We start from the raw sequence: 57,671 nt of genomic DNA on the forward strand, positions 1-57,671 counted from the left end.
CCGCGCCGCGCGTCCCCGGCACCCGGAACGACGATCACGCCGCCGATCGCGGAACCCGTCTCGGGCTCATCCCGGCCGGCGGCATCGGACCGAACGGCGGACACCGGCTGAGCGGCGGGCACCGGCTGAGCGGCGATGAGCGCGGCCCGCTCCGCCCTGCGGGCGGCCACTCCCGGCGGAACCCGGCGGCGCTCCGCCCGCAGCTCCACCACGCGCAGGACCGTCAGGGCAGCGGCCCGGGGGATCTCCAGGAGCACCAGGAACACGAAGAGGTAGAACATCACCGCGATCCAGAAGAACCCCGGCCACGCCAGGAAGTGACCCCACTCGCTACGGGAGGCGACCAACGTCACCGGGGCGAGCACCGCCAGGGCGACGAGGGTCCACGTCAGCACCCGGCGGGTCCGTCCGGGCCGCGTGGTCGAGCGGATCAGGCGATGCCACAGGTAGCAGTGGACCAGCGTGATCGCGAAGACGACCAGCGACACGAAGCCCACGATCGTCACTCGCCTCTCCCGTCCGCCCACCGGCCGTTCCCGGCGCGTTCCGAAGAACGCCCGGGACGGCGAATGCGTTCCCAGAACCCCGGAAGTTCCGAGAACCCGAGGGACAGGGCGTCAGACCTTCACCCTGCGCGTTACCGCGACCCCGGAACCCGTGCGTCGCCAGAGTCCCGAAAACGGGGCGTCAGGCCTTCGCCTTGGCCCGGGTGGTGCGGGGACGCTTGGGCGCCGGGCCACGGGCACGGCGGTCGGCGAGGAGCTCGGCGGCGCGCTCGGTGGTGATCTGCTCGACCTCGTCACCCTTGCGCAGGGAGGCGTTGGTCTCCCCGTCGGTGACGTAGGGCCCGAACCGCCCCTCCTTCACCACGATCGGCTTCTTGGAGACGGGATCCTCCCCCAGCTCGCGCAGCGGCGGCGCCGCGGCGGCCTGCCTCCCCCTGGCCTTGGGCTGGGCGAACAACTCCTTGGCCCGGTCGAGGGTGACCGTGAACAGCTCCTCCTCCGACGCCAGGGAACGCGAGTCGGTGCCCTTCTTGACGTACGGCCCGAATCTGCCGTTCTGGGCGGTGACCTCCTGGTCGTCGATCACCCCGAGCACCCGGGGCAGTGACAGGAGCTTCAGGGCGTCTTCCAGGGTGACGGTGTCCAGGGACATCGTCTTGAGCAGCGACCCGGTGCGCGGCTTGGGAACGTCGGCCTTCTTGGTCCTCTTCTTGGCGCCCTCGGCCGGCGGCGCCTCCTCGGGCAGGATCTCGGTGACGTACGGGCCGTAACGACCGTCCTTGGCCACGATCACGTGCCCGGTCACCGGGTCCTTGCCCAGCTCCCGGTCACCCGTCGGGCGGGAGAACAGCTCCTCGGCCATCTCGGCGGTGAGCTCGTCGGGAGCAAGGTCCTCCGGCACGTTCACCCGGGCGCCGTCGCGGTCCAGGTACGGGCCGTAGCGGCCCACCCGGATCATGATGTCGGTGCCCCTGATCGAGAACGAGCTGATCTCCTTGGCATCGATCTCGTCGAGATCGGTGACCATCTCCTTCAGGCCCTCGTCGCCGTCCACGCCGAAGTAGAACCGGCGCAGCTCCGGCACCCGCTCCGCCCTGTCGTTGGCGATGTCGTCGAGGACCTTCTCCATGTCGGCGGTGAAGTCGTAGTCGACGAGGTGGCCGAAGTGCTGCTCCAGCAGGTTGACCACCGCGAACGCCAGGAAGGACGGCACCAGGGCCGTGCCCTTCTTGAAGACGTACCCGCGGTCGAGAATCGTTCCGATGATCGACGCGTACGTCGACGGGCGGCCGATCTCCCGGTCCTCCAGCTCCTTGATCAGCGACGCCTCGGTGTATCGCGCGGGCGGCTTGGTGGCGTGCGCCAGCACGTTGAGGGCGGACGCGGTGAGCGGGTCGTTCTCGGTCAGGTTCGGCAGGCGCTTCTCGGAGTCGTCCCGGTCGGTGGACGGGTCGTCCGCGCCCTCGACATAGGCCTTCAGGAAGCCGTGGAAGGTGATGGTCCGCCCGGAGGCGGTGAACTCGACCCGCTCGCCGGAACCGGACGTGCCGTCCACCTTGACGGTGACCGACTCGCCGACCGCGTCCTTCATCTGGGAGGCCACGGTCCGCTGCCAGATCAGCTCGTACAGGCGGAACATGTCGCCGCTCAGCCCGGTCTCGCCCGGCGTGCGGAACTCCTCGCCCGAGGGACGGATCGCCTCGTGCGCCTCCTGCGCGTTCTTGACCTTGCTGGCGTAGACGCGCGGCTTGTCGGGCACGTACGCCGCGCCGTACAGCTTGATGGCCTGGCTGCGGGCCGCCGCGACGGCGGTCTCCGACAGCGTGATGCTGTCGGTTCGCATGTAGGTGATGAAGCCGTTCTCGTACAGGCGCTGGGCGACCTGCATGGTCGACTTCGCGGAGAAGCCCAGCTTGCGGCTGGCCTCCTGCTGCAGCGTGGTCGTCCTGAACGGCGCGTACGGCTTGCGGGTGTACGGCTTGCGCTCGACGGACCTGACCTTGTAGGACACCCCGGCCAGGCGCCCGGCCAGGGCGTGGGCGGCCTGCTCGTCGAGGTGGAGCACGTCGGCGCTCTTGAGAGTGCCGTTGCTCGCGAAGTCGCGGCCCTGGGCGACGCGCTTGCCGTCCACGCCGGTGAGCATGGCGGTGAACTCGTGCGGGACCTCGTCGCGGCCGGTGTCGAGCAGCGCCTGCAGGTCCCAGTAGCTCGCGCTGGTGAACGCCAGGCGCTCGCGCTCGCGCTCCACGACCAGCCGGGTCGCCACGGACTGCACACGCCCGGCGGACAGCTTGGGCTTGACCTTCTTCCACAGGACCGGGCTGACCTCGTAGCCGTAGAGGCGGTCGAGGATGCGCCTGGTCTCCTGGGCGTCGACCAGCCTCAGATTCAGGGCGCGGGGGTTGGCCACCGCCTCCTGGATCGCCCGCGGCGTGATCTCGTGGAACACCATGCGGTGGACCGGGACCTTGGGATTGAGCACCTCACGGAGGTGCCAGGCGATCGCCTCGCCCTCACGGTCCTCGTCAGTGGCGAGGTAGAGCTCGTCGGCGTCCTTGAGCAGCTGCTTGAGCTTGCTCACCTGTGCCTTCTTGTCGTGGTTGACGACATAGAGCGGCTCGAACTCGTGATCCACGTTGACGCCGAGGCGTGCCCACGACTCCCCCTTGTACTTCTCGGGGATGTCGTCGGCCTTCTCGGGGAGGTCGCGAATATGCCCGATGCTGGACTCCACGACGTAGCCGCGGCCGAGGTACCCGGCGATGGTCTTCGCCTTGGAAGGCGACTCGACGATCACCAGGCGGGTTCCGTCGGCGTTGCCGTTCTTGGCTGGCACGCTGCTTCCTACCTCGCTGTTCGCATTCGTTCCCCGTTTTCTTCCCCTCGGGTTACCCGGTCTCAGCCGGGGACACTCCCAAGAGAAGCCGCAAGGACGCAGAATAAAGCCCTATGAGTGTCGACGTCCCCCAGCTCACCCTCGGAGACTAATCGCTGTGCTCGACTACTCCTACTTGGTTCTCCACCTTCCGCGTGGCACATCCCGGGACGCAGCCCGGCGGATACTGACCGAACATGCAGAATACGGCGACTGGGAACTCGACCGCCTGCGACTGTATCCCGACGGTCGCCGGGACGTCCGACTGCGCCGGAAGATCATACGTGTGACCAGGACGATGTGATCCCCGGACATGGCTTTGCCCGCTCCGGGCCGCGCCCCCGGAACGGGCAAAGCTTCCATGCCTCGCCGGCCGAGCGGACGCCGCGCCACGGGGGCGCGGCCGTCCTGTCCCACCGCCGTCGAGGCGTCTGCGTGCCTTCCTCAGTGGCTCCGGGAAAGCGTGTCTAATGGGTGACTAATGCCTTACTTTTTGCGCCTTACTTCTTGCCGAAACGGATCCGGCGGGTGGTGCCGAAGACCGTCGCGGCGACCGCGGCCATCGCGCCGACCAGCAGGGTGACCAGGGAACCGACGTTCATTCCGGTCACCCCGACGGGCTGGGCGGCGCTCATCAGACCCAGGTCACCGACCGGCAGGGAGCCCGCCGGAGTCGAGGAGGTCAGGTCGGTGACGGGAGCCAGCGGCGAGCCGTTCCCTGCCGCCGCGGCCCGGTCGCCCGCCGGAGCGGCGGGCACGGCGGGCACGGCGGGAAGCTCGGGCAGCCTCGCGGGGACCGGGAGCCGCGCCTGGTCCGCCGCGCTCTGGGCCGCGGGCATCGACGACATACCGGAGGCGGACGCTTGACCGGCCGCGCCGCCGAGAGCCGGGACGGCCGGGAGGGCGGGCAGCAGACCGCTGGTCCGGTGCCTGCCGGGCTTGGAATCCCCGTCACCTCGGCCGCCGTGGCCGTTGTCATAGCCACCGTGACCACCGTGACCGCCATGACCACCGTGGCCACCGGGACCGCCCCACTGGCCGCCGTCGTGGCCGCCGGGACCGCCGTGGCCACCGCCCGGACGCCCGGACGGGCCGCCGACGCGGGAGCCGCCGAGGCAGCCCGCGGCGGCGTCACCCAGGACGGCGACCGCGTTGCCGCAGATGTTGATCGGCGCGGTGATCGGCGCCACCACCTGGTTGCCACCCAGCACCGAACCCCGGCCGGAGGTGCGGTTACCACCGGCACCCGTACCCGCGCCCGCACCGCCCGCGACCGAGGCGCCGCCCCTGCACGCGGCCGCGGCCTGGCCGAGCACGCCCACCGCGTTGCCGCAGACGTTGATCGGCGCGGTGATCGGCGCCACCACCTGGTTACCACCCAGCACCGAACCCCGGCCGGACGTGGTGTTGCCACCCGCGCCCGCACCGCCGCCCCGGCCCGCCGGCACCGACACCCCTCCTGGGCAACCCGCCTGACCGTTGCCGACGGCGTTGCCGCAGACCTCGGCGGGTGCGGTGATCGGCGCCACCACCTGGTTGCCGCTGCCGGCGCCGAAGCGCCCGTCGGTGTCGTTGCCCGGCCGGCCGTAACCCCCGGGGCCGCCGGGGCCACCAGGACCGCCGGGACGGGGACCGTGCTTCCAGCCGTCGCCGGAGCCCCCCGAACCGGGGCCGCCCGGACGCGGACCGTGCTCCCAGCCGCCACCGGGACGCGGCCACTGCTTCCCGCGTCCGCCGTGGTCACCGTAACCCGGCTTGCCGGGCTCTCCGGGCCCGCCAGGCCGGCCGGGTCCCTCGTGCTCTCCAGGCTTACCGGGCCACCCAGGACCACCCGGGTGCCCGGGGCCTCCTGGATGCCCGGGACCGCCCGGGTGTCCAGGTCCGCCCGGAGTGCCGCCGCCGATGACCTCGGCACCGCCCTCGCAACCGGAGAAGGCCCCGCCGACGACGGCGACCGAGTTGCCGCAGATGTTGATCGGCGCGGTGATCGGCGCCACCACCTGGTTACCGCCCAGCACCGAACCCCGGCCGGACGTGGTGTTGCCACCGGCACCGCGACCGGCCCCACCCTGGTTGCTCACCGAGGCCCCGCCACGGCAACCGGCGGTCGCGCCGCCGAAGATCGCGAAGGAATTGCCACAGGCGTTGATCGGCGCGGTGATCGGCGCCACCACCTGGTTGCCGCCGCCGATGCTGTGCTCACCGTTCGTGCGGTTGCCGCCGGCTCCGCCGCCGCTTCCGCCCTGGTTCCGCACCGAGGCGCCGCCCCGGCAGCCCGCCTCGGAGCGGCCGAACACCGACACCGCGTTGCCACAGGCGTTGACGGGCGCGGTGATGGGAGCGACGACCTGGTTGCCGCCCAGGACGCTGCCCCGGCCGGACGTGGTGTTGCCGCCGGCGCCCGCATCGCCGTCGCCGTTCTCGACGGAGGCGCCGCCCTCCGAGGACGCGGCCGACTGCCCCGCCACGCCGACGGCGTTGCCGCTGATGTCGATCGGCAGGGTGATCGGGAGTTTGACCTGGTTGCCTCCACCGATCGAGTGGTCGCCGTCGGTGTCGGCGAAGGCCGTACCGCCGCCCATGGCCATGACGCCCAGTGCGAGCAGTGCCGCGGGGGCCGTGCCCGTAACCCACGTACGCATGATTGAAGCTCCTAGCAGTTTCGGGGGGGACCTGACCCTCGTGGGGCGCGCGAAGCCATGCGAAGGCCGGACAGGCCCGCACAGCGGAGGCCCCGACGGGCCGTCACGAGGAATGGGAAATGCCTTTTCTGCTGCCTGCTGGTCGCTCACCGAACGGAGCGGTTCTCCTGGGGACGGAGGATGAAGGCAGGCTCCGCGACCGGCGGATCACCCGAGAGGGGATGGGCCGGTCCGCGAGACGAGATCAGTCAGGAGAGAAAGAAGGGTCGTCCGCCGCTGTGCGGACGACCGGGGGGAGCACGAACGCCGGCGGGACACGCTGCGTCATCTGCCGCGGGTCGTAGGCGAACCACGCGACATCCCCCGGACCCGGTCCTGGGAGGCCGGATCCACCACCGCTCTGGGGCACGAATCCATTGGCGCCAGAGCCGTGTTCGACGGTGGCGGGGACCGGGAACCCCGGCTTGGACTGGCTGGTGAGCCCGTCCACACCTCGCCCCGCCATGGCTTCGGCGTTGTGCGTCGCCGACAGCCCGCTGCTGACCGTGGGGAAGACATCGGCTCTGGAAGCCGATCCGGAAGCGGCTGTGTGAGGGGTCTGGGAGCCGGCCTCTCCTGTCGTCGCGGTGGTGTCCGCGATCGCGGGAGCGGCGCCGAGGAGCCCGAAGACGACCGCGAGCAGCCATGCGGCGGCCAGGAGACCGCCGATAGCGAGGGCTTGCCTGACGCCCCGCCGAGTGCCGGCCGCGAACCGCGCCATCCGGTCAGCCCGGTCGGGGATCGTGTCGTCGACGGGAAGGGCCACGGGCACGCCTCGAACAGCGGGCGAGGACGCCCTCCACTGCCCGTGCGGCACACGTGCCACGTGACCTCCCCAAAGCTCCTGGACGGGCCCGTTCGGACACGAGCCATCCCTCAACGGAGAGTTACGCTAGCACCACATGGAGTCAACGCAACGGATTTCCCGGGAACGGCTCAGCAGCCGTCCAGGAAACGGTCAAGGACCCGGACCCCGAACTGGAGCGAATCCACCGGCACCCTCTCGTCGATGCCATGGAACATCCCGGAGAAGTCCAGGTCCGCGGGTAGCCTCAGCGGCGCGAACCCGAACCCCCGGATGCCCAGCCTGCTGAACGCCTTGAGGTCCGTGCCCCCCGACAGCGTGTACGGCACGGCCAGCGCGCCCGGGTCCTCGGCGACGAGGGCGTCGGCCATCGCGCGCACCAGCGGCCCGTCGAAGCCGGTCTCGATGGCGATGTCGTGGTAGACGAACTCCCTGGTCACGTTGGGGCCGAGCAGTCCGTCGAGCGTCTCGAAGAACTCGTCCTCGTACCCCGGCAGGAAGCGGCCGTCCACGTGCGCGGTCGCGGTCTGGGGGATCACGTTGGCCTTGTAGCCGGCCTCCAGCATCGTGGGGTTGGCGGTGTTGCGCAGCGTGGCGCCGATCATCCTGGCGAGCGGCCCCAGCTTGGCGACGGTCTTCTCGGCGTCGTCGAGGTCGAGTTCCAGCTCCAGGGCCCTGGAGGTCTCCTCCAGGAACGTCCTGACCGTCCGCGTCATCCGGACCGGCCACTCGTACCGGCCGATGCGGCCCACCGCCTCGGCCAGCTCGGTGACCGCGTTCTCGGCGTTGAGCATGGAACCGTGCCCGGCCCTGCCCGTGGCGGTCAGGCGCATCCAGGCGATGCCCTTCTCGGCGGCCTCGATCAGGTAGAGCCTGCGCGCCTCGTCGATGGAGACGCTGAACCCGCCCACCTCGCCGATCGCCTCGGAGCACCCGTCGAACAGGTCCTTGTGCTCGTCGGCCAGCCACTGCGCGCCGTACGTGCCGCCCGCCTCCTCGTCGGCGGTGAACGCCAGCACCACGTCCCTCGGCGGGCGGCGGCCCTCGCTGAGCCGCTGCCGTACGACCGCGAGGATCATCGCGTCCATGTTCTTCATGTCGACCGCGCCGCGCCCCCAGACGCAGCCGTCGGCGATCTCGCCGCTGAGCGGGTGCTGGGTCCAGTCGTCCGCGTTGAAGGGGACGACGTCCAGGTGCCCGTGGAGCAGCAGGGCGTCGCGGGAGGAGTCCTCCCCCGCGATGCGGGCGATCACGTTGGCCCGGCGGCTGTCCGACTCCAGGATCTTCGGCTCCAGCCCGACCTCCGACAGCTTCTCGGCGACGTACTCGGCGGCGGCCCGCTCACCGGGCCCCGAGTTGTCGCCCGCGTTGGTCGAGTCGATCCGGATCAGGTCGCGGCACAGCCCGACGACCTCGTCCTCAGCGTTGATCGCCGTCATGTGGGACTCCTTGGGGTTCGGCACGGCTTCCACCTCCCATCCTGCCGCCGGACCCCCCTTCCCGGCACCTCGCCCTTGCCTGCCCTCTTACCGATATGACGCCGGCTCAAGAGTTTGCTAACCTAAGTCCGCCGACGCGGGATGACGGTCCAGCGTGCAGGCACCACGTCCGGGTGGCGGAATAGGCAGACGCGCTAGCTTGAGGTGCTAGTGCCCTTTGCGGGGCATGGGGGTTCAAGTCCCCCCTCGGACACAAACCGGTCGCCTATGGGGTCCTGGTCATGTGTAGACATGACCAGGACTTTCTGTTTTGACGGGTGGTAGACCAGCCGCAGTCCGATGTTCGCGTAGATCTTGGCCTTCCGGATCGGGTCGGCATTCGAGAGAACTCGCACCATGTCTCCAAGCCTGTGCGTGATCTCCGCCAGCTCATCACGCCCCATCCGCCTCTGAGGCAGTACGTGCGCGCGGCCGAGACGTTGCTCGGCCGCGGTCTTGCGGACAAGCTCTTCCTGGATCCATCCGGCGACGAGCGCCGGGTCGGCGCCCGCCTCAAGGGCAGCCCGATGCTGGGCGAGCTTGCGGTCGCACTCGGTGATCTGGCGGCGTGCCACAGCGAGTGCTTGGGCCTCGGGCGGTGTCACGTCCTGTGCGGCCGCCAGGACGTCGAGAGTCTGGTCAACGTTGTGGGGCGCGAACAGCCGGCCGAGCCAGCGGTCCAGCCGCGGGACCACGCGGTCCTCTCGTAGGTAGACGTTGCGGGGATGCATGAGGTGGTTGGCCAGGGCGTACTCCTCGGGGAAGCGGCAACGGTAGTAGGCCGCGTCGTTGACCCATTGGCCCTGCATTCTGCGGTCGCAGACACCGCAGTACAGCAGCCCCCGGAGCTGGTACGGCTTGGGGGTGCGCTTGCGGGTCTTGTCGGTGTGGCGATCGCCTCGCCCCGTTAGCGTCATCTGCACGGCGTCGAAGTCCTCCGTGGACACGATCGGCGGGTGAACGACTGTCTTCGACCAGACCCAGTCCTGCTTGGAGTTCCACCTGAGCTTCGTGGTGTGGCCCAGGCCGACGTCGTCCACATCGATGAGGACCTCGTCCTTACGCTGGCGGTTCCACACCTGGTGGCCGGTGTAGCGGGGATTGGTCAAGATGGCGCGCACCGCGCTCTTGGACCAGGCGATGCCGGAGCGGTGACGATTCCGGCCCGGATCGTGAGCTGATGGGCTGGGATTCCCGTTGCGGGTCAGTCTCTCGGCAATGGCGAACAGGCCATAGCCATCGAGGAAGACCGCGAAGATCTCTTCCACCACGGGCGCGGCGACGGGATCAAGCTCCAGCCGGTGAGCACGCTTGCCGTCGGCCGCCTTGGCCGGGTTGGGGTGTGGGCCCGCGTCGGCCAGCCGGTAGCCGTAAGGCGGCCGACCCCCCAGAAAGCGGCCTTCCATCTGGGCTTGGGCTGACATGGCACTGCGCACGCGGATCTTGATGCGGTTGCGCTCACCTTTGCTCATACCGCCGAACACGCTCATGACGAGGTCATGGGCCTCGTTGTTCGGGTCGATGGGGCCGCCCACCTCGGGCACCCAGAGCGGAACCCTGAAGTGCTCGAAGACGGGAAAGGTCAGGCCGTACTGGTTGCCGTAGAAGGCTCGTTGCGGCTCACCGATCACCACCGCGTCGAAGCCGCGGTCGGGATTGCGTAATTCGGCGAGCAGCGCCGCCGCGTGCGGGCGGCGCTGCCAGGGGATCGAGCGGGACTTGTCGACATCGAAGAACTCGGTGACGATCACGCCCCCGCGCGACTCGATGAGCGCGCGGGAGCGGGTGATCTGCCAGCCTCGCGAGGACTGGGGATCCTGCTTGTCCTCGGTGGAGACCCGGCCGTAGAAGGCGAAGCGGATGGTGTTCATGGGTCCTATGCGACGTTGGGACGGTTGACAAGCATGGCTTGGTGAGCCTCCAGCAGGATGGCGAGCAGTTCCGTGGCGGCGCTGGGCGTCAGGCGGGGCGGTCCACTTGGTAAGACGATGTGCGGAGTCCGCTGTTTACGAGTGGTGGATGCGGTCATGATGAGAGGCGCTCCTATGCGTTCGTTGCTGGCGGGTAGGGGTACGGCCCCGGCGAAGTGCTTGGCGGTACTGGAGCCGGGGCCGCTTTGCCGCCGTACCTTGGCGTAGATCCGCACGTTGCGGCTGGCACCTCGGCAGGGCGGCGGGTCGGATGTTTCCGTGACGTCGAAAGCGCAGGCTGCCTGCGGTGCTTTCTCAAGCAGGACAGTGCTTTGCGTCTGGTCATGACGCAGGTCTCTTAGCTACGAGTGGGTGGCACGCTGGGCAGCGCGCCACAGTGTTGTCGCGAAGTTCCATCTGCCGGGTGCGCTCGTCGCAGTGACCGCACCAGTCTGGGGCGATCCTCAGCGACGGACTGGGCTCGACGCCCTCGACCGCAGGCAGGAACTTGTCGGGGTCTTTCTCGATTGCCGTGGCCACGTAGCGACTGCGGTACTTGACGGGCCGGCCATCGAGGATCGTGTGGCGGATCGCGGCCGCGTCGAGGAGGCGGATCTCGCGGCCGGTCAACTCAGCCAGAAGCTGGACGATACCGCGATCGATGGAGTCGTCGTCGTTCGCCCAGGCACGCGCGTTACGACGAGAAGACGACTGATTGTCTTCATCTTCTTCCGTCCTAGTCCCCTTCGGGGACTGGACGGAACTGGGTGGCGTTAGTAACGCGTTACGTTTGGCGTTACTAACGCCACCGTCGACTGCGGGTGGCTCGGTCCGGTCGCGTTGCCTGTCTCGCCACCTCTTCTGCCGCTCGGCGTTGGCCTTCCGTTCTTTCTCCGCCCGCTCCTTAGTGGGCACGAATGCGAAGAAGTCATGGATCACCCACCCCTTCGCCACAGGCGCCGGGCAGAGATCGGAGGGACACTCTTCGCCAGGCGGATGCCAGGTACCCCGGGACACGAGTTCGGTGATGAAGCGCAGCGGCTTTCGCACTCGCGGACACACGTCGATCAGGTCTTCCTGGAGTACCGCACCGTCGGTCAGGTTGTGGGCACACCAGAAGATCGCTGTGAAATGTATACGAAACGCGGCGTCCGACAGGCCTGCTACCTGCCTCCGAGTCGGGAATCGGTCGTCGAAGTACAGCCCTTCCCGCTTCATCTAGTGCCTGCCTCTGTCCGTCAGATGCAGACCGGCCGTGGTGTTGAAGGCAAGGTCAATTCGGAGCGCGAGGTCACGTGCTGACTTCCGGGCCGCCGCAAGTTCTGACAAAGCCTTGTCAAGACGCTCGCCGGGGTCGCCATGATCGTCACCCAGTTGCCCGGATTCCTGCATGCGCCGCAACGCCTCGCCGAGTTGCCTCAGCAGTTGGTCAAGCCCAGCTGTCGAACTGCCGATACGGCCGAGGACGTCGTACACAGTGGACGGATAGGTGACGCCGACATGGGAGAGCGTGGCGTGGTTGAGGACGCGGACGGCCTCGGATACGGCTGCGGCGACCTCGCTGGTGTAGTCGTCACCATGGGGGCCATCTGACGACAGCCAGACGGTCTCAGCCATCGACGTTGACTCCGATCACTGAGATCTTGTCAAGATGCCTGTGTCCCGTCAGAGTGGTGACGAGAGTCAGCAGTCGATGCATGAGCCATTGGGGCACCCCTAGGGTGTCCGTGCTCGCGATCGATGGGATGCTGAACATGACCTACTCCTTTCGAGCGGGTCTGACGGAAGGCCCGGCGCCAGCCAGCGTCCAAGCAATGCGGGCGCCGGGTCCTCCTGTAGTGAACTTGCAGAAGGTCAACTTCATGATTTGGCGGGGAGCTGTTCAGCTACGCCGACATGCGCAGTTGTCCGCTTCCCAACTGCTGGTGATCCCCCAGACGCCTCACCCCCTCGTGTTCCAGGAATCACGTACGTATCAGACGTATCTGCCATGATGACACAAATTGCTTTGCTGGTCTTGACTCAATGGAGTCAGAAGATTCGCCTCGCGCTCCAGCGCCTCGCGATCCCCCTGCCGTTCTCATCACCTTCACGCCGCACCGCTGGTTTGCCATGCGCGCACATCCACCCGGCTAGTGATCCAAAGCACGGCCGACATCACACCAGGCCGGAGCCATCAGCCCATGGCGATCGCTCTCACCTTTCCTCCTTGCCTGGCGATCAGATTGGTCTAGGTAGACAGTACTGTACTAGTTCAATATAGCTATAGCTCAACTGTGCTTTCCTAGTACAGCTGAAGGGCTTAGCCTTGGTGTTGTGTCCGTGCCTGATTTCAGCGATCCTCAGCCTGCCTACCTGCAGATTGCAGACGACCTGCGTCAAGAGGTGGCGGCAGGTCGACTCAAACTCGGCGAGCGGCTTCCGGCGCGGCGACAGTTGGCCCAGCGCTACGGCGTGGCCGTCGAGACAGTCCGTCGAGCCTTGGACGAACTCGCGCACGATGGCCTGATCAGCACGCAATCGACGCGCGGCACATACGTGGTCAAGACTCCTGACCAGAATGAGCCGTCCTCCGAACTTCAGCAGGCGATGACCGAGGTGCGCCGGCTGGCCGAACGCGTAGAGGGTCTGGAGTCTCGCGTGAAAGACCTCGAAGGCCGCTGACCCCCTCCACGCGCTCATTCGAGCTCCGTCCCCTCAGAACGTCGTGCGTGCAATGCCACGCACCTTCGAGGTTCCTCCTTCTTGGGACTCTGGGCTCTTCCTCGGCAGCAGCCGAATCGGCCGTCGCGGAGCCGCAGGTCCAGGTGGAGCGGCCCGAGCGGAGCGAGGGACGACTACCTGGAGGTGTGGCTCCGCGACGGCCATCATCGGCCTGCGAGGAAGACCCGAGCGACCGCGATTCTCACCGGCCGTTGAATAAGATCGTTTCTGACGGTTCCGGCTGGGTTGCGTCTTCTCCCAGAGCTCGCGAAAGGCAGTGAGGGGCAGACCAAGTAAGCCGGAAAGGGGCAATGGCGGTGGGCACGTAGGACAAACATCAAATCTGTCCGGAATGATCTCAGCCCTTCAGGATGTCTGACCAGGTCAGCGCAGCGAGATCGCTTTGGGAACCAATCCGGCCCCACGCCGGGCACAGCCACCCACTGCCGAAGCTTCAGCTTCCGCCTCCACCGCCCGACCAGCCCTATTAGCCCTTTCCGGCTTACTTGTCTGCCCCCATGATCAGTAGTCGAGGGCGCGGTCGACGAGGTCGGCGACCTCGGTGGCCGAGGCGCGGAAGTAGCGGGCGGTGGTCTTGATGGAGGCGTGTCTGAGGAGGGCTTGGATCTGGGCGTGGTCGGCGTCGGCTTCGGCTTCGCGCAGCCGGGTGGCGTAGGTGTGGCGCAGCCGGTGCGGGCGCAGGCCTGGCAGTCCGGCGTCCTTGCCGACCGCGCGGACCACGTCGGTGACGCCGTCGACCGACAGCCGTCCGCGCTGGCCGGCCCACAGTCCTTCGCCGACCGCGTCCGCCAGGGCGGGCCGCGCGGCCAGCAACTCGGCGCGCGAGCAGCCAGGCCGTCAGGCATTCGCGGGCCGGGACCGGCAGCGGGACGGTGCGGACCTCGTCGCCTTTGCCGTGCAGGCGGGCGGTGCCGCTGCGTGCGGTGATCGATATGTCGCCGACGCGCAGGCGCTGGCATTCCTCGGCGCGGGCTCCGGCGCCGAGGAGCAGAGCGATGAGGGCTGAGTCGCGGGGGCCGCGCCGGTCGGCGGCGCGGCGCACCGCGTTCTCCTGCGCCCGCGACAACGCATCCGGAGCTCCAGGCTTGGGGACCCGGGCGCGTTTGACCGCCAGGCGCAGCGCGGGCCCGTGCTCATACAGCAACGTCACCGCCGCCAATGCCTGATTCACCGTCGCAGGCGACGTGCCCGCGGCGAGCAGGTGTCGGCGCCAGGCGGTAACCGCGGCCTCGGCGCCGACCAGGTCGACGAACGCGTCCGCGTGCGAGAGTAGCCAGTCGCGGTAGGCGATCGCTTGGCGGCGATAGGCGGTCACCGTGTTCGCCGCCAGCGCGCAATGATCGAGATGCGTACCGAACGCGGCCAACGGCCACCTCCGCGGCAGCCGCCACCGACCCCGCCTCACGAACCGGCCGGAGCACCACCACGTTGCCCGCCCCGGAGCTACCCCGATCGACAACGCAGTTGTCGATTCGGCTGTCGCCCCGCTCGCCCTCGTGATCGTCAACCGGGTTGCCGGCCTCGCCGTCACCGCCGTTTTTGATCTTACTGTCGGTGCTCGTGGTCACCCGCCATCCCCTCTCCTTATTATCCGGGGAGTTTTTCCGGCGTTAGCCTGGCCTGCGTCTAGTGGCGATCCGGGAGATCCTATGGAGACCCCCCGGATAACCGGACTTATCCAGGGAGTAGCAAAGCGGCAGGCCAACGACATGTGTCAACAGGTCGTTAACACATGAATGGCGGTGCTGCGATCCTGCTCGAGAGACCCCTTGCGTCAACGGGCCGTTGACATACAGGGATGGAGGGGGCGCCGGACGGCGGGCCGGCCGCTCGACGAAGGGAAGAGCTCGTGAGTCGTTCGGCGCAGGTTCGCCGGTTGGTCGCCACGCTGGAGCGGGCCTCCGAGGTTGCCGTCGAGGCCGACTACAGCGGCCGCGGCGAGCAGTGGGTGCTGCACTGGAACAACGGCCCCACCACGACCACGATGCGCACTCGGGTTTGAGGAACAGCGGAACAGCCGTTGGCGGTAAGCCAGCGTCGCAGGTCATGGAGGGCCATGCAGAGCGTTGGGACGACGTTTCCCAAGGCCGTGCCCCCGCGTCAGCGAGCCCTGACCGCCTGGCCCTTTCGCATTCAACCAGCTCACCGCCACAACGAGAAACAAGATCTTTCTCACCGCCAACGGCTGTCCCGCTGTTCCTCAACCCCGAAGACCTGCGCGGCGCTCCAGCGGGTGCTCACGGCCAGCACCGCTATTGCCACCAGGATGCCAGTGGCTCCGCCGCGAAAGTGTCAGTGGCGGCGGCAAGAGAGAGGCAAGGGCAGGCCAAGGGAGGGCCGCCCCGATGGAACATAACGCTCAGGGTATGCGCCGTTGCGTAGTTCCTTTGGGTTCAACGAAGTGCTGCTACGAGCTATCAGGCGTAGGTTCTGGTGTGTCGGCGATCTTGTCCAGTCGGGCCCGTACTTCGGTCAAGGCGTTCCGCAGCACGGTGATGTCGAGGAAGAGGTCGGGGTGCTGCTGAGGACTGGGCAGCCGGTGAAGGAGGTCACTGATCGTCTGGGTAAGATCTTGAAGTTTCTTGAGCTCTTGTGCAGCTGCCGCGTCGAGCCGCTCTTGGAACTGTTGGGTGTGTCGGTCGAAGTCTTCCCAAAGAAGGCGCTTGTAGAGCGTCTGGCCCTCCAGCCAGGTCAACAGCACCGGCGTGATGGGCATCAACACGAGGAGCAGCCGCATCAGCCAACTCGCCGCCAGCAGCAGAGGGCTGTCCGCGGTCAAGGCGTTGAGCGCTTGGAGTCTGACCAGCAGGCCGAGTGGCTGCTCGAATATCTCGACGCCTAGTTCGGAGACCCGCTTACCGAGGGCTTGGGCTATGGAGGCAGCGACCGTTTTGTTCTGTTCAGCCACCTGGGTTGCCAGCTTTACCAGACTCTTCTGATCCTGTGCCAGGTGGCTGGAGCGGTAGAAAGCGTCTGCATCCGTACGCACACGCAGGCAGTTTGGTCCGTCGCCAGCAACTCCTGTGCGCCCCCGTCCGGGTTGCCCGGCGCACTCCTGGTCGGCCATGGATTGCAGATTGGCGAGCGTGCGGCGGTTGGTTTCGACGCGGCGGTTCAACGCATTGAGCTTGATGGTCCGCACTCCGAGGAGGTTGTGCGCGCTGTTGGTGGCGGCGCTCAACACGAGCTGGTGGGACGCGCAGCTTTTCGGCAGGGCAGTAGGCAGCACCGGATTGCAGGAAAGCAGCGCTTCCTCGGCCCGAACGAAGGCGCGCTGGCGATCAGCATGGACCTGCTGCTCGATCGGTCGCTGAAAGATCTTGAGTGTCAAGGGCTCGGCGATGACTATGCCGACGAGTAGAGCTGTGACGACGCGGACGAGTACCACTTTTACGGCCCGACGCCTGTCTCGCTGCTCTTGCAGAGAAGCGACCAGCCGCGAGTCCATGAACAGCACCACGAACGTCCAGATGATGCCCGCCACGACCCCTGCGATCAACGCGGGGCGCCCGATGACGGGCGCCATCGCAAGGTAAAGGGAGACTCCGGCGACGATCGGCGAGAGCAGCACGAGCAGCCCGCGGCGGGTGTAGCGGCCCCGCTCGTGCGGAGCGTGATCCAGAATTTCTTCGCGGACGCCAACAAGGGCACGCAGCCACCGGGCCAGCCAGCGGGGATCGGGCGGAGGTGGAGGAGCAGGACTTGATGGGGTATGGCCGTTGTCACCGTCAGCCTGGGCGCTGAGCCCATCCCGGACTCTCATCCAGGCCTGGGCTTGATCGTCGCTGATTCCGCAGGCTGTGACGAACGCGGACACGAAGGCGGCATCGGGGAGCCGTCCCCGCTTCAGCGTCTCGCTGACGGTGCTGGGCGGCAGCGCGTTATGGCCGTCCGCTTTCTGATTCAGCGCGCGTAACGGCAACCGAGCCCACGCTCGCAGCTCGGCCATCCGCTCCAGAAACTGTTCGGCCGTGCTCACAGTGGACGGATCCGGTGGATCTCCCGTGGGCGTCTCGGTTGTGATTTCCCTGCCAAGAGAGCACGCCGCTTCCTCCCACAGCTTCCGCACCTGTGCCTCATCGCCGCCACAAGCCCGGGTGTAGGCCGCGGTGACATCCCATGTCGGAAGTTGCTTACCGCGGCTCGCGGCCGTGCAGGTGCCCACGGAGTAGCTCGTCGCCGCCGCGACCTCGCGCAGGGTCAGCGCCGCCCGGTGGCGCAGCACTCGCAGCTCGTGAGCGAGTGCGAGAAGCGCGCCGCCGGCCGGGTCAAGCGGCTGTGACGGCCGCCCGGGTTTGGACATGATCGACGATCCTGTCCTGGTCGCCTACGGTTGCGTGAGCTGAGTTGTCAGTCGCGGCAGCCACGGAGCTGAAGCGCCAGAGAAACGGGCCACGATCTCGATGGTCACTAGACCGATCCCCGCTACGACACCGAGCGCGGCCACAGGGTGCAGCCCTCTCTCGATTAGCCACAGGCAGGTCAGGGTGACGATGACCAAAACCATGATCGTCTCCCTGGTCTGCCGGAGCAGAGGCAGCGCACCAGGAGCCGGGAGATTTGGGGAGACCTGCCCACCATTCATCGGCGAGCGGAGCAACGAAGGCATGAACGAGCGCACCTTTCTTTACGGCGTGAGACGAGGATTTGTAACCGCCACTCTCGAAGCTTGCCGACTCCGGGGTGATCCTTGTGTGGCGATATCTCACTGTCGTACATCACCAGCAGTGACGGGAAGGGCCCAAAAAGGGGCATGTCGTTCGGCTTCGTCGCCCCAGCTCAGGCAGGTTGTGCAGGGGTTGTTCGGCGTTCGGCCCGTGTTGATCTTCGAAGACTCTCGGCCTGTTATGCGACCTCTGTCCGGATCACACACGAACACTCCCTCTTATCGACTCCGCCGAACAGGGAATGTAACACTGGCGCCAAGACCGCCCTACGCGGTCCCGGGCCTTCGCATCATCGGCGTGAGACGGGGATCCATGAATATGCGAAAGGCTCCTCGTTGCCGCGAGGAGCCTTTCTCGTGGTGATCGTCTCTCTCGAGACTCTGGCCGGAGCGTCGATTGCCTGCCGCGGCAGGTACCGCTGCGGACGGGCGGGCCGCGTCCGTTAGGGGATCCCTCAAGGCGCGATCGGCGGGGGCCGGGCGAGTCCGCACGACGGTCTGGCGAATCATCTCGCGTACCGGCTCGCTGCGCGCGGCGCCGGCGACGATGTCGCGCTGCAGCCGGGCCTCGGCCGAGCGCACCTCCCAGGCGCGGTTGCGGCACGACTTCGAGCAGTACAGGCGCGGACGGCCGCGCCCGGAATAGGGGGTCGGTTACGCGAAGACGCGCTCGACGAGCCCGGCGCGGAACCCTTTTGGAGATCACAATCAGGGTGTGATCTCCAAAAAGGGATATCAGTGTTCCTTGCTTAGAAAGGAGCACCAAGCTGCTCAATGGCTGTCCTTGCCCAGTCTTGGGCTCCGGCGCCAGCTCCGACAGACAGTCCAGTTGCTACTGGGGCGAGGAATCCCTTCAACGCCGACAGACTTCGCCGAACCTTCCCGCGGTCCGGCTCTTCCCTGGTGATCTCGGTGAGAACTTCTCTCGCGGTTTCCTGGGCGTCCTGTTCGTCCTCCTGGGAAAGACCCACAGCAGGCAGTCGCTCCAGCGTCAGGACTACTGCCTGCGCGATGGCCTCGAACCCAGGGGCAATCTGCTGACTCTGATTCTGTGTCTGGGTGACCGTCTCGTTGTTCCATGCCAATTGCGCGCCATCAGCACTGCCATGAAACACCGGACCGTTATAGATCGTGTTGCCCAGAGTGGTGCCTTCGGGCAGGTCAGGCCCGTCAGCCTCGACTGGCACGCGAATCGGATGCTTGTCGAACTCCCGCTGAATCTCCTTCGCGAACTTCGCGATATTACGCTTGTTGACCCCGCTCCGTGTTGCCACGTTCTCCCTTGTCTTTCGGTTTTCCGAAATCTTAGTCCTTGCGGCCGACAAAATCGTGAAGTCCGGATGGACTCTCAACGAGGTGAGACCTTGTCAGACGCCCCAGACGAGGGTCGCGCTCGCCGAGATTTCGCCGGTGAGGAGGCGACCGTTTTTGGACAGCGCGTCCCTTTCAAGTCGCCGTCGAGGACTGGTGCGGTGTGGGATTCTGATTGCTTGCTAGCAACGGACGTGTGGGGGTCAGGTGGCAAGGATCGAGATTGAGATCTACTCCAACGATCCAACCGAAGTCGCCGTGTTTGAGGCGTACTGGCAGTTGGCCGATGACGGTGAATCGTGGACGCAGACCGTTACCGCCCTCCGTTCGGCCTTCGAGATCAGCCAGCAGGAACTGACCCAAATCATTCAGACCTGCGGGACTGCGTATCTCCCGGAAGTTGCCTGCCCGAGCTGCGGTGAACCGCACGCGCCCACGAATCGTACGAACTTCGCCGAGGTGCTACGACGGGGAAACGTCCAATGCAGCACCTGCCGAGCAGAAGATCAAGCTGAACAGGAGCGGGCGCGAAAGGAGCAAGTCGCCCACCACCGTGCTGCGGTTCTGGAGGCCTTCGCTGTCCGCCGCAGTGACCCGATCGACGTTCAGAATCTGACGTTGTTCGAGGCAGTCGCGTTGCACGCGCTCTTCAGTGATCCCGCGGTCGAAGATGCTGGGATGAGTACTCCGACAGAGGCCTGGCCCAGGGAACGAAGCTGGGCACCGAGCCGGCTGCGCGTTGACTTTGAACGACGTCTTGTCTGTTACGACCCGCCAAAGATGCTCGTGCACCCTCGTTCCCGCATCGATGCCTTCGCATGGGTAGATGATCATCCTGATGGTTCGTTCTACCTGGGCCAGGTCGGTTACTACCTCCTGGGACCGGAAGAGGAGCCGAAGGCCCGGCCGCCTCACCTGTTGAAGGAGCTCAACCGCACCTTCCGCGAGGGACCATGGCCCGAAGCGTGGCTCGGGCAGTGGCCTGATCTCTGGGAGGAGCTGTCCTTGGCGGACGCGTCGGCGTACCTGGACATGAAGCTTGGCGAGCACCATCTGGACATGAAGCAGGGCGACGGCACCCGCCAAGCCCTTCTCGATGTCCTGGCCACATTCAGCCTTGGGCAGGCCTTCAACTTCATCTACCGGGCGGCGAAAGACTCAGCTGCCTACTACCAACGCGGGGGTGTCAACAAGCGCCAGGCAGCTAACAGTGTTGTCGGCCGGATCAGCGCGGCGGCAGACCGGACGCGGGCCAGCAACTGGGAGGTGAAGTCGTACAACCGTCCCTGGAACCTCCCGCTGTCTGCGATCGGGGAGACCTTCTTCAGCAAGGCAATGTGGCAGGCGGACATGATGCACGTCGTGGCCCGTGACGTTCAGCCCCCACCGCACGCCTCGTCCGGAGGAGACGATAGCGACACCAGTCCATCACCATGACCTAACCCCGCCTCTCAGGACGCGGCAATGCCTCGGGTGGGTCCGAAATCATTGGGTGAGCCTCAACGACCCGGTGACCGGCGGGGGACGATCAGCCGGTGGAACAGGCGAGCCAGGGGGCCTTGCTGTTCGGCGGCAGACAAGGGGGCGGCCGGCTGCACCCGAGCAGTGAGCGGCGCAACGCGATGAGCTGGGGCGAGGTCAGGGCCGCTTCGTACGTCCTGCAGCCGCTGCTTTGCCTGGTGAGCCCGGGCCTCGGCACCAGGAGGTGTGGCCAGGGCGATACCGGCCTCGGTGAGAATGCTCAGGTCCAGGGCCCACGTGACGGCCGAGCGAGATCGCCACTGAGTGAACGCGGCGTTAACGTGGGCATTGGCTTGAGCGGCGCTCATCCCGGTGACGGCCCGCAGGTGAGCGGCGGCCTGGGTGCTCTTTCCCTGTACCTGCGCGAGTCCCATGTGGGTGACGGTGTGGCAGTCGGTACACAGGCACACCAGCCTTTTCAGCGTCTGGGTGCGGGTCGCGGTGTCGTAGGACCAGCGCTCATGGGCTTCCAGCCAGCGCTTGAGGGCGCGGTCCTCGCCGCGGCCGCAGGTCTCGCAGCGGTGCCCGGCACGGCGCGTGATCATTCGGCGTAGCCGCTCCCAGTCGCGCTGGTCGACGCAGGAGCGGACATTGGTGAACCAGCACGAGGTGGGAACCAGGTCGACGAACAGGCCGGAGCCGAAGGTGCGGTCCTCTCCGGGCAGCAGGTCGGGCACGTCCGGAAGTGCCGCCCAGCGCTGCAGCCCGGCCATGCCGTTGACAGGCGCGTACCACCTTTTGGCGGCCGGGTCCCAGCGGGCGCCCAGTGCTTTGGCCTCGTCTTTTTCCCGGTAGGGGACATCCAGCCAGAGTCGTTCGACAGCCATATGCGAGCTCCGTTCGGGGGTGAAGGCGCACATTGCGGAGGCGGGGGTCACAAGCGATCGGATCACGGCGTATCCGGGCTGTCAGGCGAATCGCCTGGGTCGGTGGCCCGCCAGTCTCGGCCCGGCCGGCCGATGGCCTCGGCGACGCCGGCGACCTGGGCGTGGTCATAGGCGGTGCGTACTCCGGAGATCGATATGCCGGCGGCGGCCGCCAGTTCAGCCAAGGTGTAGGGGCGGGGGCGGGTGAATTCCCGGCCGTAGGCGAGCAGGAGCCGGATCTCCTCTTCGGCTTCCTCTTTGCGGCGGCGGGCCAGGGTGATCGAGCGAAGGAGTGGTTCGGCCTCCTCGACGTCCCAGGCGATCTCCAGGGCGTGAACGGCGTCCTGGCGGTCTTTGTTGATCTCCCCGCAGACATCGTTGTAGATGTCCTCGGGCTCGATCGAGCCGGGTGCGGGGAGCGGATGCAAGATCGCGGCGATCTCTTCATACACAGTCACATTTACAGTTATCGCATAAATTTACGATGATCGCAATTTCTTGCACTCGTCGCACTTGGTGTGCTCTGTTCGCCGTTAAGAAACCTTCCGTTGTCGATCAAGCTTCGCATCTCAGCCTGCCTGCCTGGGCGCGGGAGGTACGGTCGCGATCTATGACGACAGTCGGGGCCGGCGGGCCCGCCGCGAAGGGCGGCAAGCATCTGCGAGCCTGCCCGGTCTGCAAGAAGCCCGTCGGTGCAGGCCAGCGTCGACAGAAAACCAAGGCCGGGGCGTGGGCGCACGCGCGCTGCATGCCCACCCCCAAAGCGGTCGAGGGCAAGTCGGCGAAACCGGCGAGGAAGGCACCGAGCGGTTCGCGGAGCGAGGCTGGCAACGCGGCCGCGACAGGCCGCGGGGTCGCGGCGCGGTTCGCCGGCACCTGCGTCGGCTGCGGGCAGGGCTACCCGGCCCAGACGTTGATCGAGAAGGTCGAGCAGGGGTGGGCGCACCCGGCATGCGCACAAGCCATGCGAGCGCGAGCGCGGATCCTGGCGGGGGAGACCTACCGGGGGCGCAAAGCGCCGGACTGGCGGCGAGGATCCAGCCCGTCATCAACGCGAGCCACCCGTTGACGACGTAGGACACCGGAGCGCTCATCCCGAAACGACCACCCCGCAGAATGTGCCGACGTCCGGCCGATCTCCCCAGATGGCGCAGCTCGGTGTACCCGACTGGCCACATTCGGCCCACCTTGTCTTCAGCAACTACAACGTGCCTGACCTGCGTGTCACCGTGGAAGCATGCAGGGCGATGCGCTGGAGGTACGCGTCGTTGACGGACGCGTGGTCACCGCGCCCGGGATCGGGCCGGTAGCGATGGTCTGGCTCCCGCAAGACGGGCAGTGGATGCCCTTCTCGCCGCGGACGCGTGCGCGCTCACGGCGTTGGGCAGCCAGGACGTCGGGGTGGCGGGCGTTCGCGTTGCGCCAGCGCAGGTAGGCGTGCAGGGCCCAGGTCTGGACGGTGTGGTTGCAGTGGTTGGAGTTGGCGATGGGTGCTGACTGCTCGTTCCTTCATGCTGCCCTGTTTGCTCTGGTGGCTATCGGCCTCGGCCGCCCCGCCCGCGTGAGGGGTCGCGGCGTGGCCTCGGCGGGGCGGATCGCTGGGCTTGGGCCTGGGCGCGCTGGACGCGTTCGGTGTGCTCCTGGGCGGCTCGCCCGGCGGGCATCGCGGCGCGCAGGTCGATCTCCTCGGTGATGGCCGACAGGTGCTGGCGCGCCTCCTCGATGGTGGCAGGGGTCCGGCGGCCGGGGAAAGCCAGCGCGGCCGCGCCCATGGCGCGACGCGCCTCCAGGTCGACGTCCCCGGCGGCCGGGTGGGGAGCGGCGGGCTGTGCGGTGTCGACCGGGGCACTGAGCCGGGCCACGTCGCCGGCGGCCGCGGCGGCCAGCTGCGCCAGGTGGCCATCGTGGAAGGCGCCGTAGCGGCGCTCGGTCCAGGCCGGGGCCGCGGCGGCGCGGCGCCGGTGTAGATCGTGGGCCAGGGTCTTGGCGTGCTCGGCGAGGGTAGCGGCCTGGCGCATCTGTCGGTGCTGCTCGTGCCACTTCTGGATGGTGGCCACCAGCACCAGCAGCGCGGCGCCCACCATCATCCACGTCGCGGTCGCCGGACCCTTACGGGCGGCGTGGCCGATGATCCGGGCAACGGCCCGCACCTCGCCCCAGCCCGCAGGGCGGCCGCGCCCCTCACCACGGGGAGCCTGGGCCGACCACGCGAGGCGGTCGGCCAGCGCCGCGATCGGCCCCGGCCCGCCCGCGCTCGGCGTCTCGATGCGCTCGGCGAGCGCGGCCACCATCGCGGCCGCGCCCCGGCAGCCGCTCCGCCAGGCCACGACGTCGCCGGGCGGGGTGTGCTGCAGCCGCTCGCGGACGGCGTCGACCAGCTGCGCGGCGCGCTTCCACTCGCCCGCATCGAGGGCGGCCTGCTCGCCGGGACCGGCCGGGCCCGCGATATCGGGGGAGTGCCGCCACTCGGCGAGCGCCTGGTGCTCGTCGACGCCGATGTCCCACTGCTGACGCAACCGCAGCAGGGTCAGGTCCGCGGCGAGCTTGCCGCCGCCGAACCACACCGGCTCCTGCCCGTCGACCGGGCGCAGCGCGGCCGAGTAGCCGACGACGCGGTCGCGGCCGCCGGTGGCGAAGCGGGCTCGCACCAACGCCCCGCAGGCCTTGGCCCGGCGCACGAACTCCGCCTCGCTCGCCGAGCGCGCGGCGGCCGCGCGCACCAGGCGAGCCAGGCGCTGGCGCTCGGAAGGGGCGCCGGCGCGCATCTTCTGGTGCTCGGCCTTGGAGTAGCCAGGCATGCCGTGCCCGGCCCGGCCCTCCACGACCGTCAGCGCGAAGCCGCGCTCCATGTCCGCGCACACTCGGCTCATGGTGCGCCGGTCGTTCCAGGTGCCGGCGACCTCACCGTCCTCGCGCACCAGGTTCACCATCAGGTGGATGTGCTCGTTGCCGCCGACCGAGCGGCCATGGTGCACCGCGATCCACCGGCACGGCGCCCGCCCGCCCGCCGCGTCGAACCCCATCCGAGCGATCGCGGTGCGGGCCACCTCGGCCCACTGCTCGTCGGCCAGCTCCTCGCCGGGCGGCAGGGAGATCGCGCAATGCCACACCCAACCGGTCGACGGCGCGACCCCGAGCAGGATGCGGTGCGAGTCCATGTCTCGGCCCAGCGCGTAGATGGCATCGGCGTCGGCGACGTGGTCCAGCCGCGTTCCCTCGGCCAGGCCGAGGGTCACGTCGGCCGCGATGATGCGCTGGTCGGTGTGCTCGCGGCTGGAGCCAGGGCCGAACAGGTAGCGCACCAGCCCGGCGGGGCTGCTGCCGCGCTGGGCGGAGATGAAGTTGTTCACCGGCCCCGGCCCCCGTCTCGGCCGTCGTCCTGGTCGTGGTCGACGTCGTGGTCCTGGTGGTGGTCGTCCTCGAGTGCGGCGCGGCGGCCGTACGGCAGGCCGAACTCGCCGTAGAGCGCGGTCGCCGCGTCCAGCCGGGCCAGGAAGCGCAGCGTCGCGTGCATCGTCGCCTCCAACGCCGCTGGCACCTCTCCGGTGGCGTTGGCCACCTTGGCCAGCTGGTTGAGGTTGACTCCCACGGCCGCCACCAGGCGGCGCGCGGCCAGCAGCTCGGCGGCGTTCGCGCGCAGCTGGGACGCGGTCGCCGCGTCCCCGGCCAGGCCCGCCTCCACCAGGAACCGCGGCACGCTCACCCCGGCTTGCCCGGCCCGCGCGTCGACGATGGCCTGCTCGGCGTCCGACATTCGCACCGAGTGCTTGTGCGGCCGCCCGCCCGGCTCGCGCCGCTGACGCACCGGCGGCCGCGCTGCCGGCTGACCGCCCGCGCCCTCGTCGCCCTCGTCCTGGCCCCGATCGTCTCCTGCTGCCACCCGGCCTCCCCCAGCGGAGCGACCCGCCCCCCGGCGGGATATCTCCCCTAGACGATAGGAGAGGAGATCAACCGGGCGAAAGCCCGCAAAGCGATCCGGAGCCGGATCGCATATCTTGCTAGAGCAGGAAACGCTCCTCCCCGAACACCCGGCCTTCCCTCCCGCCCCCTGCTGTACGCGGTGTTGCGCGCGGACTTGTTGTCAGTGACGCCGGGCATTATCAACGGGCGGTAGCGCTGCCGTCCGTCGATAATGCCCGTATCGGACCTCGGCGCGGCAGCAGGCGGGGCGCATCGCGAACCAGTTGTTGCGCAGGTTAGGTTTCCTGCCATCTTGGCGGGTGAGGGTCGCGACGAGGTGGATGTGGTCGGCGGCGTGCCGGATGGCGATCCACCGGCACGCCTGGTCGTCGCCGTACGGCGCGATCCCCTCGGTGTCGATGATGTCGACGGGGATGGCGGCCCGTTGGACATCGGTAAGCCGGGGTCGTCGGGGACGGCGCGCACCGCGCAGTGCCACACGTGCCGGGTCAGGGGACCGGTGATGGCCACGGGGCGGTCGAGGTGGCGGGCCAGATCGGTGAGTGAGGTGGTGGGGTCGGTGGCCGGGTCTAGTTCGAAGGGATCCCATCCACCGTGCGCGCCGGTGCTCCGGTTTCGTGCAGGGGCCAGGTGCTGACCCCCTACACAGCCGGTACATGATCTTCCCTTATGCGGTGGTGTTAGGGGCAAAAACGCGGGCGAGGAAATCATTGAGGGTCACGGCGTCGAAGGAGGCGTCGAGGGATAGCGCGGTGGCGATCGAGCGTTCGCTGACCTGTCGCGGGATCTCCATCCGCAGGGCTTCGCCGGTGATCTGGTCGATCGTGCGGGCGGCGAGGGCTGGGTCGTGGCGAATCAGCCAGGTGAGTGTGCGGGCGACGGACCGGGTGATGCCGTAAAAGGCGTGGTCGGCTCCGATGGCGTTCTGGTTGTCCTTGCCACTGGCGTACTCGTGCAGCACAGCTTGACGGACGGTGATGGCAAGGTCGTGGAGGCCGACCAGCTTGGGGACGCTGGCCGCAACCTCCCAGCTGAGGGTCTCGGCGACTTCGCGGACGGATTCCTGGGTACGCCAGCGCAGGCTCCATCGCTTACGGAAGCCTTGCCGATCCCAGAGGTGGGAGAAGAAGCTCCGGCTGAAAGTGGTCCACACCTCGGCGACGCCGGGCGCCAGGGTGTGGCCGTCGTGGTCGCCGGCCACGGCCGCTTCCACGCTGTCGTCGGAGCGGTTGCGCTGTTCCACCCATTCCTGGGCGACGACGCGAGCCCACAGGTTGCGGCCGCCGACCCTGACTTGGGGCAGTGGCAGGTCGCCTTCGCCGCGGGCGATGTAGGAGCGCAAGGTGGAAGCGGCGATCCCGGCGAGCTCGGCGACCTGGGCGGGGGCGAGCAGCTGGTCACCGCTCAACTCCGGCGCCATCACGCTCACCACGCCGGCATCAAGGCTTTGACCGTCGCGAGCTTGGGCCCACAGGGCAAGGTGGTCGACCCAGTCGCGGACGGGCGGGGCATCACCGTCATCGTTGATGGCCAGATCCTTGATCTGCAGGATCGTTGCCCGGGTGGCGTCACCGCCGTGCTGTAGAAGGTCGGCGGCGGTGACGGAGGCCGCACCGGGAACCGGCCGCTCGTAGTACTTCTCCTCGGCGAAGTCGTAGACCTGGCCGGGCCGGAACCAGGCGGTGCCGTCCCACCAGTAGCCACCCGCCCGAAACAGCAGCGCCCGGGGCGCCTCGTACAGGTGGACCTGGTGGACCATCGAGACGTCGTCGTCGCGATACAGCACGACGGAGTAGCCGTGCTCAGGGTGGTAGCGCACCGCCCAGGACAGGTCGGTGCGGTCGGGGTCGGTGGTGAAGGCGAACCAGCCCTCCCGGCATGCGTCCTCACGGCCCCACATGTCCTCTCCTGTGCCGCGGCCGATCGCCTCGATGGCTGCGGGATCGTCCAACGACAGGAGGGAATCGTCGACGAAGGGAAGGTCGGGGATCGGGTGGTCGGTCCGCAGGCCGTTGGCCACCGGGCGGTAGGTGAACTGGGACACGCTGTATCTCCGTTCAACGTAGTTGCTGTACTAGTAATACAGCAGACTGGATTGATCGTTACACAGCATTTCGCGAAAAGGCCTCGACGTCCTGTCGGGCTTCGTCTGCCTTCTCTCAGAAACGGAGGGGTCCTTTGTCAGAGCAAGATCATTCGGAGGTCGGAAGAACCCCGCAGACCTCGAATTGGTTCGCACAACTCGTTCTCACTCAAAAAGCGGGATCGACCCCCTTCCGAGAGCTGCATCGTGCGAAAACTCGGATCCAAGACCTCCCCTCACACCGCATCGACGTCCGACGCCGACGACATCGAGCGCCACCCGTGCCCGAGGTGCACGGCCGAGCCCGACTCGCTGTGCCGCTCGCGGCGGCGCGGTCATTGGCACCTACCACACCGGCCGCTTCACAAAGGTGAGCCGGCTCACGAAGCTGCTGCGAGTGCCCACCCCCGCCGACCGCAGCCCCGGCCAGCCATGGCTGCCCGGCACGCCACCCCCGGCGCCCATCAACCCCGACGTGTCCACCGCCGACATCCGTATCGACTACGCCCGCTGCTCGACCCTCGGCCAGGAACTCGACGCGCTCACCGCCAAGCACATCCCCCGAGACAAGATCTTCGCCGAGAAGATCAGCACCCGGGTGCGGGTCCGCCCCCAGTTCGAGGCCGCACTAACCGCCGCCCGCGAGATCAAGGCCCACGCCCCGCACTGCCGGGGGATCCTCACGGTGTGCGAGATGAAGCGCCTGGGCCGCGACGCCGCCGAACTCACCGCCCTGGCCGACCACCTTCCGCCCACGGCCTAGTCCTGGAAATGCTCGCCGGACCCCTGGCGGGAACCTACGACCCCAGCGGACACAGCCGGCTGCTGTTCGCCTTCTTCGCCGCGATGGCCGAGACCGAACGAGAAAACGTCCGCGAATTGACCCTCGAAGGACTCGATACCGCCCGCAAGGGCAAAGCACGGCGGCCGGCCCCCGGTCATCACCCAGGACATGCTGCACACCGTGCTGCGGCGCCGCGCGATGGGCGAGTCCATCGAGCAGATCCAGCCGGACTTGATCATCGGAACCGGCAGACGCAAGGGGCACAACCCGTCCGTCGCCAGCATCTACCGCACCCTCGCCGAACACGAGAAAGCCCAGGCCTACCCCAAAGCCGTCGAACAAGCCTGCGCCGACTTCGCCGAGCTCAAAGCAGACGCCTGACTGCATCACCGCAGGCCAGACCCATATCCGTTGGATTTTTCGGCCAGGACCCCAGTTGCAGGTGAAGCCTCCGGCGAAGTGGGCCTTCAGCTCGCACCTCAGATTACTGCCTAAGAAACTATTTTTAGCTGCTAAATCAAAAATTAAAGAACTAGCTTGACGAACAGTGTGGGGTATGCAAAATTATGGTCTTACGCGAGCTGCATAGTTACCAAGCTGCTTGGAAAGGAAGTGATTTGTGACCATTGCTGTCGACTCGTCGCGCCTCTCTCTGGTGCGTGAAGAGTCCACCTACCTGGCAATCCGTACCAGCCAGGGCGGTCGGACCGTCTACACGACGCGTATCCCACTCGCCGAACTCTCGGTCATCCTCACCATCCCCGACCCGGCCAAGCCGGACCCAGACAACCGCAAGGTGGACATCAATCACGCTAAGGGCTTCGGCCAGTACCTCGCCGACAACCCCAAGTGGGTGGCCCCAGCCCTCCTCATCCGCGACACTGGCGGCTGCCGCTTCGAGCCGATCAGCGAAGACGGCTCGGTCGGCTACCTCACCGTCCCATGGTCCATCGGCGGCATCGGACGCCTGATCACGATCGACGGCCAGCACCGCATCCTCGGGGTGCACCTGGAAAAAAAGCGCATCACGGACGAAGTGGCCCGCATCGACCGGGAAATCCACCGCGCAAACGAGACCAAGAAGGCAAAGCTGGAGCAGGAGCGCGAATCGCTGATCGGCCGAATGCAGCGACTCAAGGACGAGTTCGTCGGCATTGACATCTATGTGGAGCCCGACGGCGTCAGCGGTCAGCAAATGTTCGTCGACGTCGCGGACAATGCCAAAGGCATCTCCGGTGCTGTCCGGGCTCGCTTCGACACGTCACGCATTGCCAACCGCACGCTCAGCGATATCGTTGTCCACCCCCTCTTCCTGGGCAAGGTCGACATCGAGCGCGATCGGATGACCCTGAGCAACCGCAACCTGATGGGCGCCAAGCACGTCGCCGACATCACGCGGGCCGTCATCGCCGGTCCCGGTGGCCGCGTCAGCAAGAAGGTCGAGTCGCTGACCGACAACGAGGTCATCGAGAGCGTCCGCAGCTTCCTGGATGTCATCTCCATCGCTTTCACCGCGCTCGCGGAGATTACCGAGGAGGACGTGGACAACTACAACCCCTCACTTTCCGAGAAGAAGAAGAACGAGCCGCCAGCGCCCCCTACCAAGGCCATGAGGCTGCGCGAGTCTTCGCTCCTGGGCTCAGTGGGCATGCTCCGCGTTCTGGGCGGCGTCTACCGCAACCTGCGGGAGGACGGTGCCGAGGACGGCGACATCCAAGAGTTCTTCAAGCGGCTCGATCGACACATGGCCGCCCCAGTCACTGAGGACAGCATCTGGCGTACCACAGCCGCGAACGAGGACTTCGAGCCAAACGCTTCCTCCCCGATCATGCGCCAGCAGAACGTCGTGCACCTAACCAAGGTGATCACAGACTGGTACAAGAAAGCCCCGGCCGCCATCTGATCCACCAGCAACACCGGAGCCCCCTCCACATCTCACGCGGAGGGGGCTCCTTGCTTTCCAAGGTACCCAGGATCAGCTCGGATTCATGACCTGCGACGCCGCGTCCGCATACAGCGCACAACTTGCAAAATATTTGCTGTAGATGCCAAGCGATCACGGCGCTGACCTGCTCACAAAGATTCACCCTAGGCGTTCACGATGCCGGGCTGGGGCACTGCGTTGCTGTGGCCGCCACCGGCTACCTCCGAGAAGAACTGCATCAGGCGCTTGGGGAAGCAGATCAACGTCTCGCCCTCGAGCATGTCCCCCACATGCTGGAGAGTGGCGGTGTCGATGATGGTGAAGCCCTGCAGGATGTAGTCGTCGCCGTCCTCCCAGACGGTTGGCGAGTCACCGTCGGGGCTGTCGGGACCCTTGCCGAGGAACCGGAGTGCCATGAGCCCGGCATGGCGAGGAGTGCGAACCGATCTCCAAAGCCCAGCAGGGCTAGGCACCAGATCGGGGATCGTCCTCAAGAACTCGTCCGCGCAGGGCCTCCAGCTCCCGCCTCAGAGCGCCCGACCCGACGAGCATCAGGGCGTGTACCGCGCTCACCTCCCGGGCGGATGCCCATATGCCCGATCCGCGGGCCTGGAACGGGAGGACCTCGATCGAGTGGACCCGGAAAGCGGCCGGGTCCAGGTATCGCATGCCCCCGGTCCCGCACAGGTAGGTCGTGGCGCCTGTCAGCCAGGCCAGGTCGGCCAGGCGCTGGGAGCGTTCACCGGGTGCGAGCAGATCGCTGCTGTGCAGGATCTGCCCCCGCCATCCGACCTCCTCCAGCAGCAGGCGGGTGGACAGCTCCGTCACGTCCGCCAGTCGATCCGTGTTCTCGAACGCGGCGAGTACGGGTTCGAGCCGCCTCTTGAACGGCGGCCAGTAGGCACTGTGCCGGTAGTGATCGGCGAGGAGCTGAACGACACGGCGCCGGCAGCGGGAGGGATCGGCCAGACGCGCTCCGCGGATGGAGGTAGAGCGGCCGTGTGGCAGATGGGTGGAAATGGAGAGCCACTGCGGCTGCCACGAGCCGTCGAGCGAGGCGAGGCGCGCGCGGTGCTGGTAGTCCCTGCGTGCGAACTGCACGTCGTCCAGGACGATCCAGTAGTCGGCGGCGAACAGCTTGGCCAGCGTCACCAGTCGGGGGAAGAGGTTGGGCTGGTGGATGGCGCACACCTCGCCGTACGGCAGGTCAGGGCGTAAGGAGCCTGCTGTCGAATCCGGCGCGGAGAAGAGCCTGGTAGGCGTCATGGACCTCTCCTAGGACGGGCTGCTCGATGGCGTAGCCGAGCTTGGGGTACTCGATCACGCGCTGGAGGTCGCCGACGAGCATGTCGATGACCAACTTCGGATCACCGATCGAGCTGACGTAGTCATCCAGCTCAAGCGGCTCGGAGGCGCACACCACCTCGATCTCGGGCCATACCTTTCGTGCCGTGGCGTAGGCCCGGCGTTCCATGTACGGCTTGGAGATCAGGAGTACCGAACCGGGCCGAATACCCGCATCGGCCAGTACCTGGCGGGACAGTGCGATGTTCTGGCCGGTGTTGGTGGCGTTCGGCTCCAGCAGAATCGCCTCGGCGGACATGCCGAGGTCGAGCGCGTGCTCGCGGTAGTGGACGGCCTCGCCTCGGGGGAAGCGGGCCGCGGTGGTGGGGCTGGTGGCACCGGAGAAGACGAGCAGCGGGAACCAGCCGGCGCGGTGCAGGTCGACCGCCGCGCGTGCCACCCCCAGATCGTGGCTGCCCAGGCCAATGGCCACGTCACACCGGCTCAGGTCGTGGTGCATCTGGTGGTAGTCCCAAATGGTGTGGGCGTGCTGCCACTGCTCGTCGGTGATGACCTGCTGCTTGACGCTCACTCGATTGCTCCCTGGTCGCCGTGGCAGAGGGAGGCGGATCTCCCCCTGGATGGTCCGCTGGATGCCCTCGATGCTGCGCAGTTGGTGCGCGAGCCCGTGCTGCGCGGCCTCGCGTGCGGCACGGTCGAGGATCACCACCCCATCATCCACGGTGGCCCGATCCGAAAGCAGGACGTGCCCGTAAGCCGTCTCCAGCCGGACCCGCTGCATGGGCGCATCGGTAACTGCGGTGACGCGGGCGAGGTCGATCAGGCGTAGCGCCTCCGAAAGGTTCCCTGCGCCACGGTGGGCCAGAGCGAGTTTCTGGTGCGCGACGGACCAGTCCTCGGGTTCACCGAGGTTCTCGAACTCGCGGATGGCGGTCGTCATCAGGCGGGCGGCGTAGTCGTTCTTGTCGTTCTTGCTCAGGGCGGTCCCCACCCACAGCCGGGCTCGCGCCCTATCGCGTGGTGAGAGCCGGTCGTCCACCGCCAGCGCCTCATATTCCTTGGCGGCCTCGTTCAACCGGCCCCCCATCTCGGCGACCACCGCCAACGAAAGGTCGAGCTGCGCGATACGACGGGGAATGTCGAGCTGTCCGTAGATCGATCGGGCGCTGAGGTAGGAGCGGCGAGCGGACAACGGGCCGGCGACTGCTCCTTGGTCGCGCTGGAGGTCGCCGAACAGCGTCGTCGATCGTGCGAACAGGTAAAGACCCTTGTCGTCCAACGCGTGCGGGTCGTAGCGGGTGAGCCATCGGTTCAGCAGGTCGGTGGCGTAGCTGAAGCTCTGGCGGCTGAGGGCGACCACAGCCCGGTCAAGGTCGTCTGTCCAGGTCTCGTAGTCCCAGGCCCGTGGTCCCATCCGGGTGACTCTCAGCCCTTGGTCCACGTCCTGGCCGAGTTCCAAGAGCAGCGTCTCGAACCGCAGGTGAGTCGCCGAATTCGCGCGGGCGAGCGCGGTGTCCAGGATGGCTTGGGTGTCCGGACGTGGCCGAGTAGCGGTACCGAACTGGTCCCACTTCGCCACGGTGCGGGGAGCCACGCCGAGGTGCTGCGCGAAAACCCGCACGCTCATCCGCAGGGCTCGGCGAAGTGCACGCGCTTCGAGACCGGTCCACTCATGCACGGTCGTCACGTCGCTGCTCCCTTCCACGGCCATGGAAGCACGCAGAGGTACCGAGGGCCTGCGGAAGTGCGACGCAAGTGCGACAGCGGGTCGTATCCAGCGGGGTCGGGGCTGGCCATGCTCAAAGAGCGGGCCGTAAGCCCCGGCCACGGTAAGGACGGCTACCTTGTGGACACTCACCGAACAACACGATGTGGACGGCCCGATCGTCTACGGGTACCTGCGGCTGCATCGTTCGACGCCCGAGCGGCACGCCGCCCTGACGGTGGCCCTCGCCCAATACTGCGAGCAGCACGAACTGCAGCTCTGCGGCATCTTCACCGATCGAGGGGCCGCATCGTCGGACGACTCGGCCTTCGCCGGCCTGCTGGACGTCCTTCTCATGTCCGGCGCCTACGGGGTGGTTCTGCCCACTACGCACCACCTGGGCGAGAAGCCCGTCGCGACTCGGCGGCGGGAACAGCTGAACGCGATTGGGGCGCGGCTGCTGGTCGTGCGGGGAGCCCTCCGTACCACTGGCTCTTCCGCCGGCCGACCGGCCGTGACTCTGGCCCGCGCCGTTCCCTATGACCAACTCGAACCGACTCGCCAAGGACCCGATGATGATTGACACCTTCGTCGCACCACCGCCCGGCTGCGAATTCAACCCGAATGTGCCAGCGGTGGAGCGCACGTACGCCGCGCTCGCAGGTGCCGACAAGATCGGCTTCGAGGCCGACCGTGCAGCCGCCGGCAAGCTGAAGGGGGCGATTCCTGGGGTAACCGAGGTCGTCCAAGAGAACGCAGCGGCTGTCGCGCGGGCTGTCGCCTCCCCGTACACCTTCGTGAAGCGCTCGATGCGGCCCCGGTATGACCCCGGCGCCGTCGAGGTCGCCCAACTGGTACAGGCGCGGGCGCCCCGCTGGGTTGTCCTGTGGCGCCCGTACTGGCGGGTCCTGCAGGCGTGGGAGTGCTCCGACCCGCGACTGTGTCGCACCGTCATGGGGCGCAGCGCCGCCGAGCTGTGGCAGCGCATGCAGGAAGCTGAACTTGATCTCTGGCGGGCCTCCCCGCGCGCCATGACCGCGAACCGGCCACCTACCACACCCATCTCGGGTGGCCGTGAGAATCTGCCAGAGGCGGCCCCGAGACGATCACCGGACCCGGCAGCACCCCGCCGGTTCGGAAGACCTCGGGGCCCCAGAACACACCGAAAGGGAGCGCATCGTGTTCACGTACGGTGACGCGTTCCTGGCGGTCGCCGCCGGGTGGCCGTGTTGCTTCTCCTCGTCTTGGCGTGGACAGCCGAGCAGGTTCACAACGTGCGGCCGTCCACGTACTCCGGCGCGGGCACATGCCCCTACCTATCGCCCATGCTGCCCCGCGCCCCCTACTACGACCCGCCGCCCACGATGTGCCCCGGGAGGCCGTCGTGGGTGGCGGGCTCCAGCCCCTGGCCGGACCCTTCCCACGTGGCGAGCGCGCAGGCTCGCCAGCGGGCCGGCCAGGGGGGAAGGCGGGCACCCTGTCGAGGAGTGCAGGTTGTCCGCCTTCCTCCCCCAGCGGGCCGCACGCCTCGTGGAGAGAGCAGACGAGGATGACGAGAACCCGCCAGTCGCAGGCGGTCAAGCAGGAGGGCCCCACCCCCGAGTGGGAGTCGTACGCGTCACACGGCGCCATCCTCCGGGTCAGACACACCTCGTGCCGCGGCCGGTACGAACTGGCGTCGGAGGGCGGCGAGTTCTTCGTGCTTCGCCCCGCCGACAGGCGCGGGCACGAGCAAACCAGCCGAGGCCGGGCCTACCGCGACGTCATCCAGATGTACGCCGCCCTGGTGCGCAAGCACCACCTTGACCACACCAGCCGCGGCGAATGGTACGAGGCCGACCCGTACGTGAACCAGGCGGAAGCGGGCTGACTACGCCCCTGCCCAGCTGGCGTGGACACCCCACGTCAGGAACCCGAAACAGGACAAGGAGTAGAGACATGAGCACTCTGACCCCGCAGGAGACGGCCACGGTCGACACGGGAGAGACGTTCGACCCGTTCGCCCTCAACATCGAATTCATCGAGAACACCCCGGCGGCCGACACGGTGCTGATGTGCACCACCGGCGACAACTGCGGAACCTCCTGCCCGAGCGCCTGCACGACCTCGTAGTCCGCGGGGCGCGGGTCCGTACGGGCCCGCGCTCCCTTCTTCCCCAGAACGGAGCGTGAGTGATGACGCGGTCGCGGCGGACCCTGTACCGGTGCACGGGCGCCGGGATGCTGCGCGCGGCGGTGAACCTTTCCGCCCCCGCCCTGCCGCAGTGGCCGGGGCCCGCCGCGTCCCTCGAGCAGTGGCGTTCGTGGCTCGGCCCGGTCTGGGCCGATGCCACGTTCCGGCGCGCGGTCTCCAGTGCCAGCCTGGATCTGGCCCGCCAGGTAGAGGCAGTTCTGGACGGGCGGTTGTCGAACGCTCGCCGGGCGCGTCGCACCGCACTCGCGGTCGCCCGGTACGCCATCAGGTATGAGCACCGGTCCACGCCGTTCGGCCTGTTCGCCGGCGTCTGCCTGGTCGACTTCGGCGAGACATCCGCCGTGCTTGTCGGGGATGAGCACGAGATCGTCACCCGAGCCGACCCCCGGGCGCTGGACAAGGTGGTCAGCGCCCAGGAGGCCGGCGGCGCGTCGATGGCGGCCGTCGAGGTGTGCGTCAACAACCTGGTGTACGTGCGCGACGGCCGCGTCTTCGTGCCGTCCGAGGGCGCGTCGGAGTTCTCCCTCGCGCTGACGCCTGCGCTGACGCTCGTTCTCCAGGCGGCCACGTCACCCATCCGGTATGCGGCGCTCGCGGGCAAACTCGCCGCAGAGTTCCCGCAGGTGGAGGAACACCACCAGGCGGCGTTTCTCGCAGAGCTGCTGCGGCTTCGGCTGCTGCTGTCGGCACTGCGTGCCCCCGCCACGGTCGTTGACCCGGCAGCCGTCCTGCCTGCCGTCACCTTGGATGCCCGCGATCGGGAGGCGTGCGTGGATCTACGGCTGGACGCCACGGTTCGGCTGCCGGAGACAGTCGCGGTAGAGATGGAAACCGTGGCGACCTTGCTGGCCAGGCTCGCGGCCAACCCAACCGGCACCCGGGCGTGGCGGCGCTACACCGAGCGGTTCGCCGCCCGATGGGGCGAAGACGCCGAGGTCGGCCTGGAGCAGCTCGTTGACCCGGACAACGGGTTGGGCCTGCCTGACGGGTTCGGCTCGGTGTCCGAGCCGCCACGACCGATGTCGCGGCGCGACCGGCTGCTGTTGGATCTCGCAGGGACCGCCGCCGTCGAACGCCACCGGACGGTGATCCTGTCCGAGCCGCTCATCGAGGAGTTGGAGGCGGCCGCAGGCGAACCCACCGCCCTGGCCCCGCACTTCGAGGTGTGCGCACAGGTCCAAGCCCGTTCGCTTCCGGCGCTCGACCGAGGCGACTTCCGCGTCCGCGTTCAGACCGTCTCCAGGGCGGCAGGCACGATGACGGGACGATTCCGGCACCTGTTCCCACAGGCCGCCGAGCAAGTAGTCCTTCCCACGGTTGACCCTGTGGCGGAACTGGCTCAGTTGTCGTTTCATCCCTCCCGCGTCGAGGCCGACCTGCTCACGCGCACCCCGCAAGTCCTGACGAAGCTGGTCAGCGTCGGAGAGCACCGGGGCAGCGACGCCAAGGTTTTCGTCCCCTCTGATCTGGTCGTAGGTCTGCGCGGTAGCCACCTCTACCTCGCGGTGGCCGCCACCGGGGAGCGCCTGGAGCTGCTCGCGCCGACCGCGCTCAACTTTATGTGGAACAACTTCACCCCGCCGCTGGCCCGGTTCCTGGCCGAGATCAGCCGTGCCGCGACTCCGCAGGTGACCTGGTTCGACTGGGGTGCGGCGTGGACATTGCCGTTCACGCCGGGGCTGCACTATCGGCGCAGCATCGTCGTTGCCGCCCGCTGGCAGCTTCGGGCCCGCGCCCTGCCCGGCTGTACGGCGTGCCTGGACGAGTGGGCCGCACAGCTGCATGCCTGGCGCGGCCGGGCGGGTGTGCCGGAGCGTGTGCTCCTGGCCATGGACGATCAGCGCCTGCTGCTGGACCTCACCGGGGGGATGGACCTGGACGTGCTCCGTACGCACCTGTGCGGCTCCCCTATCGCGGTGCTCTACGAGGCGCCTCCGCCGGACGTGGATGGATGGATCGGCGGGCGGGCCCACAGCATCGTCGTCGCGGTCAGGGCGGGCCGATGAGCCCGCCCACGACGCAGGCCCTGGCCGAGGGTGCGCTGGGGATGGCGTTGCTGCACATCGAGCGCGGCAACCTTGCCGCAGCCCGGCCTCTGCTGGCTGAGGCGGTCGCCGGCGGCGTCAGCACCGGCTCCAACGCTTCTCTGTTCCACGGCGCCCCGGCCCTGGAGTTCGTGCTTGGCCGTGCCGGGCGCGCCGACCAGACCGTTCAGACGGCCGTCGACCGGGTCGTGGCCGCCCGGCTCGCCGCGGCCCGCTGCCGACGAAAGGCGACCCGGCTCCCGGCACTGGCAGAGTTCGATCTCATCCGGGGGCTCACCGGGCTGGGGGTGGTGCTGCTTTCCCGAGCAGGCTCGCCGCCGCCGCTGCTGCAGGAGGTGCTGGCCTACCTGGTGACGCTGGCAGTCCCGGCCGAAGCCGATGCCCAGGTCCTGCCCGGGTGGTGGTCGCCGGACAGCCCCACGCATGAGGAGATCACCGGTGGCCACGCGAACAACGGTGTGGCCCACGGCATCGCCGGCCCGTTGGCGCTCCTATCTCTCGCCGCCCGCCGCGGCGTCCTGGTGGAAGGCCAGATAGGCGCCATCAAGACGTTCACGGCCTGGCTGGAGAAGTTCGGCTCCTTCTACTGGATCACCCTGGACCCGCTCGCCGCTGAGGCGTTGCGGGCGCCGCCCCTGCGCCCCTCCTGGTGCTACGGGGACCTTGGTATCGCCCGCACGCTGCAACTGGCGGCCTGCGCGCTCGGCGACGACGCCCGCAGGCAGAAGGCCGAAGAACTCGCCATCGCCGCCCTCACCGACCCGGCCCGCCTGAGCCGGGTCACCGATGCGTCCCTCTGCCACGGCTGGGCCGGGCTGCTGACCGTCACGACCGCCCTCGCCACCGACAGCCGTACCCCCGACCGGTTCGCCGAGCCCATCCGGCAGACCCGCCAGAGGTTGGAAGCCGGGATCCCCGCACTGTCCAAGCCCGGGTTCATGGAAGGCCGAGCCGGGGCGGTCATGGCTCTGAAGGGCTCCAACGTGACCGGCTGGACCCGCGCCCTGTTGATCAACTGACCCGCCACCACAACCGAGCAGGAGCGAACCGAGGACATGGACTGGAACGACGAGAACCTACCGCTGCCCGACGAACCGAAGTGGTGGCACGCCACCATCCGCTTTCCCAGCGATGCCGGAGTGACCCCGAAGGCTGCGACCGCACTCGCGGCCGCGCTGTCCGGCTGGCGTTTCCACTTCCTGCGCAAGGAAGGCAATCTCCGGCTGCGCACCGAGAGGCCCGCTGCCGACCTGCTCGATCAGCTCGTCGCCGACGAGGTCGCGGCCGGTTGGGTTGGCGGCATCTACGAACCGGAGATCGAAACCTTCGGCGGTGAGCAGGGTATGGCCATCGCCCACGAGGTGTGGTGCGCCGACAGCCCCGCGGCCTTGGCCGAGACCGGCAGCCCGTACGCCCGTGAGCGGTGCATCCTGCTGCTCTCCACCATGAACCGCGCGGCGGGCCTCGACCCGTTCGAGATCAGCGACGTGTGGGCGACATTCGGCAACCTCCGCCCGGCGATCGACCCACCGCAGGTGGCCTACCAGGCGTCTGCGATCACTGCCATGCGGCGCCTCGTGCACGCCGACGCCGCCAAGCGGAACACCACCGAACCCGGCTGGCCTGACCGCGTCGCCGCGTTCGAGGACGCTGGCCACCGCCTGGCCCGGCTCGCGACCAGTGGGCAACTCCGGCGGGGGCTGCGCGCGGTCCTCGCCCACCATGCGATCTTCGCTTTCAACCGCGCGGCCACACCTGTGGCCGAGCAGGCTGCCGCGGCCTGGCTGGGCTGGAACGTCGCCTTCGGAGACGGCGACCCGGCCACCGTGTCCAGCAGTCAGTCCGCACCCGTAACCCTTATTTTCAAGAGGATGGAGAGCACCATCACTACGACCGACCCCGCCGAGCTGCGCAACGCCATGGTGGACAAGTTCACCGGCTCCGGTCACCTGCGCACCCCTGAGATCATCGACGCCTTCCGGAACGTCGAGCGCCACCGGTTCATCCCCGACGTCGAGGTCGTCGCCGCCTACGTCGATGACGCCGTGTCGGTGAAGAACGACCGAGACGGCGAGATGATCTCCTGCATCTCCGCGCCGTCGATCGTCGCCACCCAACTGGAGCAACTGGGAACAGAGCCCGGCCACAAGGTCCTGGAGGCCGGGGCGGCCACCGGTTACAACGCCGCCCTCCTCGGGCGACTCGTCGCCCCCCGCGGCCGCGTGTGGACGGTGGACGTCGACACTGACCTCGTCAACACCGCCGCGAAGCATCTGGCCGCTGCCGGCGCGTCGAACGTGACCGCGCTGCTGGCCGATGGCGCGGCCGGTCTGCCCGAGCATGCCCCGTTCGATCGGATCCAGTTCACCGTGGGCGCCGGTGACATCCCCCTCCCCGTCCTGAATCAACTGGCCCCGGACGGCCGTCTCGTCATCCCGATGCGGATCCGCGGCAGTATCTCCCGCTCCTTCGCCTTCGAGCGCGACGGCGAGACCTGGAAAACCGTCTCCTGCGAGATGGCCACGTTCGTCCCGCTGCGCAAAGGCGTATGTGATGACGTCCGTACGGTGGTCCCCATGGCCGGGGAGGGCAATATCCGGCTGGAAACCTACGGTGAGCAGCTCGTGGACCGGGAGGCGATGCGGACCGTCCTGGACGAGCCCTCCCACCAGGTCTACACGGGCGTGAAGCTCCGGCAGGGTTCACCCTGGGAGTGGGTCTATCTGTGGTTGGCGTGCGTCCTGCCCAACGGCCTGTCTCGGGTGCCTGGCCGGCGGCCCGGGTTCACCCCGCATTTCGGGTGGGGTTCGATGGCGGCGCTCGACGGCGACAGCCTGGCCTATCTGACCGTCCGCGAGGGGGAGGACACCGTGGGCCGGTTCTGGGAGATCGGCGTCATCGGTCACGGCCCGCGCGCCACCGACCTCGCCGAGCAGGTCGCCGCCGCGATCCAGGAATGGGACCGCGACTACGGCAACGACGCCCCGGCCCCCGGCTTCCGCATGGCCACAGCCGCCAACCGCGACCTGCTGAAGGCCGCTGACTCACGCTTCGTCATCGACAAGACCAACAGCCGACTCGTCATCGACTGGCCGTAGGAAGGGGAGCAGCGTGATGAACCCTGCGATCACCGCCCGTATCCCGCTGGTCTGCCGCCCCAAGCCCCCCGGGCTTCCACTGGACAAGCGCATTGCAGAGCTCACCGCGCTAACCGCCGAAACACCCGGCGCGGACCACTCCAAGCGGGTGGCCCGCGCCTGTGGTGTCCTCAATTTCTCCGCGCTCATCGCCTCCGACAGCGGCATGCCCGACCTGGCAGCCGAACTGTGCTGGCGGCAGCACAAGGTCTTCGCCGAAGCCGAGAGCCTGGACCAGGACATCGCCGTGATGTCGCTGATGCCGCTGGTGAACATCGCCCGACTCCTGATCCGCGAAGGTGAAGGTAGCGCTGCCTTCGCGGTGCTACAGCAGTTGTACCGGGCCGCCGAGCAGCGCGGCGCCACCGTCATCCGCGATCACGCCGTCGACCTGTCGCCGTTGACCCGGACCGTCGCGGACCACCGCACGATCTGTACGGAGCTGTGGGTCGCCCTGCTGATCGACGGCGCCAGAGCCCTCGCGAGCGTCGGCCGTTGGACCGAGGCGGCCGAATCCATGGCCGCGCACCGCGGCGTCGGTCAGCGGCTTCTCGACGGCCGCCAGCTCACGATCATGTCGCTGATGGAACAGGGCCTCCTGCAGCAGGCCGCCACCATGATCGACTCCAGCGTTCCTACGGAGCCCTGGGAGAACGCCGTCGCCGCCATCCTGCGCGTCCACTGCCGTCCTCCGACCACGCCGACACCACAGGACGAACTGGACCATGTGGGGCGGGAAACTCTCGCGCTGATCACCGATCCCGACCCGATGACCGCAGCGTTCCGGACTCGGCTCGCCCTGACCATGCTCGACCTGACCGTCGACCGACCCACGGCATATGACTTCGACCTGCGGTCCACTGTCGTCGGCGTGGCCTGCATGGACGCCTACGCTGCTCGAGAGGTCATGGGGCACCACGGGATGCGCTCCCGCATGACGCCGCAGCAGGAACAGGCAGTCGCCGGCGTGCTCACCGCCTCGGGGTTCGGCGCCGGGTATCTCCCAGCAGCTCACCTGGATGCCCTCACTGCCGCAGTCCGTCACGGCGAGGACAGCCTGCGTGCCCTGCTTACCGAGCTACACGGAGCGGCCTGAGCCGACCTATGATCGCTAGACGACCCCGGGCTACGCGTCAACGAGATGGCTCCAGGGGCCGCGTGGACTACCGTGTGGTTATGAGTTCTTGTACGGCCCCGGTCCGGGGCCATCGAACCGCCAGCGCAGCTGCGGCTTGCCCTGCGTGCAGCGGCCGACGCTCCGGGTACTCATCGCCCCGGCCTTACTATCCGCAGCCGGATTACATGTCGCGGAGCAGTAGCGAGGGCGGCGCGAGCAGTAGAGGCGGCTCCACTAGCGGCAGAACGCGGCCGCCTTGGTCACCGAGCACCTCCTCCGTGACTTACACGCCTGCCGAGGTGCGGGCGCTGACTCCCGTTCGCCGCACCGTCGAGTTGCGCGCGCGTCTACAGCCAGACCTTCGCGATGTCTTCCTCTGCCACGCGTGGGATGACCGGCGCGGTGCTGCTAAGGAGTTGCACGACCTGCTGGATGCAGAGGGCGTGTCGGTCTGGTTCAGCGAGAAGGACATCGTGCTCGGCCAACCGTTCATGCGGGAGATCGACAGAGGCCTGGCGAGGTCGCGTACGGGTCTCGTCCTGGTCACCCCAGCGCTACTGAAACGCGTCGACCGCCGGGGCGTCTCTGACAAGGAGCTCTCGGAGCTCCTTGCACGTGACCTACTGCTCCCTGTCGTGCACGAGACGACTTACGACGAACTCCGGAAGGTTAGCCCCTTGCTTGCCTCCCGAAACGGGTTGAACACGGCGGATGATTCGATGGCAGACATTGCCAACAAGATCGCCGAGCTGGTCTCCGTTGAGGACGATCTGACCGCGCCCCTCACATCGGCGAACTAGGCGTCCGGCAGCGTGCCCGGGCGTCACTCCGCGTTGCCGGTGCCAAGCCCAGAACACGGGAGTCGGTGGAGCCTGCATGCAGGACCTAGCCGACCAGCTCGCCTGGCCCCCCTCACGGGTCCGTGAGCTGCTTGGGATGGCTGACCAACGCCCGGCACTTCGCATCGTTCCGTAGTCACGAAAGGCGAGGTAACCGACTGAGCCGTCATCCTGTCGAAGATCCAATCCGCGTTCAAAGGGGGTTTGGGATCGATAGTCCGGAAATTGTCACACCCTCCGGGTAGAAATGAAGGGTGACTTCCAGTAGCGGCAACCCCACCGAGGACGAGACCTGTGAGCGGTTCGTCCTGCCCGCTCTCGTCCGAGCCGGTTGGAATGTAGAAGTGCAGGTCAAGAGCCGGTACCGGATCAATCGCGGCCGGATCCAGCCGACCGCCCGCCGCCACCATCAGCAGCGCCCGCTGATCACCGATTACGTGCTGGAATACTCCGACGGCCTGCCGCTCGCCGTCGTCGAGGCCAAACGCTCCCGCATTGATCCCGCTGAGGGTTTCGAGCAGGCCAAACGCTACGCCGAGCTGCTGGACGTCCCGTTCGCCTACTCGACGAACGGCACCCGCACCATCGAGGTCGACTACCGGACTGGCCTGATCTCGGAGATCTCGGAGTTCCCCACGCCGGAGCAGCTCTGGGCCCGGTACCGCAATGACCGATCCCTCGCCGACGACGCTCATGCCGACTTAGCCTCCGCGCCGTTCAAACTGACCCGCAACTGGGACGGCACTCCGAAGGACCCCCGCTACTATCAGCGCAACGCGATCAACCGAGCCGTCCAGGCCATCGCCAAGGGCCAACGACGGTTACTCCTAGTGCTGGCCACCGGCACGGGCAAGACCCTGGTCTCGGCGCAGATCGTTGCGAAGCTGTGGAACGCGAACTGGCCAGAAAAGGGGCGGCGGCCCCGTGTCCTGTATCTCGCCGACCGAAACATCCTCATCGACCAGCCCAAGGACGGCTACTTCACCGAGATGTTCGGCGAGGCCGTCCACCGGCTCGGCCAGGGCCGAGTGCAGAAGAGCCGCAACATCTACTTCGCGCTGTACCAGTCGCTGTCGCAGCCCGGCGGGGCGCAGGACTTCTACACGAGGTTCGACCGGGACTTCTTCGACCTCATCATCGTCGACGAGTGCCATCGGGGCAGCGCCTCGGAGGGCTCACAGTGGCGCGAGATCCTGGAGTACTTCGAGCCCGCCGTCCAGCTGGGTCTGACGGCCACGCCGATCAGCCGTAAGGACGTCGACACTTACCACTACTTTGGCGACGCGATCTACGAGTACTCCCTCGCCCAGGGCATTCGCGACGGTTTCCTCGCCCCTTACCGGGTCCGCAACGTCCGGATCGATATCGACCTGTACGGCTGGCGGCCGGACGCAGGTCAGCTTGACATGTACGGCAGAGAAATCCCCGATGAGCTGTACGGGCCGAAGGACTTCGAGCGGCTCGTGGCGATCCTCGACCGCACCGACGAGGTAGCCCGCTACCTGACGGAATATCTGCATAAGACCGGCCGAATGCACAAGACCATCGTGTTCTGCCAGACCAACGACCACGCGATGCGCATGGTCGAGGCGCTGACCCGCGCCAACGCCGACCTGTCGCAGCGGTATGGCCACAAGTGGGTCTGCCGGATCACCGGAGACGACCACGAGGCCGGCCGAGAGCGCCTGGACGAATTTCGCGATGACCGCTCCGAGGTCCCGGTCATCGCGGTAACGTCGCGGATGCTGTCGACGGGCGTCGACATCCCGACCATCCGCAACATCGTGTTGTTCCGGGTGATCCGCTCGATGCCGGAGTTCAAGCAGACGATCGGCCGCGGCACCCGCCTGTCGCCCGAGACCGGCAAGTTCGCGTTCGACATCATCGACTTCGTGGACGCGACCCGCCTGTTCTACGACCCCAAGTTCGATGGCCCGCCGCTCCGACGGCTCCGCGACGAGGCAGACCCGGACGGCAGCTTCATCACCTTCCCCGAGGACCTCGACGACACCGAACCTGAACCGGACCTGGACGAGGTCGCCGAACCCGAGGCCGAGTACCTCGGTGCGGAAGGCGGCGAGCTGCCTCGGATGATCACCGACCCCGACGAGATCGATGACATCCGTGCCGAGGGCCGCACCTACTACATCGACGACGTCGAGGTCAGCATCGTTGGCACGGCCGTCTTCGTCACCGAGACCGATGGCACCGGCCTGCGACTGCGGCTGGTTCGGCTGGAGCAGTTCATCAAGGACAGACTCCACGAGCTCGACCTGTCCCCGAACCAGCTGCTCGCCCAATGGGCGCACAGCCGGAGCCGCGCGGAGCTACGCAAGCGGCTGGAGTCCTCAGGAATCAGCTCCGCCGACCTCGGCGAGCTGACGGGTCGCCCCGACGCCGACGCCATCGACCTCCTGATCTATCTCGGCTGGGGCCTCCCCGTGCTCTCGCGCTCGGAACGAGCACTCCGCTTCAAAGTCCAGCACCGCGAGTTCCTGGAGTCGTTCGCCCCCGAGGCCCGCGCGATCCTCGAACGCCTGCTGGAGCAGTACTCCTCCCACAACGAGAAGGAACTCGAGCTGGACTCCGACTCCATGAAGACACCCCCCTATCGTGGCTTCGGCACCGTCGTCGAGATCGCCGAGCGTTTCGGAGACCGCGCCGGGGCCGGGCTCCGCGTCGCCGTGGACCAGCTAAGAACCCGTTTGTACGAGGCATCCTGATTTCTCTCCAGGACAAAAGTAGCGATACCTCTATCACGCACAAAACTAAAAACGACTATAAGTTTCACCTGCGCTAACCTTCCATGTATGAGGCAGCGGGAGAAAGAACCCCGGACCCGGCTCTGGCGCCGGGCCGCCCGTCAGCGCGGCTTCTTCACGGCGGCCCAGGCGCTGCTCGACGGCTACTCCTACCAGTCGCAGCACTTCCACGTCCGCCGGGGCAACTGGACGCGCATCGACCGGGGCCTGTACCGCTTCCGCGAGTACGCCGACCTCCCGTCGAGCGACCTGGACCATCTGATCCGCTGGTCCCTGTGGAGCCTGGACCGCGCGGTCTTCTCCCACGAGACAGCCCTGAGCGTCCACGGCCTCGCGCCGGTCGACCCGGCCGTCGTCCACATGACGGTTCCGCCCGGATTCCGCCAGCGGGACCCCGCCGTGCTCACCCACCGCGCAGACCTGTCCCCCGCCGACGTCGAGCACCGCAACGGCTTCCGCGTGACGACTCTCGCCCGCACCCTCATCGATCTGAACATCCCGCCGACGAACAAGGATCTCTGACGACCATGGCCCCACCCGCGAAGAAGCAGGACACGACCTCCCGCGCCCGTCTGTCGGCCGTCATCAAGTCGGCCCGCGACATCATGCGCAAGGACGCGGGCCTAAACGGCGACCTGGACCGCCTGCCCCTACTGTCCTGGCTGCTGTTCCTGCGCTCCTTCGACGCGCTGGAGGCCGAACGCGAGGTGTTCGGCGAAGACCCGATCATCAAACCGGAGTACCAGTGGCGGGCCTGGGCCGACGATGAGACGTTCACCGGCGCGGACCTGCTGGCGTTCGTCAACGTCAAGCTTCTGCCGGAACTCGCGAGCATGCGCAGTGACGTGCCTGGCGACCCGCGCAACGTCCTCGGCCAAGTGTTCTCCGGCGTCCAGAACCGGATGCTGTCGGGCTACCTGTTCCGCGACCTGGTCAACCAGATCCGCGGCATCGACTTCAACAGCAGCGACGACATCCACACGATGGCGTTCCTGTACGAGGACCTACTGAAGCAGATGCGCGACGCCGCGGGCGACTCCGGCGAGTTTTACACCCCGCGCCCCGTCATCCGCTTCATGGTCGAGCAGACCTTCCTCAAAATCGGCGAGTCGATCATGGACCCGGCGTGCGGCACCGGCGGCTTCCTCGTCGAGGCCTACACCGAATTGTTCCCGCAAGCCACCGGCAAGGTCCTCCAGCAGCAGCTGTTCAACAACATCCGCGGCATCGAGAAGAAGCCCCTGCCGTTCCTGCTCTGCATGATGAACCTGACCTTGCACGGCATCCCCTCCCCGAAGGTTCTCCACGCCAACTCCCTCCGCGTGATGATCGACGAGAAGGGTCCCGGCTCCCAGGTCGACGTCATCCTCACCAACCCGCCCTTCGGCGGCGAAGAGGAGGACTCGATCGCCAAGAGCTTCCCGTCCGGCTACCAGACCCGCGAAACCGCCTGGCTCTTCCTCCAGGCCGTCATCAAGAAACTGAAGCCCGGCGGCCGCTGTGCCATCGTCCTTCCCAACGGTGCCCTCTTCGGCGAGGGCATCGGCGCCAAGATCCGCAAACAGCTCCTCGAGGAGTGCGACCTCCACACCATCGTCCGCCTCCCTCAAGGCGTCTTCGCCCCATACACCCAGATCCCCGCCAACCTCCTCTTCTTCGACAAGACCGGCCCCACCAAGGAAACCTGGTTCTACGAGATCACTCCCCCCGAAGGCCGCAAGGGCTACGCCAAAACCAAGCCCATGCGCTATGAGGAGTTCGAAGCCTGCATCGAGTGGTGGGGCGGCTTGGATCGCTCTGGCCGGGACTCAACGGATCGCGCGTGGCTCGTTCCCGCCTCCGACATCATCAGCCAGGGTTACAACCTCGACCTCGCTAACCCGACCGAGGAAGATGATCTGTCCCATCGCCCGCCCGCCGAGCTCATTGGCGATCTGATCTTCACCGAGAACGAGATCCTCACACTCCTCTCCTCGCTCGCGAAGGACCTGGAGGGATGAGCGTGACCACCTACTCGGAAGTCGCTCTCGGCACGTTCCTACGGCAAGAGGCAGACACCGTGGCCATCAACCCGGACGCGACTTACACGACGGCGGGCATCTACAGCTACGGGCGCGGGCTCTTCAAGCGCCCGCCCATCACCGGCTCCGAGACCAATTACACCAAATACAACAGAATCCGGGAGGGGCAGTTCATCTACAGCAAGCTCTTCGGCTGGGAAGGCGCGCTCGCCACCGTGCCGGAAGAGTTCGACGGCCTGTACGTCTCCCACGAATTCCCGACCTTCCACATCGACAACACCATCGCCGACCCTGGTTACGTCGCCCACCTGGCCACTTGGCCTGGCCTCCATGACAAACTCCGTGACCAGGGCACCGGTATGGGCTCCCGACGTCAACGAGTCAACGTCGACCGCCTCATCAGCGCCACCGTCCCTCTGCCGGACCTGGACGAGCAGCGCCGCGTCGCCGCCCGCCTCGACGCCGCCACGGCGAAGCTTGGTGAGTTTGCCAAGCTTCGCTCTCGCGCGGAAGCTCTCCGCGTCGCAATTCGCGAGTCCGTGTTCCACGAAGAGCAAGGCAATGCGCCGACTCGGCTGGGGAACGTGCTAAGCCTCGAGCGGATCCTTGTGACACTTGAACCAGACGCGCAGTACTCGCAGATTGGAATCCGTTCATTCGGCAAGGGCATATTCCATCGCCCGCCAGTTCCCGGCAGCGAGCTCAGCAAGCTCAAGTACTTCGAGATCCATCCGGACCGTCTGGTAGTAAGCAACATCATGGCTTGGGAGGGCGCAATTGCTATCTCCGGCATCAACGAGTCAGGCTTCATCGGGTCGCACCGCTTTCTGACCTACCGCCCGTCGGATGCAGTTGATATCCGATACCTAAATTACTTCTTTCAGACTCGCGCGGGCCGCGACCTGATCCGGAGCACATCCACGGGAACGGTACTTCGGAACCAGACCCTCTCGATGAAGGACTTCGAGTCTCTCTCGGTTGCTCTTCCCAGCAAGAGGCGGCAGGAGGAAATCGCCCGGATGCTGGACCGGCTTGAGGACACGCAGAACCGTTCGGACCAGCAGGCGGACCTGGGCGTTACTCTAACCAAATCGCTGCTGAATGCGGCGTTCAGCGGGCGGTTGTGAGCGGGGGCGGGGCTTGCCCGGCCTCGCCCGGATCGTTCGTCAGGGCCGGTGAGCGCGGATCGCGGCAAAGAGCGTATGGGAGTCGGTGTCCGTGACATTCAGGGGTCCCTCGCCGGGTTTCCTGGAATCACGGATCAGGATGTGGTGCCGGAGGGAAGCGAGCTCGACGCATTCGGCACCGGAACCGCTGTAGCTGCTCTTTCGCCACGCCAGGTCCGCGACCTCGCGAGTCACTCGTATTCCTTCCGTTTAAGCTTTATCCAAGTAACGGGCTTGAGCTGAGGGAGGAACTCGCTGAACGGGAGTGCGCGTGAATACGTCGGCGGAGCTTCGCCGATGGGCTCCCGGCGTGTGGGCTTGGTACGAGCATGCGACGGGCACCTGGTGGGTCTGCCGTGACCGCCCGACCGGCTCGTCGAGGCCGGCGACCGGATGGGCTCGTGCGAGCCGTCCCCGCCGGTTGGACCGGCACCGGTGCGATGGTCACGGGATCCTGGCCCACGAAGTCTCGGTGACGATGACGTGGTCGAGTAGGCGGAGCCCGACCGTGGTAGCGGCGTCGCGGAGGCGGGCGGTCACCCGGACGTCTGCCTCGCTCGGTTCCGTCCGGCCGCTCGGATGGTTGTGCGCCACCGCAAAACGGGTGCCGCCCAGCGCGAGGACCAGGCTTAGGACGTCACGGACCGGGATCGGGGTGCGATCCGCCGCACCGTCGGTGAGCGTGGCCGTCTTCAGGATCCGGCCGCTGGCGTCGCAGACGACCACGACCGCCCTCTCGTGCCGGAGACCCCGCAGCAGCGGTGCGGCGGCGACCGCTATGTCCTCGGTGGCCGTAATCCGGCAGAGTCGCGGCGGCCGAGCCGCGCGCCGCGCCAGCTCGAACACCGCTGTCAGCCGGGCCGCCCTGGCCGGACCGATCCCCGCCGACCGCTGGAGCGCGCCCGGATCGGCCGCCGCCACCGCGGCAAGCCCGCCATGGTCGACGAGCAGCCGGGACGCCAGCTCGATAACGTCCACGCCGGGACGGCCCTCACCCAGCACCAGCGCCAGCAGCTCCCGGTCGGCGAGCGCACGCGGGCCGTGCTCGAGCAGCCGTTCCCTGGGCCGGTCGGCCTGGGGTAGATCAGTGACGCGCATCGGACGAACCTCCCGCCACCAGGAGACCATCCGGCACCGACAGAACGCGGCCGTCCCGAACACCGCCGCCCGGACCTCAGTCGTCGGTGTCCTCGTCCACGACCTCGACCTCGTTCGCGAGCCGCAGGCTCTCCTCGTCGAGCTCCGCTGGCGCGGCCTCCGTCGCCAGGCCGCGCTGGATAAGATCCCTCGCCCACTCCAGCAGGGTCTCCGACCGGGCGGCGATGAACGCCTTGTAGTCGCCGCGCATGGCCGCGTCGAAAGCGGGTGCGGAGACAAGGCACGTGTCGAGCCGCTCGCGGATCGTCCGTTCGTCACTGAAGTCGATTTCGGCCTTCAGATAGGCGGACGGCGGCAGGTCGGAGAACTTCTGGTTGCTGATCGCGGTTAGCATGACGATGTTCGCGAGGACGTTGGCTTGCTCGAAGCTGAGGGCGCTGCGCAGGAGGGCCGCTTTGGGAAAGAAGTGGTGGAACTGCAGGTAGTTGTCCCCGGCCAAGGTCTTCCCCACGTCGATGGCCGCCCCAGTGATCAGGTCGACGGGGCCCCGTGCCGCGAGCATGAGCGCGAACGTCTTCTGCGGCGCGGTGCCCCGATCGTACTTGCCCGCCCACAGCCGCGTGCTGGGTGGCGGGACGTCCACCTCGATGCCCTTGGTCTCGCCCTTCGCGAACGCCGTCACCGCTGCGAGGTCCGCCGCCATCTTTCGGGGATTCCAGCCGTCGTAGTAGCCGCCGAGGATCGTCCGCCAGAACCAACTGCGGAGCTGGGCGAACTGCTTGCCGTTCGGCCTCGGGATCTGCCGGAAGATCTCGATGACGACGGCGAGCTGGTTGGCGTGGGGAAGCGCGGCGGCCGTCGGAGTGCCGATCTCGGTGGTGAGGAAGTCCACGGCCTTCTTCGCGGCCTCCTCGGTCTCCTCGATGGCGGCCAGGAGATGCTCATGGCCCACGGACGGCAGCTGCTCCATGTCGGACTTGGCGAACCCGAGCCCGGCCGCCGCCGAGATCGCGCGGAGTAGCAGCATCTGGTCGATCAAGCCGTAGTTCTTGGCCGCGAGCACGTCGCGGACGCCGTCGATGGCGTCGAGGAGATCGAAGTCGCTGCGCCAGGTCACCGCGCGGATGACCTGGACCGCCGTCAGTGGTGTGCCGCGTGTGTTGACCCGTTCGAAAATCCGGCCGACCTCAGTGATCGAGGCCGTCTTCAGCGTCACGACCGAGGTCTCGTAGTTCGCGAAGTTGTCGAACAACTGCCCCGCCGCCTCCTCGAACTCCTCAGGAAGCCGTTTCGAAGCCCACTTGGCGTACTGGTAGGGCTGGGCGAGCAGCCTCAGCGGAATCTGGTGCGCGGGCGGCTCGTCGAAGTCCTTCCGGTGTGCGAAACGCTCTTCCTCGAAGTCGTAGACCAGGTTCCAGAGGCTCTTCGGATCGCCCTTCGGCTCCCAGTACAGCGCCCCACAGATGGTCGACAGACGCTGGCAGCCGTCGAGCAGGTAGGCAGTGCGTTCACGGTTCGGCGCCTGGTCGATCTCGATGCCCGCGATGTCGTGGTCGCTCGCCATCCGCAACTCGCTGTCCCACAGCAACAGGCTCCCGATCGGATAGTTCCGTGAGATCGAGTCGAGGAGATCGAGGACCTGGAGGCCCTTCCACACGAACTGCCGCTGGAACTTCGGAAGCCTGATCTCCCCCGCTCTGACCCGCGACGCGAGCTCGGTGATCTTCTCTAACTGGGGGCGGTGAGCGCGCTCATGGGGGATCGGCGACATACCCCAAGATTTTCACGAACGCCCCGCCGCTGTCACCCGAAGCACCGGCGGAGTGACCTGTCCGGCTTTATCGGGACCGTCGGGTGAAGCGCACCGGGTCTGATAGAGGCTCTGGTGTGCCCCGGGTTCCGCTGATCGTGAGGTGCGACTACTCGAATCCGCTCCAAGACGAGCAAAGGCCCAAGAACCCCACGGTGGCCGAAGATGTCTGCCTGATCACGTTCATCTGACGTGAGGACACTGGAGCGACAGCAGCCTGCCGACCGCTCTCGACAGTTTGCAGCGCTGACACCAACGGCTATAGCCCGTCGCGACGTCTCCATCCGAAGGTGTCAATGGCCAGGTGCGTGTCGCCGCTGGTGGCCAGGAAAAAGTCCCCACCTCTTCGTAGTTGACTACTTCTTGGTGAGTCGTCCTGAGCCTCGGGTGCGGGCTTGTCGCATGCGGAAGGACTCGCCCTCGGTGACCACGACGATGCTGTGGTGTAAGAGCCGGTCCAGCAGGCTGACAGCGGTGGTGTGCTCAGGCAGAAAACGCCCCCATTGGTCGAAGGGCCAGTGCGAGCCGATCCCGAGCGCGCGGCGCTCATAGGCGGCGGCGACGAACCGGAACAGCAACTGGGTGCCGGTGTCATCCAGCGGGGCGAACCCCACCTCGTCGATGATGATCAGGTCGGCGCGTAGCAGGTTCTCGATCACGCGGCCGACGGAGTTGTCGGCCAGGCCCCGATAGAGCGTCTCGACCAGCTCGGCGGCGGTGAAGTAGCGAACCTTGTGCCCGGTCTGGACGGCGGCGACACCGAACGCGATGAGGATGTGGGACTTGCCGGTGCCGGCCGGGCCCAGGACGCAGTAGTTCTCCGCCGCCCGAACCCACTCCAGTGAGGCCAGGTAGTCGAACGTCGCCCGGGGGATCGAGGAGGCGGTGACGTCGAACTCCTCGATCGTCTTGATGACCGGGAACGCAGCGGTCTTCATCCGCATGCGGGCGTTGGAGGCGTCGCGGGCGGCCAGTTCGGCGTCGATGAGGGTGCGCAGGAACTCCTCGGGATTCCATCGCTGGGTGCGGGCGGTCAGCAGCAGCTCCGGTGCCAGAGCCCGGATCGTCGACAACTTCAGACGGCGCAGCCCGCCGTCGAGGTCGGCGGCCAGCGGGGAACGGCGGGCGCGGTCATGACACCTGCCCGATCTGGTTGAGCTTGTCGAGGGTGTAAGCCGACAGCGGCCGGGTCGCCACCTGCGGCAGCTCCAGAACGAGGGCCTCTCCGGCCGGACAGGGCTGCGCGGTTCCGGCTCCAGCGGCCAGGATCGAGCGCACGTCCTCGGCCCGCCAGCGGCGAAAACAGATCGCGCGCTCCAGCGCCGACAGCAGGGCCGCCTCGCCGTGCGCGGCCCGTAGTGAGGCCAACTCCTCCAGGTCGGCGGCCAGCCGGGTGTTGCCCGAGGCGGCCGAGGCGGCCAAGAACGCCTCGGCGACCGGGCCAAGGGCAAGGAAGGTCTTTTCCGCCTCGGTTCTGGGCCGGGCAGCGCGCCGGGGCGCGGGCCGGGGACCGCCGTAGTGCTCATCGATGACGGCCGCCTCACCGGGGGCGACCGGGGCGTGCTCGGCGACGAGCTGGCCGGTGGCCAGGTCACAGATCACCAGCCGCCCATCGGTCTCGGCGATGGTGACGGCGGCGCCGATCAGGTGGGCCGGCACCGAGTAGCGGGCTGAGCCGAACCGCACGCAAGAAAGCTTGTCGACCTTGCGCATGGCCGATGCCTTGCCGATCACGGGCCGCAGCGACGGCAGCGCGCTCAGCAGATCACGCTCGATGACCAGCCGCTCAACCGGGATCGCGCAGATCTCCGAGTGCGTCACCGTGTTGACCTCGGCGCACCACTGCCGCGCCGCGACGTTGGCCACCATCAGATCATCGAACGGGGCGTGCGGGGTGACCAGGTCACGCTTGGCATAGCCGACCAGGTTCTCCACGATCCCCTTCGATTCGGGATCGGCGGCCTCGCACCAGTCGGGGCGAAAGGCGTAGTGGGTGGCCAAGCGGATGTAGTCGGCGGTCGGGATGACCTTGTTGGCGACCACGCCGCCCTTCAGACAGCCCATCCGATCGGCCAGCACCACCTTGGGCACCCCACCGAGTTCTTCGAAGCATTCGGCCAGCATGGCCAGCGTCGTGGCCGAGCGCTGATTGTCGGCGAAACGCACGAACCGGATCCTGGACCAGGCCAGCACCGCGCAGAACACATGCAGCCCGCCGCCGGCATCTCCCCAGTCGATGACCAGCATCTCGCCCGGTGTCCAGATCGCCGGGCACCGCCCGCGATGGTGATCACGTCGCCAGGCCCTCTTGGCTGAGGCGACCAGACGCCGGAAGTTACGCGCCGATCCGGCGTATCCGGCGGCCTGGGCCAGCGGCAGCAGCCGCTTGGCCGAGATCTTCCCCGCGGTGGCCTGCACCTTCTCGGTCACCAACTCGGTGACCGCGTCGAAGTTGTGCTCACGGGGCTTGCGGCAGGTCGGCTTGTTGTTGGTCAGGGAGCGCTCGATGATGCGTCTGACGGTCTTGTAGGTGGTGCCGCATATCTGCGCGGCCCCGCGATAGGTGCCTACCTCACGGTAGGCGGCGATGATGTCCATGACTTCCCCCGAAGACTTCATGGCCGAACAGACCCCCTGAGCGGTGATCTCGTGACTGGCTGACACCGTCACGATCACCGCTCAGGGCACATACCTCCCGACGACACGCGAACGAGAAGCGGGGACCTGAACCGGCCACCAGTGGCGACCACGAACTGGCCACCTACGGGGACTTTTACATGGCCACGGACAGAAGGGCACAACCTATTCCAGGCTGTATCTGCTCGGCTCCGTGCGGGGCGGCAGTAGGTCATGGGCGCGTGAGTTCAGGGGATTAAGCCTGCCCGTCGCAGGGTTAAGGCTGTAAACAAATGCTTTGGCCTTGTCCGCAAACTCTGCTGCCGGTCGGCTGAGCCCGCCGTTGGTGATCACGATCAGCCTCTTCGGCAGGTCTTCGCCGGCCGCTGCGGCCAGGCCGTTCAGCCGCTGGATCTCGGACGTCGACAGGTCCTTGGTCCGGCCGCTCCAATCGACGTGATAGGTGTCGGAGTGAATCGGGCTGTCCGGGCCGCCTTCGCGGATGTCTCCGAAGCCGAAGGTCGTGAGCTGTTCCAGAACGGCGTCCATGTGTTCCCTTGCGCCTGCCGACCGTAGGGCCGGCAGGGTGAGGAACAGAGATTCCTCTACGTCGGACCACGTCTCGGCCGATGCTCGCGGGGGCCTGGACGTCTCCCAGGGAGCGCCGCTCTCGACCCACGCCTTCGGCCCGTCGCAGATCAGGTCGGCGATTCGACTTACGGGGACGTCGGCACGCGGCATGCCCGGCGTCGGGAGTTTCGTGCGCCCCAGGGAACCGCCGAGATCGACACGCGTCCAGGCTCCACGCTCCGGGTGGTGCATGTCGACCAGCCAGCCGACGCTGGCCTTGATGGAGATCCGAACGAAGATGTCGGAGAGCCTGGCCTCGACGTAGGCTCCTTCGCGTCTATCTGCGATGTGGAGCTTGGGCTCGTAGCGCGGTCCGTAGGCGAAGTATCGGTTGCCGGCTGCGACCCGTTGGACGTGTACTTCTCGTTCGGCCAGGAGGTCGGCGAGCTCGGTCATGTCCGACGGTTCGCTCTCGTGCCAGCGCCAAGGTGACGTGACCGGCACTCCGGCGAGGTGGCCAGTCGCGTGGGCGTGGACGGCGTCGACGAGTACCTCGCCGGATGTGTCCAGCGGCCAGACGGAGGGCTCACTGCCCAGCACCGGATCGACGATCAGCCATACGAACGCGTGGCCGAGCCTTGACGGGCTCAGCATGACCCCTCGGTCTCCTGGCAGTTTGACCATCAGATACAGCTGGGATCCGGTGGAGTTGACGTGGACTCGGTCGCTCAGCTCGAGGTGGCGTTCGTGCAGCAACCGCTCCAGTCTCTGGAAGTGCAGGTGCGTGCTGACGGCGGCGACCATGTCACCAGGAGGGAAGGACAAGGAAAGAACGCTCCTCTGAAGTGGCCGGGCGATAGACAATGCATTAGCTGCGGAAAGTGTAGAGCGGGCCAACTTTCTTGATCAACCCCCACAGTCGACCTCGACCTGTTCAGAAGCCGATCCGTGACCAAGCACGCAAAATGAGTTCAGCTCTCGGTGTCCACCGGCCATTGATGCGCCCTGGTTACTCGCCCCCAGCAGCTCGGGAACTTTGGCTTAGGACGCACGTCAAGAATATGCAATCGTGTTTGAGTAAAACCCGACGGGGTGGCTGAGACTGCTCGGCGGTTGCTCATTGGTGCGTGATACGGGGCGACATTGCGCACTACCAGCGGGGACTTTGACAGTGGCAAATCCGGGCGGTCTAATAGAAACGGATAGCCTGCGGCATTGGCGGACACTAAGTCCACATAATTTTAATCCGTAGGTTCAGGATTCGAATCCCTGACACCTCACCACCTCACATACCAGATCGCTTTTATTCAAATCGGAACTGCTACCTGGCGTCACCTCCTCCATTGAGGAGGAGGATCTCTAGCTTGTCGGTGACGTATCCACATGAATGATTGCCGTTGCTTCGGACATACGAATCCTCTAGTCGCAAGCGGAGTTCAGTTGCACGCGCCCATGCTCCGCGGAATCTAAAATGATCTCGGCGTCAATCCTGGGTCGCGATAAATGCTTTATCGCGACCCAGAGCCTTGATCGTTTCAAGTTGAGAGGACGCCCGATGACCGAGCTGGACGACTGGAAGGCGGCTTGACCACCCCGTTACCGATGTCCTTCATTACGTCGCCTCAGGCCTCGCTCGTGCCAGTCGGATGGGGGCCGTCCAGCGGCGACACGACACTCTTCGAATTAACCACCTCGACGCTCTTCGCCTTGATGGCGTGGGCCCGCTCCTTCTCCACCTCGGCGATGATCTCCTCGGCCTCACGCTGTTCCAGTCCCCATCGGCTCATCAGCGGGCGTCGGCCGACCCGCTGATTGCCCTCACTGAGGCTCTCGATGTAGGTGAGCCGCGCCGCCTCGTACCGGTCGGTGGGCAGCAGCGGCACCACTCGTTCCACCTCAACGAGAGTCTCAACGGGCTGGCACACGTGGTCCTTGGCCAGCGTCTCGGTGGACGGTTGCCGGGTGTTCCGGACGATCCACATGAGCAGTTCGTACGCACCCGCGAAGGCCAGCGGTGCCAGAGCGCTGACCAGCCGCGACCCGAGCCCGCCGGACCAGCCGTGCGCCACGTTCGCCGCCAGCGTCACCGCCCCGCCCAATGCGAGCGCCACCCATGCCAGCACCGGAACACGTAGCCGACGACGCGAGCAGTAGACCATCACCAGCGACGCCATGACGATCACACCGTCGGACATCGCCGGATACAGAATGGCCATGTCGTGCCGCTCACCCAGAGCGATCGCCAGACCGTAGAAGTGGTGGTACGAGACGTAGGCGGCCGCGCCGGCGACCGCCAGCAGGACAGCCACCGCAAAGCCCAGGATGATCCGGTCCCCGTGCTGATCGCGCTGAGTGCGCTCGACCCAAGCCCCTTCGACCGGAATCACCTCCCCGGCGATTTCTGGTGTCGAAGGGCGGCGCACGGCCTGGCTTCCGGGTTGATCAGGTTGCTGGGATACAGGAAGGGGTTCGGTGCGGCGATCACCGAGCTCCTGCCCCCTTACCACCGCTGCCCTGAGCGCAGTTGAGATCGTCTGCTGAGGATCCTGAATTGGCGGTTGCTGGGCTTTCCCGGCATGGGCGTGTGCCGCGAGGTAGGACCCGATCTCGTTGAGGTGGGTGTGGGCACCGCCCCCTCTCCGCGCGCCTATTCCGGGCATGAGAGGTCCAGCCACGGAGCGTCGGTGCTGCTCAGGAGATGGGCGAACGGTTCAAGTCCCCCCTCGGACACCAACCCAAATCCCAATGGGATTTGCCAGACGGTGCGGGATCGAGGTTCACCTCGGCCCGCACTTTCTTGTTTCCGGGATCGAATTCTGCGCGTAGGCCGATGCTTCGACAGACGTCGCTCTTCTGCTCCGCGGTTCCCTGCTCCTTACCTCATTGCTGCTGGTAGGAAGGAAGGGACGTCTGCGTCAACGGCGTACGCGAGGAGCTGAGGAGCTGAGGAGCATGATGTCCGGGCCGCATCCCAGCTCGCCGTTCACCGCCGCGTTGCAGCTGCGCCAGGACGTGGCCGTCATCGGCGTGGCGGGGGAACTGGACTTCCGTTTCGCGCCGGTGCTACGCGAGCGGTTGTTCCAGGTGAGGGAGCTGCCGGAGGCGCCGGCGGCGCTGATCGTAGATCTGGCCGGGGTCCTTTTCTGTGACTCGGTGGGGCTGAGCGTGCTGATCGCGGCGTTGCGCCACAGCCAGGCCACGGGCACCCGGCTGATGCTCAGCGGCGTGCACG

48 protein-coding genes, 1 tRNA gene and 3 pseudogenes (2 of these 52 running past the window's edge) are annotated in these 57,671 nt (G+C 67.2%); 23 read left to right on the forward strand and 29 right to left on the reverse strand.

Going from position 1 to position 57,671, the window contains the following annotated elements; genetic code table 11:
• Together ACVCAG_RS25815 and topA are read right to left on the reverse strand one after the other, a co-directional pair.
• A protein-coding gene (locus ACVCAG_RS25815) for a metallophosphoesterase (protein WP_440086803.1) crosses the window boundary here: on the reverse strand, positions 1-506 show its 5' end (the start). 883 nt of this gene lie to the left of the window's left edge; 506 of the gene's 1,389 nt are visible here — the first part of the coding sequence; the start codon lies at positions 504-506; the stop codon falls past the left edge of the window.
• Positions 507-687: 181 nt separating this feature from the next.
• Positions 688-3,342 carry a type I DNA topoisomerase gene (gene topA / locus ACVCAG_RS25820; protein ID WP_440086804.1) on the reverse strand — a complete coding sequence of 885 codons (2,655 nt, stop codon included), beginning with the start codon at positions 3,340-3,342 and terminating at the stop codon, positions 688-690.
• Between topA and ACVCAG_RS25825 the strand changes: the two genes are divergently transcribed.
• Complete coding sequence (locus ACVCAG_RS25825; protein ID WP_425581893.1) at positions 3,269-3,685, forward strand: DUF5703 family protein; 417 nt, start codon at positions 3,269-3,271, stop codon at positions 3,683-3,685. The genes topA and ACVCAG_RS25825 overlap by 74 nt on opposite strands.
• A 196-nt stretch (positions 3,686-3,881) precedes the next feature.
• On the opposite strand, the gene ACVCAG_RS25830 is transcribed toward ACVCAG_RS25825, so the two are convergent.
• From ACVCAG_RS25830 to ACVCAG_RS25840, 3 genes are all read right to left on the reverse strand, one after another.
• Positions 3,882-6,023: a chaplin family protein gene (locus ACVCAG_RS25830; RefSeq protein WP_447190419.1), complete on the reverse strand. Its 2,142-nt coding sequence runs from the start codon at positions 6,021-6,023 to the stop codon at positions 3,882-3,884.
• 244 nt (positions 6,024-6,267) lie between these two features.
• Entirely contained in the window at positions 6,268-6,888 is a 621-nt protein-coding gene (locus ACVCAG_RS25835) for a hypothetical protein (RefSeq protein ID WP_447190420.1), read from the reverse strand.
• A 110-nt stretch (positions 6,889-6,998) separates the two neighbouring features.
• A complete protein-coding gene (locus tag ACVCAG_RS25840) occupies positions 6,999-8,306 on the reverse strand; it encodes a M20/M25/M40 family metallo-hydrolase (protein ID WP_447190421.1) in 1,308 nt (435 codons plus the stop codon).
• Between the two features lie 167 nt (positions 8,307-8,473).
• Between ACVCAG_RS25840 and ACVCAG_RS25845 the strand changes: the two genes are divergently transcribed.
• Positions 8,474-8,559: transfer RNA gene (locus tag ACVCAG_RS25845), tRNA-Leu, on the forward strand.
• A 64-nt stretch (positions 8,560-8,623) separates the two neighbouring features.
• Entirely contained in the window at positions 8,624-9,055 is a 432-nt protein-coding gene (locus ACVCAG_RS25850; protein ID WP_447190422.1) for a hypothetical protein, read from the forward strand.
• A gap of 48 nt (positions 9,056-9,103) precedes the next feature.
• Here ACVCAG_RS25850 and ACVCAG_RS25855 read toward each other — a convergent pair.
• The 3 genes and pseudogenes from ACVCAG_RS25855 to ACVCAG_RS25865 all read right to left on the reverse strand — a co-directional run.
• A pseudogene (locus ACVCAG_RS25855) lies at positions 9,104-10,216 on the reverse strand (recombinase family protein); the annotation flags it as partial.
• Positions 10,217-10,597: 381 nt separating this feature from the next.
• Entirely contained in the window at positions 10,598-11,473 is an 876-nt protein-coding gene (locus tag ACVCAG_RS25860; RefSeq protein ID WP_447190423.1) for a hypothetical protein, read from the reverse strand.
• Positions 11,474-11,872: a hypothetical protein gene (locus tag ACVCAG_RS25865; protein WP_447190424.1), complete on the reverse strand. Its 399-nt coding sequence runs from the start codon at positions 11,870-11,872 to the stop codon at positions 11,474-11,476.
• A 699-nt stretch (positions 11,873-12,571) separates the two neighbouring features.
• Here ACVCAG_RS25865 and ACVCAG_RS25870 point away from each other — a divergent pair.
• Positions 12,572-12,919, forward strand: coding sequence for a GntR family transcriptional regulator (locus ACVCAG_RS25870; RefSeq protein WP_433369477.1), 348 nt, complete (start codon positions 12,572-12,574; stop codon positions 12,917-12,919).
• Between the two features lie 561 nt (positions 12,920-13,480).
• Here the strand turns inward: ACVCAG_RS25870 and ACVCAG_RS25875 are convergent.
• Both ACVCAG_RS25875 and ACVCAG_RS25880 read right to left on the reverse strand, forming a co-directional pair.
• Positions 13,481-13,792, reverse strand: coding sequence for a tyrosine-type recombinase/integrase (locus ACVCAG_RS25875; protein ID WP_447190425.1), 312 nt, complete (start codon positions 13,790-13,792; stop codon positions 13,481-13,483).
• A gap of 16 nt (positions 13,793-13,808) precedes the next feature.
• Positions 13,809-14,510 (reverse strand): annotated as a pseudogene (locus tag ACVCAG_RS25880) (tyrosine-type recombinase/integrase); the annotation flags it as partial.
• 318 nt (positions 14,511-14,828) lie between these two features.
• On the opposite strand from ACVCAG_RS25880, the gene ACVCAG_RS25885 reads away from it, so the two are divergent.
• Complete coding sequence (locus ACVCAG_RS25885) at positions 14,829-14,981, forward strand: hypothetical protein (protein ID WP_447190426.1); 153 nt, start codon at positions 14,829-14,831, stop codon at positions 14,979-14,981.
• A gap of 405 nt (positions 14,982-15,386) precedes the next feature.
• Here the strand turns inward: ACVCAG_RS25885 and ACVCAG_RS25890 are convergent, their stop codons facing one another.
• On the reverse strand, positions 15,387-17,282 hold the full coding sequence (locus ACVCAG_RS25890) for a DUF4407 domain-containing protein (protein WP_447190427.1): 1,896 nt from the start codon (positions 17,280-17,282) through the stop codon (positions 15,387-15,389).
• 1,112 nt (positions 17,283-18,394) lie between these two features.
• The gene (locus ACVCAG_RS25895; protein WP_447190428.1) at positions 18,395-18,919 is read right to left on the reverse strand and encodes a hypothetical protein; all 525 of its coding nucleotides are present in this window, start codon (positions 18,917-18,919) and stop codon (positions 18,395-18,397) included.
• Positions 18,920-19,163: 244 nt separating this feature from the next.
• Between ACVCAG_RS25895 and ACVCAG_RS25900 the strand changes: the two genes are divergently transcribed.
• Positions 19,164-20,393 (forward strand): hypothetical protein, encoded by a 1,230-nt coding sequence (locus tag ACVCAG_RS25900; RefSeq protein ID WP_447190429.1) that lies wholly within the window; start codon positions 19,164-19,166, stop codon positions 20,391-20,393.
• 62 nt (positions 20,394-20,455) lie between these two features.
• Here the strand turns inward: ACVCAG_RS25900 and ACVCAG_RS25905 are convergent, their stop codons facing one another.
• Both ACVCAG_RS25905 and ACVCAG_RS25910 read right to left on the reverse strand, forming a co-directional pair.
• Complete coding sequence (locus tag ACVCAG_RS25905; RefSeq protein WP_447190430.1) at positions 20,456-21,304, reverse strand: DUF5710 domain-containing protein; 849 nt, start codon at positions 21,302-21,304, stop codon at positions 20,456-20,458.
• 62 nt (positions 21,305-21,366) lie between these two features.
• On the reverse strand, positions 21,367-21,795 hold the full coding sequence (locus ACVCAG_RS25910) for a hypothetical protein (RefSeq protein WP_447190431.1): 429 nt from the start codon (positions 21,793-21,795) through the stop codon (positions 21,367-21,369).
• Positions 21,796-22,091: 296 nt separating this feature from the next.
• Here ACVCAG_RS25910 and ACVCAG_RS25915 point away from each other — a divergent pair, with 296 nt between their 5' ends.
• Positions 22,092-22,412, forward strand: a complete 321-nt coding sequence (locus tag ACVCAG_RS25915) for a hypothetical protein (protein WP_447190432.1) — start codon at positions 22,092-22,094, stop codon at positions 22,410-22,412.
• 272 nt (positions 22,413-22,684) lie between these two features.
• Here ACVCAG_RS25915 and ACVCAG_RS25920 read toward each other — a convergent pair.
• The 5 genes and pseudogenes from ACVCAG_RS25920 to ACVCAG_RS25940 all read right to left on the reverse strand — a co-directional run.
• Positions 22,685-22,831: pseudogene (locus ACVCAG_RS25920) on the reverse strand (IS630 family transposase); the annotation flags it as partial.
• A gap of 47 nt (positions 22,832-22,878) precedes the next feature.
• Complete coding sequence (locus ACVCAG_RS25925; protein WP_447190433.1) at positions 22,879-24,693, reverse strand: relaxase/mobilization nuclease domain-containing protein; 1,815 nt, start codon at positions 24,691-24,693, stop codon at positions 22,879-22,881.
• The gene (locus ACVCAG_RS25930) at positions 24,690-25,223 is read right to left on the reverse strand and encodes a plasmid mobilization protein (RefSeq protein WP_447190434.1); all 534 of its coding nucleotides are present in this window, start codon (positions 25,221-25,223) and stop codon (positions 24,690-24,692) included. Before ACVCAG_RS25930 ends, ACVCAG_RS25925 begins: the two co-directional genes overlap by 4 nt.
• A gap of 201 nt (positions 25,224-25,424) precedes the next feature.
• On the reverse strand, positions 25,425-25,742 hold the full coding sequence (locus ACVCAG_RS25935; protein WP_447190435.1) for a hypothetical protein: 318 nt from the start codon (positions 25,740-25,742) through the stop codon (positions 25,425-25,427).
• Between the two features lie 189 nt (positions 25,743-25,931).
• The gene (locus ACVCAG_RS25940; protein ID WP_447190436.1) at positions 25,932-27,284 is read right to left on the reverse strand and encodes a helix-turn-helix transcriptional regulator; all 1,353 of its coding nucleotides are present in this window, start codon (positions 27,282-27,284) and stop codon (positions 25,932-25,934) included.
• Between the two features lie 433 nt (positions 27,285-27,717).
• Between ACVCAG_RS25940 and ACVCAG_RS25945 the strand changes: the two genes are divergently transcribed.
• The 3 genes from ACVCAG_RS25945 (at position 27,718) to ACVCAG_RS25955 (ending at position 30,034) form a co-directional block, all read left to right on the forward strand.
• A complete protein-coding gene (locus ACVCAG_RS25945) occupies positions 27,718-28,110 on the forward strand; it encodes a recombinase family protein (RefSeq protein WP_447190437.1) in 393 nt (130 codons plus the stop codon).
• A gap of 189 nt (positions 28,111-28,299) precedes the next feature.
• Positions 28,300-28,512, forward strand: a complete 213-nt coding sequence (locus tag ACVCAG_RS25950) for a hypothetical protein (protein ID WP_447190438.1) — start codon at positions 28,300-28,302, stop codon at positions 28,510-28,512.
• A gap of 238 nt (positions 28,513-28,750) precedes the next feature.
• Positions 28,751-30,034: a DNA sulfur modification protein DndB gene (locus ACVCAG_RS25955; protein WP_447190439.1), complete on the forward strand. Its 1,284-nt coding sequence runs from the start codon at positions 28,751-28,753 to the stop codon at positions 30,032-30,034.
• A gap of 185 nt (positions 30,035-30,219) precedes the next feature.
• Here the strand turns inward: ACVCAG_RS25955 and ACVCAG_RS25960 are convergent, their stop codons facing one another.
• Genes ACVCAG_RS25960 through ACVCAG_RS25970 form a run of 3 tightly spaced genes read right to left on the reverse strand, consistent with a single transcriptional unit; the run spans position 30,220 to position 33,047 of the window.
• Entirely contained in the window at positions 30,220-30,471 is a 252-nt protein-coding gene (locus tag ACVCAG_RS25960; RefSeq protein WP_447190440.1) for a hypothetical protein, read from the reverse strand.
• Positions 30,472-30,520: 49 nt separating this feature from the next.
• Entirely contained in the window at positions 30,521-31,321 is an 801-nt protein-coding gene (locus tag ACVCAG_RS25965) for a WbqC family protein (RefSeq protein WP_447190441.1), read from the reverse strand.
• The gene (locus ACVCAG_RS25970; RefSeq protein WP_447190442.1) at positions 31,263-33,047 is read right to left on the reverse strand and encodes an ElyC/SanA/YdcF family protein; all 1,785 of its coding nucleotides are present in this window, start codon (positions 33,045-33,047) and stop codon (positions 31,263-31,265) included. The genes ACVCAG_RS25965 and ACVCAG_RS25970 overlap by 59 nt, the downstream gene beginning before the upstream one ends.
• A gap of 157 nt (positions 33,048-33,204) precedes the next feature.
• Here ACVCAG_RS25970 and ACVCAG_RS25975 point away from each other — a divergent pair, with 157 nt between their 5' ends.
• The 12 genes from ACVCAG_RS25975 to ACVCAG_RS26030 all read left to right on the forward strand — a co-directional run bounded on the left by ACVCAG_RS25975 (position 33,205) and on the right by ACVCAG_RS26030 (position 48,306).
• Complete coding sequence (locus ACVCAG_RS25975; protein ID WP_447190443.1) at positions 33,205-33,648, forward strand: hypothetical protein; 444 nt, start codon at positions 33,205-33,207, stop codon at positions 33,646-33,648.
• 966 nt (positions 33,649-34,614) lie between these two features.
• The gene (locus tag ACVCAG_RS25980) at positions 34,615-34,935 is read left to right on the forward strand and encodes a hypothetical protein (protein WP_447190444.1); all 321 of its coding nucleotides are present in this window, start codon (positions 34,615-34,617) and stop codon (positions 34,933-34,935) included.
• 68 nt (positions 34,936-35,003) lie between these two features.
• Complete coding sequence (locus ACVCAG_RS25985) at positions 35,004-35,177, forward strand: FxLD family lanthipeptide (RefSeq protein WP_447190445.1); 174 nt, start codon at positions 35,004-35,006, stop codon at positions 35,175-35,177.
• A 62-nt stretch (positions 35,178-35,239) separates the two neighbouring features.
• On the forward strand, positions 35,240-37,264 hold the full coding sequence (locus ACVCAG_RS25990) for a lantibiotic dehydratase family protein (RefSeq protein WP_447190446.1): 2,025 nt from the start codon (positions 35,240-35,242) through the stop codon (positions 37,262-37,264).
• A complete protein-coding gene (locus tag ACVCAG_RS25995; RefSeq protein WP_447190447.1) occupies positions 37,261-38,322 on the forward strand; it encodes a lanthionine synthetase C family protein in 1,062 nt (353 codons plus the stop codon). The genes ACVCAG_RS25990 and ACVCAG_RS25995 overlap by 4 nt, the downstream gene beginning before the upstream one ends.
• 36 nt (positions 38,323-38,358) lie before the next feature.
• On the forward strand, positions 38,359-40,401 hold the full coding sequence (fxlM, locus tag ACVCAG_RS26000) for a methyltransferase, FxLD system (protein WP_447190448.1): 2,043 nt from the start codon (positions 38,359-38,361) through the stop codon (positions 40,399-40,401).
• A 16-nt stretch (positions 40,402-40,417) separates the two neighbouring features.
• Positions 40,418-41,536: a hypothetical protein gene (locus ACVCAG_RS26005; protein WP_447190449.1), complete on the forward strand. Its 1,119-nt coding sequence runs from the start codon at positions 40,418-40,420 to the stop codon at positions 41,534-41,536.
• Between the two features lie 206 nt (positions 41,537-41,742).
• A complete protein-coding gene (locus ACVCAG_RS26010) occupies positions 41,743-42,357 on the forward strand; it encodes a toll/interleukin-1 receptor domain-containing protein (protein ID WP_447190450.1) in 615 nt (204 codons plus the stop codon).
• A gap of 293 nt (positions 42,358-42,650) precedes the next feature.
• Positions 42,651-45,119: an EcoAI/FtnUII family type I restriction enzme subunit R gene (gene hsdR / locus ACVCAG_RS26015; protein WP_447190451.1), complete on the forward strand. Its 2,469-nt coding sequence runs from the start codon at positions 42,651-42,653 to the stop codon at positions 45,117-45,119.
• Between the two features lie 87 nt (positions 45,120-45,206).
• Positions 45,207-45,680, forward strand: a complete 474-nt coding sequence (locus ACVCAG_RS26020) for a type IV toxin-antitoxin system AbiEi family antitoxin domain-containing protein (RefSeq protein ID WP_447190452.1) — start codon at positions 45,207-45,209, stop codon at positions 45,678-45,680.
• A gap of 5 nt (positions 45,681-45,685) precedes the next feature.
• The gene (locus ACVCAG_RS26025) at positions 45,686-47,158 is read left to right on the forward strand and encodes an HsdM family class I SAM-dependent methyltransferase (RefSeq protein ID WP_447190453.1); all 1,473 of its coding nucleotides are present in this window, start codon (positions 45,686-45,688) and stop codon (positions 47,156-47,158) included.
• On the forward strand, positions 47,155-48,306 hold the full coding sequence (locus ACVCAG_RS26030) for a restriction endonuclease subunit S (RefSeq protein ID WP_447190454.1): 1,152 nt from the start codon (positions 47,155-47,157) through the stop codon (positions 48,304-48,306). Before ACVCAG_RS26025 ends, ACVCAG_RS26030 begins: the two co-directional genes overlap by 4 nt.
• 39 nt (positions 48,307-48,345) lie before the next feature.
• On the opposite strand, the gene ACVCAG_RS26035 is transcribed toward ACVCAG_RS26030, so the two are convergent.
• The 7 genes from ACVCAG_RS26035 to ACVCAG_RS26065 form a co-directional block, all read right to left on the reverse strand.
• The gene (locus tag ACVCAG_RS26035; RefSeq protein ID WP_447190455.1) at positions 48,346-48,540 is read right to left on the reverse strand and encodes a DUF397 domain-containing protein; all 195 of its coding nucleotides are present in this window, start codon (positions 48,538-48,540) and stop codon (positions 48,346-48,348) included.
• Between the two features lie 249 nt (positions 48,541-48,789).
• Complete coding sequence (locus tag ACVCAG_RS26040) at positions 48,790-49,443, reverse strand: JAB domain-containing protein (protein ID WP_447190456.1); 654 nt, start codon at positions 49,441-49,443, stop codon at positions 48,790-48,792.
• Between the two features lie 76 nt (positions 49,444-49,519).
• On the reverse strand, positions 49,520-51,214 hold the full coding sequence (locus tag ACVCAG_RS26045) for a GmrSD restriction endonuclease domain-containing protein (RefSeq protein WP_447190457.1): 1,695 nt from the start codon (positions 51,212-51,214) through the stop codon (positions 49,520-49,522).
• A 395-nt stretch (positions 51,215-51,609) separates the two neighbouring features.
• Positions 51,610-52,365 carry an IS21-like element helper ATPase IstB gene (gene istB, locus ACVCAG_RS26050; RefSeq protein ID WP_447190468.1) on the reverse strand — a complete coding sequence of 252 codons (756 nt, stop codon included), beginning with the start codon at positions 52,363-52,365 and terminating at the stop codon, positions 51,610-51,612.
• Between the two features lie 19 nt (positions 52,366-52,384).
• Positions 52,385-53,872 carry an IS21 family transposase gene (istA, locus tag ACVCAG_RS26055; RefSeq protein WP_447190458.1) on the reverse strand — a complete coding sequence of 496 codons (1,488 nt, stop codon included), beginning with the start codon at positions 53,870-53,872 and terminating at the stop codon, positions 52,385-52,387.
• A 183-nt stretch (positions 53,873-54,055) separates the two neighbouring features.
• A complete protein-coding gene (locus ACVCAG_RS26060) occupies positions 54,056-55,243 on the reverse strand; it encodes a hypothetical protein (RefSeq protein WP_447190459.1) in 1,188 nt (395 codons plus the stop codon).
• A gap of 818 nt (positions 55,244-56,061) precedes the next feature.
• Positions 56,062-56,826, reverse strand: a complete 765-nt coding sequence (locus ACVCAG_RS26065) for a DUF2637 domain-containing protein (RefSeq protein ID WP_447190460.1) — start codon at positions 56,824-56,826, stop codon at positions 56,062-56,064.
• Positions 56,827-57,391: 565 nt separating this feature from the next.
• Between ACVCAG_RS26065 and ACVCAG_RS26070 the strand changes: the two genes are divergently transcribed.
• Positions 57,392-57,671: the 5' portion of an anti-sigma factor antagonist gene (locus ACVCAG_RS26070; protein WP_440086808.1), read on the forward strand. The gene runs 119 nt beyond the window's last position; 280 of the gene's 399 nt are visible here — the first part of the coding sequence; its start codon is at positions 57,392-57,394; its stop codon lies beyond the right edge, outside the window.

It is taken from the genome of Streptosporangium sp. G12, assembly GCF_052983175.1.

Coding starts and splice junctions, on each gene's coding strand:
- ACVCAG_RS25825 (WP_425581893.1), top strand. CDS start 3,269: ATGGTCTTCGCCTTGGAAGGCGACTCGACGATCACCAGGCGGGTTCCG.
- ACVCAG_RS25830 (WP_447190419.1), bottom strand. CDS start 6,023: ATGCGTACGTGGGTTACGGGCACGGCCCCCGCGGCACTGCTCGCACTG.
- ACVCAG_RS25840 (WP_447190421.1), bottom strand. CDS start 8,306: ATGACGGCGATCAACGCTGAGGACGAGGTCGTCGGGCTGTGCCGCGAC.
- ACVCAG_RS25860 (WP_447190423.1), bottom strand. CDS start 11,473: ATGAAGCGGGAAGGGCTGTACTTCGACGACCGATTCCCGACTCGGAGG.
- ACVCAG_RS25865 (WP_447190424.1), bottom strand. CDS start 11,872: ATGGCTGAGACCGTCTGGCTGTCGTCAGATGGCCCCCATGGTGACGAC.
- ACVCAG_RS25890 (WP_447190427.1), bottom strand. CDS start 17,282: ATGTCCAAACCCGGGCGGCCGTCACAGCCGCTTGACCCGGCCGGCGGC.
- ACVCAG_RS25905 (WP_447190430.1), bottom strand. CDS start 21,304: ATGGCTGTCGAACGACTCTGGCTGGATGTCCCCTACCGGGAAAAAGAC.
- ACVCAG_RS25915 (WP_447190432.1), top strand. CDS start 22,092: ATGCCCACCCCCAAAGCGGTCGAGGGCAAGTCGGCGAAACCGGCGAGG.
- ACVCAG_RS25950 (WP_447190438.1), top strand. CDS start 28,300: ATGCTGCACACCGTGCTGCGGCGCCGCGCGATGGGCGAGTCCATCGAG.
- ACVCAG_RS25960 (WP_447190440.1), bottom strand. CDS start 30,471: ATGGCACTCCGGTTCCTCGGCAAGGGTCCCGACAGCCCCGACGGTGAC.
- ACVCAG_RS25965 (WP_447190441.1), bottom strand. CDS start 31,321: ATGACGCCTACCAGGCTCTTCTCCGCGCCGGATTCGACAGCAGGCTCC.
- ACVCAG_RS25980 (WP_447190444.1), top strand. CDS start 34,615: ATGACGAGAACCCGCCAGTCGCAGGCGGTCAAGCAGGAGGGCCCCACC.
- ACVCAG_RS25985 (WP_447190445.1), top strand. CDS start 35,004: ATGAGCACTCTGACCCCGCAGGAGACGGCCACGGTCGACACGGGAGAG.
- ACVCAG_RS25990 (WP_447190446.1), top strand. CDS start 35,240: ATGACGCGGTCGCGGCGGACCCTGTACCGGTGCACGGGCGCCGGGATG.
- ACVCAG_RS25995 (WP_447190447.1), top strand. CDS start 37,261: ATGAGCCCGCCCACGACGCAGGCCCTGGCCGAGGGTGCGCTGGGGATG.
- fxlM (WP_447190448.1), top strand. CDS start 38,359: ATGGACTGGAACGACGAGAACCTACCGCTGCCCGACGAACCGAAGTGG.
- ACVCAG_RS26005 (WP_447190449.1), top strand. CDS start 40,418: ATGAACCCTGCGATCACCGCCCGTATCCCGCTGGTCTGCCGCCCCAAG.
- ACVCAG_RS26010 (WP_447190450.1), top strand. CDS start 41,743: ATGTCGCGGAGCAGTAGCGAGGGCGGCGCGAGCAGTAGAGGCGGCTCC.
- ACVCAG_RS26020 (WP_447190452.1), top strand. CDS start 45,207: ATGAGGCAGCGGGAGAAAGAACCCCGGACCCGGCTCTGGCGCCGGGCC.
- ACVCAG_RS26025 (WP_447190453.1), top strand. CDS start 45,686: ATGGCCCCACCCGCGAAGAAGCAGGACACGACCTCCCGCGCCCGTCTG.
- ACVCAG_RS26030 (WP_447190454.1), top strand. CDS start 47,155: ATGAGCGTGACCACCTACTCGGAAGTCGCTCTCGGCACGTTCCTACGG.
- ACVCAG_RS26040 (WP_447190456.1), bottom strand. CDS start 49,443: ATGCGCGTCACTGATCTACCCCAGGCCGACCGGCCCAGGGAACGGCTG.
- ACVCAG_RS26045 (WP_447190457.1), bottom strand. CDS start 51,214: ATGTCGCCGATCCCCCATGAGCGCGCTCACCGCCCCCAGTTAGAGAAG.
- istA (WP_447190458.1), bottom strand. CDS start 53,872: ATGAAGTCTTCGGGGGAAGTCATGGACATCATCGCCGCCTACCGTGAG.
- ACVCAG_RS26060 (WP_447190459.1), bottom strand. CDS start 55,243: ATGGTCGCCGCCGTCAGCACGCACCTGCACTTCCAGAGACTGGAGCGG.